The organism is Olleya sp. KJ81-1 (assembly GCF_055808135.1).
The window spans coordinates 355,001-412,671 of the sequence record NZ_CM147854.1 but is presented as its reverse complement, the minus strand read 5'-3'; the positions used below and the strand labels follow the sequence as shown (position 1 = coordinate 412,671).

49 protein-coding genes, 1 tRNA gene, 2 rRNA genes and 3 pseudogenes (2 of these 55 running past the window's edge) are annotated in these 57,671 nt (G+C 32.3%); 33 read left to right on the top strand and 22 right to left on the bottom strand.

Going from position 1 to position 57,671, the window contains the following annotated elements:
- Together AC0L3M_RS01975 and AC0L3M_RS01970 are read right to left on the bottom strand one after the other, a co-directional pair.
- Positions 1-645, bottom strand: the 5' portion of a protein-coding gene (locus tag AC0L3M_RS01975; RefSeq protein WP_473431639.1) for a M1 family aminopeptidase. It extends 801 nt beyond the left edge of the window; the window shows 645 of its 1,446 coding nt (coding positions 1-645); the start codon lies at positions 643-645; its stop codon lies off the left edge, out of view.
- Positions 627-1,199: a gluzincin family metallopeptidase gene (locus tag AC0L3M_RS01970; protein WP_473431638.1), complete on the bottom strand. Its 573-nt coding sequence runs from the start codon at positions 1,197-1,199 to the stop codon at positions 627-629. The genes AC0L3M_RS01975 and AC0L3M_RS01970 overlap by 19 nt, the downstream gene beginning before the upstream one ends.
- 1,339 nt (positions 1,200-2,538) lie before the next feature.
- On the opposite strand from AC0L3M_RS01970, the pseudogene recG reads away from it, so the two are divergent.
- The 5 genes and pseudogenes from recG to AC0L3M_RS01945 all read left to right on the top strand — a co-directional run bounded on the left by recG (position 2,539) and on the right by AC0L3M_RS01945 (position 8,913).
- Positions 2,539-4,640 (top strand): annotated as a pseudogene (gene recG, locus AC0L3M_RS01965) (ATP-dependent DNA helicase RecG).
- Positions 4,641-4,643: 3 nt separating this feature from the next.
- Entirely contained in the window at positions 4,644-5,720 is a 1,077-nt protein-coding gene (locus AC0L3M_RS01960) for a flavin monoamine oxidase family protein (RefSeq protein WP_473431637.1), read from the top strand.
- A gap of 644 nt (positions 5,721-6,364) precedes the next feature.
- Positions 6,365-6,946, top strand: a complete 582-nt coding sequence (locus tag AC0L3M_RS01955) for a MiaE family protein (protein WP_145001215.1) — start codon at positions 6,365-6,367, stop codon at positions 6,944-6,946.
- An 85-nt stretch (positions 6,947-7,031) separates the two neighbouring features.
- Positions 7,032-7,916, top strand: a complete 885-nt coding sequence (locus AC0L3M_RS01950) for a LysR family transcriptional regulator (RefSeq protein ID WP_473431636.1) — start codon at positions 7,032-7,034, stop codon at positions 7,914-7,916.
- A 76-nt stretch (positions 7,917-7,992) separates the two neighbouring features.
- Positions 7,993-8,913, top strand: a complete 921-nt coding sequence (locus AC0L3M_RS01945; RefSeq protein ID WP_473431635.1) for a YeiH family protein — start codon at positions 7,993-7,995, stop codon at positions 8,911-8,913.
- Positions 8,914-8,932: 19 nt separating this feature from the next.
- Here AC0L3M_RS01945 and AC0L3M_RS01940 read toward each other — a convergent pair whose 3' ends face one another.
- The 3 genes from AC0L3M_RS01940 to AC0L3M_RS01930 form a co-directional block, all read right to left on the bottom strand.
- Positions 8,933-10,141, bottom strand: a complete 1,209-nt coding sequence (locus tag AC0L3M_RS01940) for a TlpA disulfide reductase family protein (RefSeq protein WP_473431634.1) — start codon at positions 10,139-10,141, stop codon at positions 8,933-8,935.
- Positions 10,142-10,247: 106 nt separating this feature from the next.
- Positions 10,248-10,982, bottom strand: a complete 735-nt coding sequence (locus AC0L3M_RS01935) for a hypothetical protein (RefSeq protein ID WP_473431633.1) — start codon at positions 10,980-10,982, stop codon at positions 10,248-10,250.
- 4 nt (positions 10,983-10,986) lie between these two features.
- The gene (locus tag AC0L3M_RS01930; protein WP_145001205.1) at positions 10,987-11,187 is read right to left on the bottom strand and encodes a hypothetical protein; all 201 of its coding nucleotides are present in this window, start codon (positions 11,185-11,187) and stop codon (positions 10,987-10,989) included.
- 247 nt (positions 11,188-11,434) lie between these two features.
- On the opposite strand from AC0L3M_RS01930, the gene pheT reads away from it, so the two are divergent.
- The 4 genes from pheT (at position 11,435) to AC0L3M_RS01910 (ending at position 14,798) form a co-directional block, all read left to right on the top strand.
- Complete coding sequence (gene pheT, locus AC0L3M_RS01925) at positions 11,435-13,864, top strand: phenylalanine--tRNA ligase subunit beta (RefSeq protein ID WP_473431632.1); 2,430 nt, start codon at positions 11,435-11,437, stop codon at positions 13,862-13,864.
- Positions 13,865-14,079: 215 nt separating this feature from the next.
- On the top strand, positions 14,080-14,277 hold the full coding sequence (locus AC0L3M_RS01920) for a hypothetical protein (RefSeq protein ID WP_145001199.1): 198 nt from the start codon (positions 14,080-14,082) through the stop codon (positions 14,275-14,277).
- A gap of 10 nt (positions 14,278-14,287) precedes the next feature.
- Positions 14,288-14,485 carry a hypothetical protein gene (locus tag AC0L3M_RS01915; protein WP_473431631.1) on the top strand — a complete coding sequence of 66 codons (198 nt, stop codon included), beginning with the start codon at positions 14,288-14,290 and terminating at the stop codon, positions 14,483-14,485.
- A gap of 82 nt (positions 14,486-14,567) precedes the next feature.
- Positions 14,568-14,798, top strand: a complete 231-nt coding sequence (locus AC0L3M_RS01910; protein WP_261375284.1) for a putative signal transducing protein — start codon at positions 14,568-14,570, stop codon at positions 14,796-14,798.
- Positions 14,799-14,861: 63 nt separating this feature from the next.
- Here AC0L3M_RS01910 and AC0L3M_RS01905 read toward each other — a convergent pair whose 3' ends face one another.
- Positions 14,862-15,443, bottom strand: a complete 582-nt coding sequence (locus tag AC0L3M_RS01905; RefSeq protein WP_473431630.1) for a fasciclin domain-containing protein — start codon at positions 15,441-15,443, stop codon at positions 14,862-14,864.
- Positions 15,444-15,631: 188 nt separating this feature from the next.
- Positions 15,632-17,250, bottom strand: a pseudogene (locus AC0L3M_RS01900) (ABC-F family ATP-binding cassette domain-containing protein).
- A 154-nt stretch (positions 17,251-17,404) separates the two neighbouring features.
- Here AC0L3M_RS01900 and AC0L3M_RS01895 point away from each other — a divergent pair.
- Positions 17,405-18,832: a hypothetical protein gene (locus AC0L3M_RS01895; protein WP_339809010.1), complete on the top strand. Its 1,428-nt coding sequence runs from the start codon at positions 17,405-17,407 to the stop codon at positions 18,830-18,832.
- Between the two features lie 72 nt (positions 18,833-18,904).
- Here the strand turns inward: AC0L3M_RS01895 and AC0L3M_RS01890 are convergent, their stop codons facing one another.
- From AC0L3M_RS01890 to AC0L3M_RS01875, 4 genes are all read right to left on the bottom strand, one after another.
- On the bottom strand, positions 18,905-19,261 hold the full coding sequence (locus AC0L3M_RS01890; protein WP_473431629.1) for a heavy-metal-associated domain-containing protein: 357 nt from the start codon (positions 19,259-19,261) through the stop codon (positions 18,905-18,907).
- A 12-nt stretch (positions 19,262-19,273) separates the two neighbouring features.
- Positions 19,274-21,508 carry a TonB-dependent receptor gene (locus tag AC0L3M_RS01885; protein WP_473431628.1) on the bottom strand — a complete coding sequence of 745 codons (2,235 nt, stop codon included), beginning with the start codon at positions 21,506-21,508 and terminating at the stop codon, positions 19,274-19,276.
- A gap of 2 nt (positions 21,509-21,510) precedes the next feature.
- Positions 21,511-22,242, bottom strand: a complete 732-nt coding sequence (locus AC0L3M_RS01880; protein ID WP_473431627.1) for a heavy-metal-associated domain-containing protein — start codon at positions 22,240-22,242, stop codon at positions 21,511-21,513.
- Between the two features lie 68 nt (positions 22,243-22,310).
- Complete coding sequence (locus AC0L3M_RS01875; RefSeq protein WP_473432463.1) at positions 22,311-22,718, bottom strand: HYC_CC_PP family protein; 408 nt, start codon at positions 22,716-22,718, stop codon at positions 22,311-22,313.
- 134 nt (positions 22,719-22,852) lie between these two features.
- Here AC0L3M_RS01875 and AC0L3M_RS01870 point away from each other — a divergent pair, with 134 nt between their 5' ends.
- The 3 genes from AC0L3M_RS01870 (at position 22,853) to AC0L3M_RS01860 (ending at position 25,846) form a co-directional block, all read left to right on the top strand.
- Entirely contained in the window at positions 22,853-23,644 is a 792-nt protein-coding gene (locus tag AC0L3M_RS01870) for a DUF3108 domain-containing protein (protein ID WP_473431626.1), read from the top strand.
- A 4-nt stretch (positions 23,645-23,648) separates the two neighbouring features.
- Positions 23,649-23,978, top strand: coding sequence for an FUSC family protein (locus AC0L3M_RS01865; protein WP_099569002.1), 330 nt, complete (start codon positions 23,649-23,651; stop codon positions 23,976-23,978).
- A gap of 308 nt (positions 23,979-24,286) precedes the next feature.
- Complete coding sequence (locus tag AC0L3M_RS01860; RefSeq protein WP_473431625.1) at positions 24,287-25,846, top strand: M28 family peptidase; 1,560 nt, start codon at positions 24,287-24,289, stop codon at positions 25,844-25,846.
- Between the two features lie 150 nt (positions 25,847-25,996).
- Here AC0L3M_RS01860 and AC0L3M_RS01855 read toward each other — a convergent pair.
- From AC0L3M_RS01855 to AC0L3M_RS01840, 4 genes are all read right to left on the bottom strand, one after another.
- Positions 25,997-26,072, bottom strand: a tRNA-His gene (locus tag AC0L3M_RS01855).
- A gap of 76 nt (positions 26,073-26,148) precedes the next feature.
- Positions 26,149-26,865, bottom strand: coding sequence for a bacillithiol biosynthesis deacetylase BshB1 (gene bshB1 / locus AC0L3M_RS01850; RefSeq protein WP_473431624.1), 717 nt, complete (start codon positions 26,863-26,865; stop codon positions 26,149-26,151).
- A gap of 3 nt (positions 26,866-26,868) precedes the next feature.
- Entirely contained in the window at positions 26,869-27,762 is an 894-nt protein-coding gene (gene rlmF, locus AC0L3M_RS01845) for a 23S rRNA (adenine(1618)-N(6))-methyltransferase RlmF (protein WP_473431623.1), read from the bottom strand.
- 30 nt (positions 27,763-27,792) lie between these two features.
- Positions 27,793-28,947: a trans-sulfuration enzyme family protein gene (locus tag AC0L3M_RS01840; protein ID WP_473431622.1), complete on the bottom strand. Its 1,155-nt coding sequence runs from the start codon at positions 28,945-28,947 to the stop codon at positions 27,793-27,795.
- A 139-nt stretch (positions 28,948-29,086) separates the two neighbouring features.
- Between AC0L3M_RS01840 and AC0L3M_RS01835 the strand changes: the two genes are divergently transcribed.
- The gene (locus AC0L3M_RS01835; protein WP_473431621.1) at positions 29,087-29,458 is read left to right on the top strand and encodes a hypothetical protein; all 372 of its coding nucleotides are present in this window, start codon (positions 29,087-29,089) and stop codon (positions 29,456-29,458) included.
- A gap of 30 nt (positions 29,459-29,488) precedes the next feature.
- On the opposite strand, the gene AC0L3M_RS01830 is transcribed toward AC0L3M_RS01835, so the two are convergent.
- From AC0L3M_RS01830 to AC0L3M_RS01820, 3 genes are all read right to left on the bottom strand, one after another.
- Entirely contained in the window at positions 29,489-29,638 is a 150-nt protein-coding gene (locus tag AC0L3M_RS01830; protein ID WP_186439172.1) for a hypothetical protein, read from the bottom strand.
- 3 nt (positions 29,639-29,641) lie between these two features.
- Entirely contained in the window at positions 29,642-30,088 is a 447-nt protein-coding gene (gene mscL, locus AC0L3M_RS01825) for a large conductance mechanosensitive channel protein MscL (RefSeq protein ID WP_473431620.1), read from the bottom strand.
- A 107-nt stretch (positions 30,089-30,195) separates the two neighbouring features.
- Positions 30,196-30,384: a hypothetical protein gene (locus AC0L3M_RS01820; protein WP_292949452.1), complete on the bottom strand. Its 189-nt coding sequence runs from the start codon at positions 30,382-30,384 to the stop codon at positions 30,196-30,198.
- Between the two features lie 241 nt (positions 30,385-30,625).
- Between AC0L3M_RS01820 and AC0L3M_RS01815 the strand changes: the two genes are divergently transcribed.
- Positions 30,626-31,468: a hypothetical protein gene (locus tag AC0L3M_RS01815; protein ID WP_473431619.1), complete on the top strand. Its 843-nt coding sequence runs from the start codon at positions 30,626-30,628 to the stop codon at positions 31,466-31,468.
- Between the two features lie 78 nt (positions 31,469-31,546).
- Here the strand turns inward: AC0L3M_RS01815 and AC0L3M_RS01810 are convergent, their stop codons facing one another.
- Entirely contained in the window at positions 31,547-34,768 is a 3,222-nt protein-coding gene (locus AC0L3M_RS01810; protein ID WP_473431618.1) for a cytochrome c biogenesis protein, read from the bottom strand.
- Positions 34,769-34,853: 85 nt separating this feature from the next.
- Positions 34,854-35,264, bottom strand: a complete 411-nt coding sequence (locus AC0L3M_RS01805; RefSeq protein ID WP_473431617.1) for a group III truncated hemoglobin — start codon at positions 35,262-35,264, stop codon at positions 34,854-34,856.
- Between the two features lie 59 nt (positions 35,265-35,323).
- On the opposite strand from AC0L3M_RS01805, the pseudogene AC0L3M_RS01800 reads away from it, so the two are divergent.
- From AC0L3M_RS01800 to AC0L3M_RS01715, 18 genes and pseudogenes are all read left to right on the top strand, one after another.
- Positions 35,324-36,001, top strand: a pseudogene (locus AC0L3M_RS01800) (Rossmann-like and DUF2520 domain-containing protein); the annotation flags it as partial.
- Positions 36,002-36,070: 69 nt separating this feature from the next.
- The gene (locus AC0L3M_RS01795) at positions 36,071-36,601 is read left to right on the top strand and encodes a KdsC family phosphatase (protein ID WP_473432462.1); all 531 of its coding nucleotides are present in this window, start codon (positions 36,071-36,073) and stop codon (positions 36,599-36,601) included.
- A gap of 6 nt (positions 36,602-36,607) precedes the next feature.
- Positions 36,608-36,919: a hypothetical protein gene (locus AC0L3M_RS01790; RefSeq protein WP_473431616.1), complete on the top strand. Its 312-nt coding sequence runs from the start codon at positions 36,608-36,610 to the stop codon at positions 36,917-36,919.
- Between the two features lie 20 nt (positions 36,920-36,939).
- A complete protein-coding gene (locus tag AC0L3M_RS01785) occupies positions 36,940-37,851 on the top strand; it encodes a geranylgeranylglycerol-phosphate geranylgeranyltransferase (protein ID WP_145001156.1) in 912 nt (303 codons plus the stop codon).
- Between the two features lie 3 nt (positions 37,852-37,854).
- Positions 37,855-38,448 carry a Maf family protein gene (locus AC0L3M_RS01780; protein WP_339809032.1) on the top strand — a complete coding sequence of 198 codons (594 nt, stop codon included), beginning with the start codon at positions 37,855-37,857 and terminating at the stop codon, positions 38,446-38,448.
- Positions 38,449-38,478: 30 nt separating this feature from the next.
- Entirely contained in the window at positions 38,479-39,387 is a 909-nt protein-coding gene (locus tag AC0L3M_RS01775; protein WP_473431615.1) for a septum formation inhibitor Maf, read from the top strand.
- Positions 39,388-39,419: 32 nt separating this feature from the next.
- On the top strand, positions 39,420-39,950 hold the full coding sequence (locus tag AC0L3M_RS01770; RefSeq protein ID WP_145001150.1) for a mechanosensitive ion channel domain-containing protein: 531 nt from the start codon (positions 39,420-39,422) through the stop codon (positions 39,948-39,950).
- 9 nt (positions 39,951-39,959) lie between these two features.
- Positions 39,960-41,039, top strand: a complete 1,080-nt coding sequence (corA, locus tag AC0L3M_RS01765) for a magnesium/cobalt transporter CorA (protein ID WP_473431614.1) — start codon at positions 39,960-39,962, stop codon at positions 41,037-41,039.
- A gap of 98 nt (positions 41,040-41,137) precedes the next feature.
- The gene (locus tag AC0L3M_RS01760; RefSeq protein WP_473431613.1) at positions 41,138-43,666 is read left to right on the top strand and encodes a PIG-L family deacetylase; all 2,529 of its coding nucleotides are present in this window, start codon (positions 41,138-41,140) and stop codon (positions 43,664-43,666) included.
- Positions 43,667-43,777: 111 nt separating this feature from the next.
- Entirely contained in the window at positions 43,778-45,481 is a 1,704-nt protein-coding gene (locus tag AC0L3M_RS01755; protein WP_473431612.1) for a sodium:solute symporter family protein, read from the top strand.
- 143 nt (positions 45,482-45,624) lie between these two features.
- A complete protein-coding gene (trmD, locus tag AC0L3M_RS01750) occupies positions 45,625-46,302 on the top strand; it encodes a tRNA (guanosine(37)-N1)-methyltransferase TrmD (protein ID WP_473431611.1) in 678 nt (225 codons plus the stop codon).
- A 157-nt stretch (positions 46,303-46,459) separates the two neighbouring features.
- Positions 46,460-46,813 carry a 50S ribosomal protein L19 gene (rplS, locus tag AC0L3M_RS01745; protein ID WP_145001139.1) on the top strand — a complete coding sequence of 118 codons (354 nt, stop codon included), beginning with the start codon at positions 46,460-46,462 and terminating at the stop codon, positions 46,811-46,813.
- A 669-nt stretch (positions 46,814-47,482) separates the two neighbouring features.
- The gene (locus tag AC0L3M_RS01740; RefSeq protein ID WP_473431610.1) at positions 47,483-48,055 is read left to right on the top strand and encodes a pentapeptide repeat-containing protein; all 573 of its coding nucleotides are present in this window, start codon (positions 47,483-47,485) and stop codon (positions 48,053-48,055) included.
- Positions 48,056-48,209: 154 nt separating this feature from the next.
- Positions 48,210-50,435, top strand: a complete 2,226-nt coding sequence (locus AC0L3M_RS01735) for an NADP-dependent isocitrate dehydrogenase (RefSeq protein WP_473431609.1) — start codon at positions 48,210-48,212, stop codon at positions 50,433-50,435.
- A 193-nt stretch (positions 50,436-50,628) separates the two neighbouring features.
- The gene (locus AC0L3M_RS01730) at positions 50,629-53,004 is read left to right on the top strand and encodes a TonB-dependent receptor (protein ID WP_473431608.1); all 2,376 of its coding nucleotides are present in this window, start codon (positions 50,629-50,631) and stop codon (positions 53,002-53,004) included.
- A gap of 6 nt (positions 53,005-53,010) precedes the next feature.
- On the top strand, positions 53,011-53,823 hold the full coding sequence (locus AC0L3M_RS01725) for a DUF4249 family protein (RefSeq protein ID WP_473431607.1): 813 nt from the start codon (positions 53,011-53,013) through the stop codon (positions 53,821-53,823).
- Positions 53,824-53,928: 105 nt separating this feature from the next.
- Complete coding sequence (murQ, locus tag AC0L3M_RS01720; RefSeq protein ID WP_473431606.1) at positions 53,929-54,747, top strand: N-acetylmuramic acid 6-phosphate etherase; 819 nt, start codon at positions 53,929-53,931, stop codon at positions 54,745-54,747.
- Positions 54,737-54,985 (top strand): DUF6095 family protein, encoded by a 249-nt coding sequence (locus tag AC0L3M_RS01715; protein WP_473431605.1) that lies wholly within the window; start codon positions 54,737-54,739, stop codon positions 54,983-54,985. The genes murQ and AC0L3M_RS01715 overlap by 11 nt, the downstream gene beginning before the upstream one ends.
- A 183-nt stretch (positions 54,986-55,168) precedes the next feature.
- Here the strand turns inward: AC0L3M_RS01715 and rrf are convergent.
- Positions 55,169-55,275, bottom strand: a 5S ribosomal RNA gene (rrf, locus tag AC0L3M_RS01710).
- 103 nt (positions 55,276-55,378) lie between these two features.
- Positions 55,379-57,671 (bottom strand): 23S ribosomal RNA (locus tag AC0L3M_RS01705); it runs 525 nt beyond the window's last position.

The following is a 57,671-nucleotide window of genomic DNA, read 5'->3' as shown; positions in this document are numbered from 1 at the left end:
ATACGTATTCAAATAACTTTTAACAGCTTTTTTAAATGCCTTATCACCTACTTGCTCACGTAACATATGTAAAACCCAAGCACCTTTTTTATAAAACGTCGTGCTACTAGATTTTGGATCCAATAACATCGTGCCTTCTCCTGCTTTTTGCTGCTCCATTAGCTCCTCTGCGTACTCATAAAGTCGCCAATAGTAATAATCATCTCCAAACACATCACGCTCTGCTAATAACGCGTAATACGTCGCAAATCCCTCTTGTAACCAATGGTGCGTTCCAGAGGTTTCAGTTACTAAATCTCCAAACCATTGATGTGCTAGCTCATGTGCATTAACATTAACGTAATTTTTATCCACAAAACTAATGTCATCAATCATAAAGTCATCACTAAAAATGGTACAACTAGTATTTTCCATACCAGAATACAAAAAGTCTTTAACTGGTACTTGTTTATAATTTTGCCAAGGATAAGACACACCAATTTCGTCTTCTAAAAAATCAAACATTTGTTTGGTGTAACGGTAGGTAGGTTCCACTTTTAGCGAATCTTCAGGATAGTAATATAGTTCGATTGGTATTCCGCTTTTAGATGTGATAACGCGTTTATCATATTTTCCAATTGCTAATGCTACAAGATAACTTGACATAGGTTTTTGCATGTCATAATGCCAAGTAATAGTTGAATCGTTGACTTTTTTTCAACCAACAAACCGTTAGCAATAACCTGATAATCCTTATGATATGTGATTGATAAATCAAATTCAATTTTATCATTCATATCATCAATACTTGGTAGCCAATGACTGGTATATTTACCTTGACCTTGCGTCCAGATTTGATTTGAATCTTCTTTTTCTGTAAAGTAGAGTGCTTTTTTAGGCTTTACTGTGTACTCGATATTTAACTCGTGATACGTATTAGCTTTAAAAGCTGGTTTATATACAATTTGTTTTCCTATATACTCAAAATCAAGATCATAATGATCATCATAAAAATTAATGATTTCCATATTTACAGCATCAATAAATAAAGAATCAAAAGGCTTCAAGACTTTATAAATATACTTAGCTTTCCCTTTAACCGTATTGTCTTTTTCAAAACCGACCTCAGCTTTTATAGATATAAAATCGATAAATTCAGTTTGTTGCGCTTTCGCGGAAAGACATAAAAACGTAATAAATAGCACTAAAAGATATCTCATAAATAGATTTAAACAAGGATTAGACCAAAATACAATTTTTTGTGATGTGTTAACTCCTCTTTCTTTTGATTTACTTAAAGGGAAAACAAAATTCATTCTCCTTTTTATAACTCGATACATAATAAAATTGACATAAAACTAAGCATAACACGTCAGTTCGAGTGCTTCGACCTTAGGAGAAGTGTATCGAGAACCAAACCCTAGTTTTAACCCTTCTCGATACAATTTGCTCGTGCCTTACAAATCACTCGAAGTGACGAAACGTAGTAAAATACACACAACATTAAGCACAACTCGTCAATTCGAGTGTCTTGACACAGGAAAGGTGTATCGAGAACCACAATCTACTCTTAAAGCTTCTCGATACAATTTGATCGTGCCTCACAAATCACTCGAAGTGACGATACGTGATAATAATAGCATAATACTAAGCACAACTCGTCAGTTCGAGTGCTTCGACCTTAGGAGAAGTGTATCGAGAACCAAACCTTACTCTTAAAGCTTCTCGATACAATTTGCTCGTGCCTCACAAATCACTCGAAGTGACGATACGCAATAAAACTCGCAAACCAATTAACACTACGTCAGTTCGAGTGCTTCGACCTTAGGAGAAGTGTATCGAGAACCAAACCTTACTCTTGAAGCTTCTCGATACAATTTGCTCGTGCCTCACAAATCACTCGAAGTGACGATACGCAATAAAACTCGCAAACCAATTAACACCACGTCAGTTCGAGTGCTTCGACCTTAGGAGAAGTGTATCGAGAACCACATGCTAATATTAGTGCTTCTCGATACAATTTGCTCGTGCCTTACAAATCACTTGAAGTGACGATACGCAATAAAACTCGCAAACCAATTAACACCACGTCAGTTCGAGTGCTTCGACCTTAGGAGAAGCGTATCGAGAACCAAACCTTACTCTTTATGCTTCTCGATACAATTTGCTCGTGCCTCACAAATCACTCGAAGTGACGATGCGCAATAAAACTCGCAAACCAATTAACAACTCGTCAGTTCGAGTGCTTCGACCTTAGGAGAAGCGTATCGAGAACCACATGCTAATATTAGTGCTTCTCGATACAATTTGCTCGTGCCTCACAAATCACTCGAAGTGACGATACGCAATAAAACTCGCAAACCAATTAACACCACGTCAGTTCGAGTGCCTTGACGCAGGAAAGGTGTATCGAGAACCAAGCACTACTCTTAACGCTTCTCGATACAATTTGCTCGTGCCTCACAAATCACTCGAAGCGACGATACGCAATAACTGTAACACACAAAGCAAATCAATTTAACTTTCACTTTAAATCAAAATAGATTAATTTCGTTGTCTATGAGTACTAACTTACAAACTCCAATAGATTACCTAAAAGGCGTAGGACCAAATCGTGCAGATTTGTTGCGCAAGGAGTTGGGTATTTATACCTATCAAGATTTAATAAATCTATTTCCAAACAGATATTTAGATCGTACAAAATATTACAAAATCAACCAATTATTACCAAATGCAGCAGAGGTGCAAATTGTTGGAAAAATTGTAAAATTTGAAGAGATTGCCCAGAAAAGAGGCAAGCGATTAGTAGCCACTTTTAAGGACGAAACTGGCACTATGGAATTGGTTTGGTTTAGAGGTCAAAAATGGATTAAAGAAGGTTTAAAATTAAATGCAACTTACGTCATTTTTGGAAAAACAAACCTGTTTGCAAACAAGTATAATATGCCTCATCCTGACATAGAATTATTGTCGGAACACGAAGCCAATTTACGAAGTGCAATGCAAGCTATTTATCCTTCAACTGAGAAGTTAGCAAACCGAGGAATTAGCAATCGAGTGATGACAAAAATCATGCAAAATTTGTTCCTTGAAACCAAGGGTAGATTTATTGAAACTTTGTCCGAAAAACTGCTCTCAGAAAACAAATTAATTTCTAAATCTGAAGCCCTTTTAAATGTTCATTTTCCGAAGGATCAAAACGCACTTTCTAAAGCCGAATTTAGACTAAAATTTGAAGAGTTATTTTACATACAATTACAATTAATTCTCAAAAATTTAATTCATAAAACTAAAATAAAAGGGTTTCCATTTACAACCGTCGGAACACACTTTAATACGTTTTTCAAAAACCATTTACCGTTTGAATTAACCAATGCACAAAAACGAGTACTTAAAGAAATTAGGTCCGATTTAGGTAGCAATGCCCAAATGAATCGTCTTTTACAAGGCGATGTTGGCTCTGGAAAGACTATTGTCGCCTTAATGTCAATGTTAATGGCACTTGACAACGGTTTTCAAGCTTGCTTAATGGCACCTACTGAAATTTTGTCAGTACAGCACTATAATGGATTAATTGAACTATGTAATGATTTAGAAATCAGTATTAAACTACTTACAGGTTCAAGTAAAACTTCAGAACGAAGAGAAATACATAAGATGTTAGAAAATGGCGAATTAGACATACTAATTGGCACACATGCAGTTTTGGAAGACAAGGTTAAATTTAAAAATTTAGGACTAGCAATTATTGACGAGCAACATCGTTTTGGAGTTAAGCAACGTGCTAAGCTTTGGAAAAAAACACCCTTCCTCCTCACGTTTTGGTCATGACCGCAACTCCTATTCCGAGGACTTTAGCGATGTCAGTTTATGGTGATTTAGACATCTCTATAATTGACGAATTACCTCCTGGAAGACAACCCATAAAAACAGTCCATAGATACGACTCAAATCGCCTAAAAGTTTTCCGTTTTATTCGTGACGAAATTGCAAAAAAAAGACAGGTCTATATCGTCTATCCTTTGATCCAAGAAAACGCCCAAATGGACTACAAAGATTTGATGGATGGATACGAAAGTTTGACGCGAGATTTCCCGATGCCAGAGTATCAAATTTCCATCGTTCATGGCAAAATGAAACCTGCAGATAAGGAGTTTGAAATGCAACGTTTTGTTAAAGGAGAAACACAAATTATGGTCGCAACTACAGTTATAGAAGTTGGGGTAAATGTACCCAATGCTTCGGTCATGATAATTGAAAGTGCAGAGCGTTTTGGACTGTCACAATTACACCAATTAAGAGGTCGTGTTGGACGTGGTGCAGAGCAAAGTTATTGCATATTAATGACCAGTCATAAATTGTCCGAAAATAGTAAAACTCGCATCCAAACCATGACTAGTACAAATGATGGTTTTGAGATTGCAGAAGTGGATTTAAGACTTCGTGGACCAGGAGATATTATGGGTACACAACAAAGCGGAATTTTAAATTTACGCATCGCTGATATTGTAAAAGATAACGACATTTTACAACACGCGCGTTATTGGGCAAAAGACCTTTTAACAAAAGACCCAAGTTTAAGTAGTCCAGAAAATGCAATTATTTTAGAAACTTACCGACAAATGAGTAAGTATAAAAACATTTGGAATTACATTAGCTAAAACATGACTAAACAAGACACTGACGTACTTATTATTGGAGCAGGATTAACTGGCTTGACGCTAGCCTTTTTACTTAAGGACCTTAAAATTAAAACAACTATTTTAGAAGCTAATACGCGTATTGGTGGACGTATTATTACAAAACGCAATATCAATCAGGCACCAATAGATTTAGGCGCAACATGGCTTGTCCCACAACAAACCAATGTCTTACAATTACTTAAATCACTTAATATTGACGTCTTTGAGCAATTTTACGGATCCACAGCTATTTACCAACCAGATCCAAACAAACAACCTCAACTGGTGCCTTTACCCAATAATGATTCGGTGAGTTATCGCATCAAAAACGGAACACAAACCTTAATTCAAACGCTTGCAAATCAATTAAAAAACACAAGTGTTATTACTGAGACAAGCGTTCTTTCAATTCAGCTTAAAGCTAATTTACTAGAAGTACAAACCAACAATCAAACCTATGTATCTAAGTTTGTAATATCCACTTTACCTCCTGCTCTGTTTAATCAAAACATTAGCGTAACTCCTAAATTACCTGACGTTTTTACAAACGTTTTAGCCAACACGCATACTTGGATGCATAACTCAATCAGAGCTGGTTTTACTTATAAAACCCCTTTTTGGAAACATCTACAAAGCAGCGGAACTATTTATGCCAATTCAGGACCTTTGCAAGAGTTTTACGACCATTCTAATGCTGAGCAATCAGTTTATGCTTTAAGCGGTTTTATAAGCTCTAATTTAAGCGATTTAAGCAAAGAGGAACGTAAACAACTTGCTTTAGAGCAATTACAAAGTTATTATGGCGATCAAGCAGTAGATTATCTAAGTTACGAAGAGTGTGTATGGAAAGACGAAAAACATACAACGACTACTGACAACAACTTTTTAATGCCACAACAAAATAATGGACATCCAGTGTTTAAAAATAGGCTATTAGATAACAAACTTTTTATTGCTGGAGCAGAAACCAGCCCTGTGTTTTCTGGTAAAATGGAAGCTGCTGTTAGTAGTGCTATACATGTTTTTAATTCGCTTAAAGCGGAAATTAATAGCTATTGAATTACTTCTCGATACAATTTGCTCGTGCTTCACAAATCATTCGAAGTGACGTAATGCAACAGAATCTACTTAACATAAATTATACAAACCTAAAAACCTCTAATCAGTTCGAGTACAACGACCATTGGAGACGTGTATCGAGAACCCATTTTGAAACAAACTTCTCGATACAATTTGCTCATGCTTCACAAATCACTCGAAGTGACGTAATGTAACAGAATCTACCTAACATAAATTATACAAATCTAAACACGTCTCGTCAGTTCGAGTACGACGACCTAAGGAGACGTGTATCTAAAACCCATTTTGAAACAAACTTCTCGATATTATTTGCTCATGCTTCACAAATCACTCGAAGTGACGTAATGCAACAGAATCTACTTAACATAAATTATACAAATCTAAACACGTCTCGTCAGTTCGAGTACGACGACCTAAGGAGACGTGTATCTAAAACCCATTTTGAAATAAACTTCTCGATATTATTTGCTCATGCTTCACAAATCACTCGAAGTGACGTAATGCAACAGAATCTAATTTGGTATTAACCAAATGAAAAGACATTACTTTAATAGTATAAAATATAATTATCTTTGCACAACGTTTATAAGCACAAAGCCAAAACCTAAAAGCGCACTACAATTATGCTACACCTAAAACTAGAAACCGATCCACGTTGGGTTACCATTGCAGAATCTAATTTAGAAGAAATACTTACAGACCACGCTTGGTGTGAGCAAAAAGCAGCCACTAATGCGATTACTATTATTACCCATAACTCAGAAAAAGTAGACTTAGTAACAGAACTTTTAGAGTTAGCCAAAGAAGAATTGGAACATTTCCAGATGGTACATGAAATTATAAAAAAACGAGGTTATACTTTAGGTCGTGAGCGCAAAGACCATTATGTAAATGAGCTTTATAAATTTATGAATAAAGGCGGAAGCAGACTACAGTCTATGGTTGATCGCTTACTGTTTTCTGCTATGATTGAAGCGCGTAGTTGCGAGCGTTTTAAACTATTATCAGAACGCATAAACGACGAAGAACTATCTAAGTTTTACTATGACTTGATGGTCAGCGAAGCAGGACATTACACGACATTTATCACTTTTGCAAGAAAATATGGTCAAGACATTGATGTTGACAAACGCTGGAAAGAATTGGTTGAGTTTGAAGGCGAACTAATTAAAAGCTACGGGAAAAGCGAAAGCATACATGGCTAATTAAAACTGATCAGCATTATTGTAAAATCTTCTGAAAGCATAAAAATAAACAGCAATAGCAATTTTAAATATACGTGAAAAATTAATGAAAACTAAACTACATATATTTAAAATCGTTGCTAAACACTTAAGTTTTACTAAGGTTGCAGAGCAACTCTATTTATCCCAACCTGCAATTTCAAAAGCCATAAAAAACTTAGAGCAAGACTACAAAACTACTCTATTTATTAGAAAAAGAAATTCGATTGAACTTACTACTGAAGGTAAATCCTTTTTAATTTACGCTAATAAAATATTGACTATTTATTCCGAAATGGATGAACGATTTCTTCTTAAAAAAGAAAACATTCCCGACTTTATCCAGTTTGGAGTTAGCACCACAATTTCTAATTACATCATACCCAAAACGATAGCTAAATTTAGGGCACAATACCCAAAAACTAAATTTAATATCATCAGCAATAATTCTGAAACCATAGAAAATTTAATTCTAAATGAAGATATCGACTTTGGAATCACCGAAGGAAGTAGCGCTAATCCCAAATTACATTTTGAAAAGTTTATAAAAGATGAAATTGTACTAGTTACAAATGCTAAAAACTACAGTTTCCCGAAAGGTAGTATTGATATAAACACGTTACAAGACTTACCTATGATTGAGCGTGAAACTGGATCAGGAACAAAAGAAATTATCGATGCTTTTTTATTAAAAAATAATATTGGTAAGCTAAATAGCGTCGTATCCTTTAATAGTACTGAAGCTATTAAAAGTTATTTATTAAACTCTGATCATTACGCCTTGTTATCGATACACTCCATTACAGAGGATTTAAAAAATAATAAACTTAAAATTATAGATATTAAAGATTTGGATATTCAACGCTGGTTTTACTTTGTAAAAAGGACAGGATACCTATCTCATACTTTTGATTACTTTAAAAAAATAATACGTTTTAATTATAACTTTTAGTTATAGCTGATAACTATTTACATTGCTATAAAGTTATTATCTACACCTATTTTTGTATCAAACAAATCTGTTTGATATGAAAAATGTATTATCCAAAATAGTTTACTTTACATTAATAACTTTATGTCTATTGGGATTTATAAACAGTCCATTAGCGTTGATATTAGGTTTTTTATTTGCTATTATATTTAAGAATCCTTTTAAGCAACATAGCCATAAATTTATACACTATCTTTTAAAACTATCTGTTATAGGATTAGGTTTTGGCATGTATCTATTTGAAACGTTAGAGACTAGTAAAACCAGCTTTAACTTGACACTTTACACCATTACACTAACCTTAGTTTTAGGTATAATATTGACAAAAGTTTTAAAAATAGATTTAAAACTTGGTCACCTTATTACTTCCGGAACAGCCATTTGTGGAGGTAGTGCTATTGCTGCAATTGCGCCAATTATAAAAGCAAAAAGCAATACGATTAGTCTTGCTTTAGGCATTGTGTTTTTACTAAACGCTTTGGCTTTGTTTGTGTTTCCAACGATAGGACATTTTTTAAACTTGACACAAGAACAATTTGGGTTATGGTGTGCTGTTGCTATACACGATACAAGCTCTGTAGTTGGAGCTGCTTTAAATTATGGAGAGGAAGCTTTAAGAATCGCTACTACAGTAAAACTATCTAGAACGCTTTGGATTATTCCGTTGTCCTTTTTTTCGATGTTATTTTTTAAAACCAATCAAGGAAAACTAAAAATCCCTTACTTTATTATTTTATTTATACTTGCAATAATTATAAATAGCTATCAAATACTACCTCCTTACATTACTACCTTTATTGTGTCACTATCAAAACGTCTTTTACTTGTAACATTATTTATAGTAGGCTCATCAATTTCTATTAAAGAGCTTAAAACTACTGGTTTAAAACCTATCACACTAGCAGTTGTTTTATGGGTGTTTATTTCGCTGTTTTCTTTATGGTACATTTTAAAATAGACCTATTAAACCAAAAGTTTTATTCGGCTAACAACATATCCATAAAGGCGTTAAACTCAGTTTTAAACTCTGTGTATTTGTCTCCTGTTGCTGGACCATTAAAACCTGTATGTATTTTACGCACTTTACCAGTTTTATCTATAAATATTGACGTTGGATAACTTAATACGTGGTTTAACATAGGGAGTTTGTCGTTAGCAGCAGTTTTACTAGTTGATCCGGTTTGCGCTAATAATATTGGGTAGTTAATATCTAGCCTATCCTTTAATCGGTTTATAAAACTATAGGCTTTAGCTTCGGTTTTAGCATATTCAAACGCTAATGCGACAAACTGAATGTCTTTATCTTTATTTGCATTATAATATTGTGTATAAAATTTACTTTCGTCTAAACAATTTGGACACCATGTACCCATAATCTGTACAACCACAACTTTGTTTTTAAAGCGATCATCTTTTAAAGATACTTGTTTACCGTCTGTATCTGGAAAGCTAAATGCTAAGGTGTCATACCCTTCTTTTAAATAAGTTAAATTATTAGCGCTAGCTAATTGGTAGTTATCATTACGTTTAGCTGTAAATGGCTCTTTCCAGTGATTACCAGAGTAAAACTGTCCATTAATTGTACTATCTGTAACGGTTCCGGTAAACAAAAAGGCATGTGCACCATCAAACGTTGATAATTGTAATTGATTACCATCAACAATCCCTTCTAGATAACGATAATCTCCAGTTTCGGTCAAAAAAGTACCTGTTACAATATTATCTTTTTGTTTAAAAACCCCTTTAGCGACATACTTATCAGCTTCGGTATTTGGACTAAAAACAGTTTCCCATTCTCCTGTAATATTAGTTTCCGCTTTAGCGTTATTATCAAATCTACTTTCATTTTTTGATGCTGTAAAAGCTTGTTGACGTCCTTTTTCTTCAACAACAAAACGACCATTTAAGGTTTGGTCTTTAATTTTTGCAATTAATAATCCTTCAAACACTGGCAATTTAATGTAAACCGAGTCATTTTTATATTCAATCTCATCCACTGTAATAACCTCTTCTGCGTTGTAAATCTCTAATGTATTAGCATCTTTTACGTTAAAGATAAACGGAAGTTTTTTAGTGTCATTTACTTTTAATTCGCCTCGATATGTACCAAAAGTTAAAAACTCGGTATCATTATTTTGACAAGATAACACACTAAAAAGTACTAGGATAACTAAAAGTTGACGCATGATTTAAATGTTTTTTACAATATTATTCGAAATAACAACAAAATACTTACAAATAAAAAGACATTGCCTTAACAATGTCTTTTTAAAATATAAAATATTATAACTATTACTCTTCAGCAGTTTCCACTTTTTCAAGTTCTACTAACTTTTCTTTATTATTTTGAATTCTAGTTTTAGTTCTTTCAATTGCATTTTCATGCTTTTTTAGCTTTTCCTCTATTCTTTTAAAAGTAGCTTCACGTTTGCTAACTTCTTCATCAGTAATAGTTCCTTCTGCTTTTTGCTGCTCTAATTGCGCTTTAGCAGCAGCTAATCTGTCTTGACCTTTAGTTACTAATTGGTCGCTAGCATCTATTTTATTATCATATGACGTCATTCTAGATCTAACAGCTTCAATACGCTCTGCTTTATAGGCTTCTTTATCACCTTTAAACGCTTCACGTTTTGCTTTTAATTCTTCTCTTTTTTGTGCCATATCCATACGCTTAGCACTCATTTTTTCTTTCATTTCAGCTTTTAAAGCTTCTTTCTCCTCACCAGTAGCATTTTCCATTTTAGCCTTCATCTCGGATTTTTCTTCTAGCATTTCAGCCTTCATTTCGTCCTTTTTGGCATGCATTTCTTTTAACTCGCCTTGCTTCTCCTTCAAATTGTCTTTATGCGCTTCTTTTTTGTCATTAATCTGCGCTTTCATTTGCTCCTTTTGGGCTTTCATTTCAGCTTTTTTCTGCTCTGTTTTTTTAACTAATTCAGATTCAGTAGCTATTTGCGCAGTAAGTGTTTGTTGACTACCTACTAAAAATAGTCCTGTACATACTAGTATTATTTTTAAATGCTTCATGTTATTATAGGTTTTCAAGTTCTTTCAATTCTTTTTCTAGTTCATCAGCCTCAAGCTCTAAATCGTTTACTAGACTATCTGTTTCAACTTCAATAGTTTCGATTTGCTCTGTTGCTTTTACTGCTGCATCGTCCTTTTTAGAATCTCTGCAAGAAGCAACTGAAAATAACACAACAAGTAATGCTATTTTAAAAATAGTTTTCATCTTTTAATGGTTTTAATGATTAATATCTATCTAATATACGGTAATAAAAGCCCAATTAGATTTTTAAGTATATGTCTTTTATTTAAATTACGGATAAAACGCCATGTTTTTTCGACATAAAACCATAACAATTTTCTGTATCTGCAATTTGTCCTAAAAAAATGCTTTAAAAATGAAATAAAAGCTGTTTTTTAAATCCTTAAAACTACTAAGTATTGTTATATTTGTGCACTTAATTAGTATACAAATGAAGATTTCTTACAACTGGATTAAACAATTTATAAAAATTGATTGGACTCCAGAACAAACTAGCGAATTACTTACAGATTTAGGTTTAGAAGTTGAAGGCTTAGACCTATACCAAAGCGTTAAAGGAGGTTTAGAAGGTGTTGTTGTTGGTGAGGTTTTAACTTGCGTACAACATAGCAATGCAGACAAACTAAAAGTAACTACTGTTAATATAGGGCAAGATCAACCTGTGCAAATTGTATGTGGTGCTCCTAACGTAGCTGCTGGACAAAAAGTACCTGTTGCAACTATAGGAACTACTTTATATACTGAAGAAGGTGAAGCTTGGACTATCAAAAAAGGTAAAATTAGAGGTGAGGAAAGTCAAGGAATGATTTGTGCAGAAGACGAGTTAGGCTTAGGAAAATCTCATGACGGAATTTTAGTTTTACCAGAAGACACTATCGTTGGCACACCTTGTGCTGATTTGTTTGAAGTAGAAAATGATCAAGTTTTTGAAATTGGATTAACACCTAATCGTGCAGATGCAATGAGCCACTTTGGGACTGCTCGCGATTTAAAAGCTGGATTACAACAAAAAGGAATAAATGTCGAATTAATTACACCTAGCGTTAGTGCATATCATGTAGATAGCAGAACACTTAAAATTGATGTTGACGTATTAAACAAAGAATTAGCACCAAGATATTGTGGTGTTACCATATCTGGTCTTAAGGTAGAAACCTCTCCAGAGTGGTTACAAAACAGATTAAAAGCTATTGGTTTGTCACCTATTAATAACGTGGTAGATATTACAAACTACGTATTGCACGATTTAGGTCAACCATTACACGCTTTTGATGCTAGTAAAATTACCGGAAATAAAGTTGAAGTTAAAACATTACCAACAGGCACCAAATTTACCACTTTAGATGGTGTAGAGCGTGAATTACATGAAGATGATTTAATGATTTGTAATGCCGAAAAACCTATGTGTATCGCAGGAGTTTTTGGAGGTATAGATAGTGGAGTTACAGAGCATACAACAAACATCTTTTTAGAAAGTGCTTACTTTAACCCTGTAAGTGTGCGTAAAACTGCAAAACGTCATGGATTAAACACAGATGCATCCTTTAGGTTTGAACGTGGTATTGATCCAAAAATAACAGAATATGCTTTAAAACGTGCTGCATTACTAATCCAAGAGATTGCTGGAGGAGAAATTACTAGTGATATTGCAGATATTTATCCTAATAAAATTGAAGACTTTCAGGTTAGATTAAGTTTTGATAAAGTAACCAAACTTATTGGTCAAGAAATACCTACCGAAACTATAAAATCAATCCTAACCTCTTTAGATATTAAAATTAATAGCGTAACAGAAACTGGATTAGGTCTAACTATACCTGCTTTTAGAAACGATGTTACACGTGAAGCTGACGTTATAGAAGAGATTTTAAGAGTCTATGGTTATAATAATATTGAGACTAGCTCTAAACTAAATGCCTCAATATCTAATGCTTCAAGGTTTGAAGATTATAAACTACAAAACCTTGTTGGTAATCAATTAGCAGCTCAAGGCTGGTTTGAGATTATGGCAAACTCTTTAACAAGTGCAAACTATTTAAAACTAACAGAACAGTTAAAAGCAGAGCATAATGTAGAGATGCTAAACCCTTTAAGTCAAGATTTAGGAGTTATGCGTCAAACCTTACTTTTTTCTGGATTAGAAGCTTTAAATCACAACATTAATAGACGTCAAACTAATTTAAAGTTTTTTGAATTTGGTAAAACCTATCACGACTATAATGGCACACGCGAAGAATATAAACACTTATCATTACTAGTTACTGGATTTAAAACCGAAGAAAACTGGTCAAATGCGCCACAAGTAAAAACCAATTTCTTTTACCTTAAAGGAATTATTGCCAGTGTTTTAGAGCGTCTAGGAATTACACGCTACCAAGAAAGCGCTACGACAAATGATGTGTTTTCCGAAGGTTTGCAGCTTAGCATAGGACGTGATACCTTAGTAAACTTTGGTGTATTAAAATCTAAAATAGCTAAGCATTTTGATATAACTCAAGATGTATTTTATGCCGATTTTAATTGGGATACTATTATAGAGGTTGCTAAACGTAACAAAATTAAGTTTACAGCAATACCTAAATACCCAGAAGTAAGACGTGATTTTGCATTACTGTTAGATCAAAACGTAACCTTTGATAGCCTACAAGCAATCGCTAAAAAAACAGAAAAACAATTACTTAAAAAAGTAAATTTATTTGATGTTTACCAAGGTAAAAACTTACCAGAAGGTAAAAAAAGTTATGCTGTTAGCTTTACATTTATGGACGAGAGACAAACGCTTACGGATAAAGTAGTTGATAAAATAATGAACAAGCTACAAAACAATTTTGAAAAACAACTTGGTGCAGAGTTAAGATAATTATGGCTTCTATTTTTAAAAAGAATATATTTTATCTAATATCAGGACTAGTTTTTTAAGCTCATGCATTTTATAGACTGTATCATTTTTTTAATGAAGCTGCTTTTAATCTAGTAAAATTAATTATTGCATTGGTGTTTTTTGGTTATGGTGGATATGCAATATACACTTACATAAAAAACACAAAAGACTAACAAGCGTAAACAGATTTAAATATGGAATCGTTAAAAAATAATAAACTTTATAATTTATTTACAGGACTATTATTAATAGGTTTTGGATGCTTTAGACTATACCAACATTTTAATGCTAATCCAACATTAAGCTCGTTTAGACTAGCCATTGCTGTTGCTGCTATAGGTTATGGTATTTATGCACTATATAATTATACGCAATTAAAAAAACAAGACTAATAAGCTACCCATGAAACCTCAACCAAAAAATAATATTTTGAATTTAATTTTAGGCATAGCGTTTATTGCCTATGGTCTATTTAGAATTTACCAACACTTAAATGGAAATCTAACATCTAACACTATTAGATTAATAATAGCTATAGCCTTTATAGGATCAGGTGGTTACAGTTTATACAAGTATTTTACAATTAAAAATATAGAATAATTTAACAAAACTATAATTTTTAAAGACCTATAGACTTCCTTTATTTTTTTGTATATTTAAGTAACAACATAAATTCAAAATTATGACAGACTATATAAAAATTTTTGAAGGTAACTTTATAATCGTACAATTAATAAAAACCAGATTAGAAGATATTGGAATAAATCCCATTATTAAAGACGAAAATGAATCTGGTCGACTAGGTGGTTTTGTACACGATATACCACGAGTACCTGAAGTATTTGTTCACGAATCTGAACTTAGTAAAGCACTATCCATTGTTGAAGCTGTAAAAGCAGAAACTAAAGCATAAAAAAACCTCTTCTATTCTGTAAAGAATGAAGAGGTTTTTTTAGACTATTCAAATACGTTTGTATTATGCTTTTGGTAATAAAACCGAATCAACAACGTGTATTACTCCATTTGATTGATTTACATCTGCAATAGTAACTTTAGCAGAGTTTCCGTTTTCATCTGTGACATAAACATCTTTTCCTTTTTTCCATGCAGTTAAAGTGCCACCAGATACAGTGTTAATAACCGCTTTACCATCTCCTTTTTCAATTAAGTTTAAAATTTCTTTAGCATTCCACTTTCCAGCAACAACGTGATATTTTAATACTGTTTGTAATTGCTCTTTATTTTCTGGTTTTAATAAGGTATCAACTGTTCCCATTGGTAACTTGTCAAAAGCTGCGTTTGTTGGTGCAAAAACCGTAAAAGGTCCTTCACTTTGTAAAACATCAACTAATTCTGCTGCCTTAACCGCTGCAACTAACGTTGTGTGATCTTTTGAGTTTACTGCATTCTCTACAATATTTTTTGATGGATACATCTCTGCTCCTCCAACCATTTTAGTGTCTTCTTTCATCATTTTTTTGTCTTGAGCTAAACCTAAATTTGCTACAAGCATTACACTAAGTCCTAATACGATTTTTGATAATTTTACTGTTTTCATAATTTTATTGTTTTGGTTTTTAAGTTCGGTCTATTTACGAGAGAACTTAAATGTCGGTTTTTAAATTTTTCTATTTAACACATGATTAACTAAAACTATTGATTCATAAATATGAAAAAAGACCAATAAAAAAAGCCTTCAGAGAGACCTGAAGGCTTTTTAAAGATGTAAATAAAATTTTAAAATTACTAAGCGTACATTTGGTCTCTTAGTTCTTTTATTTTTTTGTCTTGCATATAATCATCAAACGTAGAATATCTATCAATTACTCCGTTTGGTGTTAACTCTACTACTCTATTAGCTACTGTTTGTGCAAACTCGTGGTCATGAGTTGTAAATAAAACAGTCCCTTTAAAGTTTTTAAGCGAATTATTAAACGCTGTAATACTCTCTAAATCCAAGTGGTTTGTTGGTTCGTCTAATTGTAATACGTTAGCTCTAGTCATCATCATTCTAGATAACATACAACGTACTTTTTCTCCTCCAGATAGTACATTACATTTTTTTAAGGCTTCTTCTCCACTAAAAATCATTTTCCCTAAAAACCCTCTAATATGTACCTCTTCACGTTCTTCTTCTGTTTGAGCCCATTGTCTTAGCCAATCGACTAAAGTCATGTCTGTACTTTCAAAAAACTTACTATTATCCAATGGAAGGTATGATTGTGTCGTTGTAACTCCCCAATCAAATTTACCTGCATCTGCTTTTAGATTGTTATTTAAAATTTCGTAAAACGCAGTAGTTGCTCTAGAATCTCTGGAAAACACGACTACTTTATCTCCTTTTTGTAGATTTAAATCTACATTTTTAAATAACACTTCATCATCAATTGATGCTGCTAAACCTTCGACATTTAAAATTTGATCACCAGCTTCTCTATCTCTGTCAAAAATTATGGCAGGATAACGACGACTGGTTCTTCTAATTTCATCTATATTAAGTTTATCAATCATTTTTTTCTACTTGTAGCTTGCTTACTTTTTGCTACGTTAGCAGAAAAACGACGGATAAAATCTTCTAATTCTTTTTTCTTCTCTTCAGCTTTTTTGTTTTGCTGTGCATGTTGTCTTGCTGCTAATTGAGAGGATTCATACCAGAAGGTATAATTACCAGAAAAATGATTAATTTTTCCAAAGTCAATATCACTAATATGTGTACAAACCGCATCTAAAAAGTGTCTATCGTGAGAGACCACAATAACACAGTTATCATAATTAGCTAAAAAGTTTTCTAGCCAAGCAATGGTTTCGTAATCCAAATCATTGGTAGGCTCATCCATAATAAGGACATCAGGATTTCCAAAAAGTGCTTGCGCTAATAACACACGTACTTTTTGTTTTCCGTCCAAATCACCCATTAATGTGTAATGAAACTCTTCTTTTATACCTAGATTAGATAGCATTGCTGCAGCATCACTATCTGCATTCCAACCATTCATTTCTTCAAATTGCACTTGCAGCTCTCCTATTCTCTCAGCGTTTTCATCTGTATAGTCTGCATACAATGCGTCAATTTCTGTCTTAATTTTATAAAGGGCTTTATTACCTTTTAATATTGTTTCTAAAACAGTGTCTTCGTCATGTTTATTGTGGTCTTGTGTTAAAACCGACATACGTTTTCCTGCTTCTAAATGTACCTGACCCGAAGTCGGCTCCATCTGTCCAGAAATAATTTTTAAAAATGTAGATTTTCCAGCTCCATTGGCTCCTATAATACCATAACAATTTCCATTATTAAAAGTGGTACTAACTTCATCAAAAAGCACACGCTTACCGAATTGAACTGATAAATTTGATACTGATAACATATCTTGAATTTTAATTTTGTGCAAAAGTAGAAAATTAACATCAAATAGCCATATACATTCAGTCTTTAATAAGTTTTAACAACGCCTTAACACGAGAACTCTTTCGCAAAACATATTTTTGTTTGTAAAATTTTTTGCCCTTATTAATTACCATATGTATACAAGACTATTTATTTATCTTTTACTTTGCTCTAGCGTCATGTTTTCTTGTAAAAAAGATAAGAAGACATTAAAGGACAATACTGCATTTTTTGGAGGCGAAATTATTAACCCAAGCACCAATTATATTATCATTTTTAAATCTTCTGAGATTATTGATACGGTGTTTTTAGATAGTAATAATCGTTTTAAATATGTTTTTAATGACTTTGAGCCTGGACTATTTAGTTTTTACGATGGTAAAGAGTCTCAGTCCTTTTTAATACAGCCTCTAGATAGTATTATGGTAAGAGTTAATACTAAGGAATTTGATGAGTCTTTAGTTTTTAATGGTATTGGAGAAAAGGAAAACAATTACCTGATGGATTTGTTTTTAGAAACAGAACAACAAGAACAAGAAATTTTAAAAATAAGTCAATTAGAACCTAAAGCATTTGAAGCTAAGCTTTCTCAAATTAGACAAAATAAATTAGATAAGCTTTCCAAATTTAATGACAAGCATAAAACTACTGAGCTTTTTGATGCTTATGCTAGAGCCAATATAGATTACAATTATTATTATAGTAAAGAAGCCTATCCGTTTATTAATTATAGCCAAAATGAAGAAGCTATTTTTAATAATCTACCAAGTGACTTTTTTGACTTTAGATCTGATATTGATTATAACAACAAGCTATTAAAAGATTACAGACCTTATGTATCCTTTTTAAGGTTTCATTTTAACAACATAGCCTTACAAGAGCACTTTAAACACTCTCAAGACGATACTTACAACAACCAATCTTTAGATTATAATTTAGATAAGCTATCATTAATAGAGCAAAAGGTATCTGATACCTTTATTAAAAACAGATTGTTATATTACAACATGATTAAGTTTATTAATGCTTCAAAAAGCGTAGATGATTATGATACGTTATTAAAATCGTTTCAAGCAAAAAGCACTAATAATGAACAAAAATTTAAAGCGACTAAGCTAGTCAACTCTTATAAACTTTTAAAACCAGGTCAAGTAATCCCTGATTTAATGGTGATTAATAAAAATGAAGAAACTAAACACTTAAAGGATATTATTACTAAACCATCCATCATTTACTTTTGGGATGCTAAAGATAGATATCACTTAAAAGTTTCTCATGAGCGTGCAAACGATCTTCAAAAAAAATACCCTGAGTTTGATATTATTGCTATTTCTATTAATAAAATAAGTAGCAGAGAGCAAGCAGAAATTTTACGACGTAATAACTTTAGCTTGACCAATGAGTATCATTTTGAAAATGTTGAGGATGCAATTGAACTTTTGTCACTTAAACCCGTTAACAAAATATTTATAGTAGACAAAAATGCTATAATTGTTAACCCTAAAGCTAATATGTTTGATGTTATGATGGAAACTGAGTTACTAGGTTTAATTAATAAGTAATATTATACAATACTATATATTTAAAAAACGCCTGCAATTTGCAGGCGTTTTTTTTATTTCAATTACTTATGATTAATCATTTTTGTGATCATCCTTAACCTCTTCATCCCTGTATTTACAACAATCATGCACAGAGCCATAAGCTTCGTCTGTTGCTTTAAAGTCTTTTGTATCATGACCTACAGCTAATACATTTTGCTCGATGGTTTTTAAACTTGTTTTATTTTCGTCAAAAATTAATTTTAACTCATGCGTATCTACATTCCAAATAGCACTTTTAACACCTTTGGTTTTAAAACATGCTTTTTCGATTCTTGATTTGCACATCATGCAAACACCATCAACTTCTAAACTTTCTCTTTTGTTTTTGTCTTGTGCAAAACTTACTGTTGATGCAATCATTATTAATACTAATACTAGTTTTTTCATTTTATATTGGTTTTATTTTAATTTATATCTTAATCCTGCATAATACATACTACCAAATATTGGTCCATATACAAAGTTGGTATCAAAACTTGTTCCAAATGGATTGTCTGCACTAACTATAGGATTATCCTGTCTTAAATTTGTAATGTTTTCTCCTCCTAGATATACTTCGAATTTTGGCGAAAACACTCTAGTTATTTGTGCGTTTAAAGTTCCGATTGACTTAGAATAATCGTCTATTTTATATTGAATAGGATTATTTAATGTTGAAGGAAACCTTTGCTCGCTTAACCAGTTATAGGTTAAATCAAACTTCCAGTTACTATTATTTTTAATTATGGTTTCATACGAAGCGTTAGCAAACAACCTATGTTTAGGTGTAAGTGGCTTAATTAACTTTCCTGATTTATACTGTGTTTTTACATCGTAATATTTATAAGCAGTCCTTAAATTAAAATGTTCAAATACGTTATAGTTAAATTCGGCCTGAAAACTATTAGCATAGCTATCTCCTTCTAAATTATAAAAATTTACTTCTTGACTATTCTCTAAATCAACAACAACTTGATTTTGAAAATCTGTACGGTAAAAATCTAAAGTCACATCGGCTTGTCTTCCAAAAAGGTTAAACCCTTGTAAATAAGATACACCATAGTTCCACGCTATTTCTGGGTCTAAACCATAAATGGTTCCGTTGGTATTTAAAATTGAAAATTCACGTGAAGAGGCAAATAAATTTTGATTTTCAGTAAATATATTAGCACTACGCTTACCTCTACCTATAGAGGTTCTGATTGCAGACTTACTCCAAGGTGAATATCGCATGTGTAATCTTGGTGTAATAAACTCGCCTAACAAATTATGAGTATCCACACGCAGACCTGCTGTCATGGTAAAGTATTCTAAATCGTCAAACGAATATTCAAAAAACCCACCAAAAGAACGTTCAGTTCTTTCAAAATCTTGCTGAATAGCAAACTCATTGTAATCATCATAAGTGTAATTTATCCCAGTTTTAATCTTGTGCCTAGAGTCGTCTATAATTGAGTTATAAATAATGTTAGAATATATGCTGGTATGCTCAATATTATATTCATTTAAACCAAAATAAGATTCTTGTTTATGATTACTAAAAGCAAATTGTACACCTAAACTTTGCCAAGGTATTTCTGGGTTTACATATCCTAACTTAGTAGAAATCTCATAGCGTTTTGTATCTATCTCGCTTCCCCAAGCATTAGTGGTTAGTTTATCTGTATCAGGGTTAAAGTCAAGTTGACCTGACTGTTTACTATCATCCAAATACCTTAAATTAACAAATGTTACTAACCCTTTTTCTGGATTAGTATATTGCCAGCGATTCATAACATTTACCTGATTATATAAAGGCATGTCTAAAAATCCGTCGTTATTAACATCATGTTTTTCTTGATGTGTATTACCATGCAAATACAAACCAGTACTAACTTTATCACTAATTTTAGTATTAAGATGCGTGTTTAATTCTAATCGTGTGCTACTTGCACCATATAAATTAACAAAAAACTTATTGTCTGTTGAAGGCTTCACTAACTCGGCATTAATCTGACCAGCAATACTTTCAAATCCATTAACCACACTTCCTGCGCCTTTAGTAATTTGAATACTTTCTACCCAAGTACCAGGAATAAAACTAAGACCAAAAGCTTGAGAAGCACCTCTAATTGCAGGAATATTTTCTGTAGCAATTAATATGTATGGACTAGAAAGACCTAGCATTTTTATTTGTTTGGTACCTGTAACAGCATCACTAAAATTGACATCAATGGATGGATTAGTTTCAAAGCTTTCCGACAGGTTACAACAAGCAGCTTTTAAAAGCTCGTCGCTACTTACCAATAGTGTGTTTTGAGCTTTTAAATAAGATCTTGAAGTCGCTACCTTTCTGGATTGCACAAAAACTTCATCAAGGTTGTTGGTAGGTTCTAACACATGTTTAATTGAATTTGAAGACGTTATAGTTAGTGTGTCAGATTTAAACCCAACATAACTTATTATCAAATCATTAGTACTCTCTACAAATGGCAAACTAAAATTACCATCAATATCTGTAGCTGTACCAACACTAGTTCCAGACCAAATTAGATTAGCACCAAATAAAGGTTGTTTTGCATCTCCTTGACTAGCGTCATAAATGGTGCCTGTTAAGTTGTCTTGCGCGATTAGCAGTATTGGAAAAAAGCTAAATAATATCAATAATTTTTTCATAACTAATTATAGATTTTAATTAACATCCAAACTGCCATTAGTATCATAATGGTGTTTTCTATAAAGGTCGCTTTAGTCATTGGTAGTTTAAGCGTTGTCCCTAAGCAAGCACATTGAATAGTTTTTTTATCTAGCAAAGTTTTAATTACACCAAACGTTGTGATACCTAAAATAACTATTGTGATAATTAAGGCTAACGGAATCTGAATTCTAGCAATAAATAACAAACCTAAAATCAGCTCGATAAATGGATAAACTAAACCATACTTAGGAATAGCCTTAGCTAATGGGTCGTACATTTTAAAACTTTCAGGAAACCCTTTTAAGTCTAAGAATTTAAAAAAACTAAATACAAAATAAAATAAGCCCATAAAATCTAACATAAAGTTAGACAGTTCCCAAGCTTTAAGATTTAGTAAAATAGCAACAGTTGTTATATAACCAAAGATTAAAAACAAGGGAAACAGTTGTCTTAGTTGGCTTTGATCATGTTGATCACTAGTAACAGAATCAAATAGGTTTTTAGAAGTATTTACTTCGCTTATTTGAAACTTATCTGATAATACGTCTTGTAATTGTTTAATTGAAATATGTTCAGTCATGTCTATTTCAGCCTTAGATTGCTCTAAATTAACTGAAACATCTACAACTGCTTTTAGAGATTGTAAAGACTTCTCTACCGAAGCTTTACAACCATTACAGGTCATACCTGTAACTGTATAAATATGTGTCATTATAAATATGATTTAATAAAATTAACTTTAAATAATTTCCGCGTAAGCGAAATAATTAAAGCCTTTTATCAAATAACAAATACGTCATGAAGCACCTGGTAATCTATAACCAAGTTGGGTGGAGAATAATTTTTATGCGGAATGATTTGTTTTGGAAGACTTTCAAACAGATGAAAGTAAGTAAAAACAAAAGAGGTTATAAAGAATTGATTAGCAACATCTAAATCGTTAAAACTATTTAACTTTAGTTTGTCTTGACCTTTAATAATTTTAACCACATCCTTACAACATGATTTTTTTAAAACCACGTTTTTATCAGTATCCACAGGAGTACCGCATTTTTTTGCTTTGGTAAAAACAGCAACATCTACTAAATGATCTCCGCAATAATGACTTTCAACAGTAAAAGACAGTGTTGACAACAACACCACTAATGCCATTAATGCAGATCCTATTTTATGTAACGCTTTTTTAATCACGATACAAAAGTACAAAATTGAATAATACAGTAGCATGGTTTTCAAAAGGTTTAACAACTATATTAAATTAGGACAATAATTTCGGCACAATTAATGTTAAGTTATATCTTTGACAAATAAATAACCTTTTTATGAAATTTAAATTAACAGTATTACTAGCACTTGTAACCTTAAGTTTTTTGCAAGCTCAAGATAATAAAGCTTTTAAAGCTGGAGAAAAATTAACTTTTGCTGCCTCTTACAATATGTCTGGAATATTAACAGATATAGCAGAAGTTAAGATGGAAACTAGCGAAATGAAGACTAGTAGCGCAACTTTATTACATTTAAAATGTACTGCCACTACCTATAGTGATTTTGATAGTTATTTTAAAATTAGAGATTTATATGAAAGCTATGTAAACCCTAGAACAGTTACTCCGTATTTATATAACAGAGAGATTAATGAAGGTGGTTATTACAAATTTGTGAAGTATAAGTACAACCATAAAGCTAATCTTGTAGAAAGCTTAATTAGAAAAAAGACTAAAAAAACTAAAACAGGTTTTTGGGATCAAAATAATAATGTAAAAATAAATGGAAATACTAGAGATATTGTCTCTACGATTTATAAAATTAGAACATTAGATATTAATAAAGCTCCAATAGGTGCTTCAGACTCTTTTACAGTCTTATTTGATAATAAAATGACCAAACTTAGCTTTACTTTGCTAGCTAAAGAAACTATTAATACTGCTATTGGTAAAAAAGAATGTTATAAACTAGCCATTAGCGTTGCAGGTAACAACTTTTTAAAAGGAAACAATGCCAATTTACTTTGGTTAACTGCTGACGACAACAAAATACCTGTGTATGCTAAATTTAAAATAGCAGTTGGAAGTGGTGAGTTAAAAATAAAATCTGCGACTGGATTAAAAAACTAATAACATGAGAAAAATAAGTATAATATTAGGATTAATTTTTGCTGTATTGGCTGTAATTCTTTCAGTTTTACCACTATATAAATTATCGTTTATTCCAGCTATCCTTGCACTTGCATTTGGACTATTAGCATTTTTTAAATCCAAGAAAAATCAAGAACCGACACATGTCATACAAGTTGTTTTTTTAATAACTATAATTGCTCTAGCACTTGCAACCTATAAATCTATTTTTAGTGTTAAAGAAGTCGGAGATACTAAAGAGTTGAAAGAACTTGAACAACAAAGACAAGAAGAAGCTAAAGAAGAATTAGAAGATTTAATCATTATTGATTAAGTAAAAATATTAGATTAATTCTATTTGATTTAAAATGTTAAATGAATATAAATCCAGCTAATAAAAACACTAATAATTAAATATTATCCACTTACATATTAAGTGTAAAATATACCGCTAGCCTTTAATCAAAAAAGCCTATTCCATTAATTTTAGAAAAATTGACATTTGCAAAATAAGCAAGTCAACTTTGTAAAACCTGACGATTTATAGTTTCCTAATTATATCTTAAAATCAAGGTAAACTTAATATTAAGTTAATTTTTCTTGTATTTTTGAAGGTATAACTACTTAAATCATTTATTATTAATGAAATCAACATTCTCAATCGCCACATTAAGTTTATTATTTGTGGCCTGTGGAAGCTCTCAAAAAGGCAGCGAAACAAGCATTAAAATTGTAGATCCTGTTGTTTACGGACAAACAATCACACAAGAAGACCTAAAAACATCATTGTACACTTTTGCATCTGATGAATTTGAAGGTAGAGAAACTGGTGCTGAAGGACAGAAAAAAGCAATCAACTTTTTAAAAGAACATTACATTAAATATGGTGTTCCGGCTGCAAAAAGCGATGGAAACTATTTTCAAGATGTACCGTTAAAGGTGCAATCTAAGCCAGATGTTGCATTAACTATTAATGAAAAGTCATTAAAAAATTTAGAAGATTTTGTTTCTATCAACCCAATGGAAACAAGTAAATTAAAAGCTACTGAAATTGTAAATTTAGGTTACGGTATAGAAGATGATAAATTTTCTAACTACGACAACATAGACATAAAAGGTAAAGTTGTCTTTTTTGTAAGCGGAGAACCTAAAAACAGTGATGGTACATATGTAATATCAGGAACTAAAGAGTCTTCAAATTGGTCTAATTTTAGACAAGAATTTGCATTAAAACGTGATTTAGCTGAAAAAAAAGGAGCAAAAGCTGTTTTATATTATAATCCAGAAGTATTTGCTATGGCTGCACTACGTTTTGGAGCTTCTAGTGGTAGAATGACTTTAGCTGGCAATGATAAAGACATGTTTTACTTTTTAGTCAATACCGAAACGACTAAAGCTATTTTTAATGAAGATGTAAGAACATTTGATGCTTCATTTAAAAATAAGATAGTTAAAGCTAACTTAGATTTAGACTTTACTAATAACTCTAAAGATTTATCTTCTGAGAATGTTGCTGCTATAATTAGAGGTACGGAAAAACCAGATGAGTATATTGTGGTTTCTGCTCACTTAGACCACGAAGGTGTAAAAGATGGAGAAGTTTATAATGGTGCAGATGATGATGGTTCTGGTACTGTAGCTATCTTAGAAATTGCAGAAGCTTTTGCTAAAGCTAAAAAAGATGGACATGGTCCAAAACGATCTATAGTATTTTTAAATGTAACTGGTGAAGAAAAAGGCTTATTAGGAAGTCAGCATTATACAGATAATGATCCAATTTTTCCATTAGCTAACACTGTTGCTAATTTAAATATAGATATGATTGGTCGTGTTGACCCTAAACGTAAAACAGGAGACCGTAATTACATCTACTTAATTGGTAGTGATAAATTAAGCACAGAGCTTCATGAGATCTCTGAAGAGATGAATACAAAGTATGCTAAGGTAGAATTAGATTATACTTATAATGATGATAATGATCCTAACAGATTTTACTACAGATCTGATCATTATAATTTTGCTAAAAATAATATTCCAGTTATATTTTACTTTAACGGAACGCACGATGACTACCACAGACCAAGTGATACGCCAGATAAGATAGAATACGATCTATTAGAAAACAGAACCCGATTAGTATTTTATACTGCTTGGGAACTAGCCAATAGATCATCAAGAATTACAGTTGATAAAGCTGAATAACAACATAAAAAAGTCCTGTAATTTTACAGGACTTTTTTTATCTATTAACTTTTGAAGTTATTAATTATAAAAGTTTAAACACATTTACTTTTATTTAAAATAAAAAGCACAAAAAAAGCTTCTCTAAATTTAGAGAAGCTTTTTGCTTTTGGGTGGAAGACCGGGTTCGAACCGGCGACTTTCGGTACCACAAACCGACGCTCTAACCAGCTGAGCTACAACCACCATTTGTGCACATTTAATAATGCGTGTGCAAAGGTAATTTATTTAGTAGTTATTCCAAACCTTTTTTTAAAATTTTTTCACTTTAAATCAAATAAACTTTCCACAGCGACGTAACGCTCTACATTATAGCCTTCTGCGTAATCAACATTTATTAGTCTTCCTAAATCATTTGCTCTATATTTTACGCTATCTGTAAAGTTTTTGCTAGAAATAGGTGTTTCTGGTTCTTTACTATTAGGATCAAAAAACTGAGTTTTATAGGCTAATACACTTTTCATCTTAACATCCATGTAATCTGAGACGTCTACAACAAAATCTGGTTCTATATTTTTCCATTGTATGTAATGGTAAACTTGCTTTGGTCTCCATTGTTTTTGAGGCATACCATCAACTATAGTTTCAATTTTAATTAAACCACTTAAAAAACAAGCGTCACTAACTAACTTACTCCCTTTTCCATGATCAATGTGTCTATCATCAATTGCATTGCATAATATAATCTCTGGTTGATACTTTCGTATCATTTTTATAATTTCTAGTTGGTGCTGTTTGTCGTTAACAAAAAAACCATCTGCAAAACCTAGATTTTCTCGGTAAGCTACTCCTAATATATTTTTAGCCTCTTCTGCTTCTGCCTTTCTGGTCAACTCTGTACCACGTGTTCCTAATTCTCCTTTAGTTAAGTCAATGATAGCTACAGTTTTACCGTTAGCGACCTCTTTTGCTATTGTAGCTCCTGCGCCTAACTCTACATCGTCTGGATGTGCACCAAATGCTAGTATATCTACTTTCATAACTTAATTTTTATTCCAATCTTCTTTTTGTTGTTCATCTAAAAATGTCCAAGCAACAATTCTACTTTTTTTGTTTCCAATATTCATTCCTATTGTTAAAACAGCTGTAGCACCTAACTTTTTAAGTGATTGGTTTATTGTTTTTACATTATCCTTGTTAGACACTAAACTTGTGTACCAAAAACTTGCAGTTTTTAATAAAGAGCTTTCGTATAAATAATTATGCAAAAAAGCTTTTTCTCCACCTTTGTACCATAATTCATGTGCTTGTCCAGCAAAGTTTCTGACCATTTGGTCTGTGGGCTTTCCAAGTCCTTTTAGTTTACTTGTTGTAGCCTTTAATGCATCAGCTTCATTTTTAAAAAATGGAGGATTACACATGGTTACTGTTACCTTATCTGTTTCACTTAAAACACCTGTCAACACACGTGCATCGTCATTTTGTTTTTTAAGTTTAATTTGGTCTTGTAAGTTATTTTTATCAATGATATTTTGAGCAGCTTTTAAGGCGTCATCATTACTATCCACACCTATATAACTCCAATCATACGCTGCATTACCTAATAAAGGATAAATACAATTTGCACCTGTACCAATGTCCATAACAGTTATATTTTCTGTTAATTTAGAACGCTCTAATAAATCTGAAATGTGATGTATATAATCTACACGTCCAGGAATTGGAGGACACAAAAAGTGATCAGGAAAATCCCAAAATGCTACAGCATAATGAGATTTTAATAATGCTGCATTTAAAGCCTTTACTGCTTTAGGGTTAGCAAAATCAATAGTTTTTTTGTTATTGGCATTTGTAAAAATGAAAGGCTCTAAGTCCGTGTAAACTAATGATAGCTGATCAAAATCGTAATCGTCGGTATGTTTGTTTTTTTTATGCAAAATATTTTTATTGAAAATGTTATGAGTTGATTATTTTATGGTTGCTTCCACTGCTTGTTTTATATCTGCTTTTAAATCTTTAGCCTCTTCTATTCCTAAAGAAAAACGAATAAGTCCGTCAGATATACCAATTTCTAAACGTTGTTCTGGTGTTAATAACGAGTGTGATGTTTGTGTTGGAGATAACATTGTGCTTTCTATACCTGCTAAACTCATAGAAGCTTTAATTAACTGTAATTGCTTCATGAATTGATCAGAATTTATACTATCTATAAGTTCAAAAGACAACATAGCTCCAAAACCCTTCATTTGAGATTTTGCTAACTTATGTTCTGGGTGACTTTTTAAGCCTGGATAATACACTTGTTTAACAAATGTTTGTTTATCTAACCATTTTGCTAATTTGTTAGCATTTTTAGTTTGTGCTTTTACACGTAAACCCATAGTTTTCATGCTACGCTCCAACATCCAAACCGTAAAATCGCTTAAACTACCTCCATAATTTTTAGATACATTCCAGATTTTATCTAAATGATCTTTACTTCCTGCTACTGCTCCTGCACAAATATCACTATGACCTCCAAAATATTTAGTTGCCGAGTGCATTACTAAATCAATACCAAAATCTATTGGGTTTTGATTTACTGGACTTGCAAACGTATTATCTATACTTGTTACAATGCTTTTTTGTTTACCTAAATTGGCAATTGCTTTAATGTCTGTTATGGTAAGTAAGGGATTTGAAGGTGTTTCGATATGAATCAACTTGGTATTTGGTTGTATTGCTGCTTCAAAGTCTTCAACTTTATAACCATTTGTAAAAGTGAACTCTATATTTAATTTAGGAAATTCTTCTCTAATAAAATTAGATGTTCCTCCATATAAGGTATTTTGAACCACAATATGATCTCCTGATTTTAAAAACGCTAAAAACATATGGCTGATAGCTGCCATACCAGAACCAAATATCATAGCTGTTTCTGTATGTTCTAAAGCTGCAATTTTTTTGGCCAAATATTCTTGATTGGGAGTATTAAAATACCTTGGGTAGCGTTTAACATCTACATCCATAAATTGATAAGAAGATGATAAATAAATTGGAGATATTGCGCCTTTAAATTGCTCATCTGGCACTTCACCAACATGTGTACAAATGGTATTTAAACCTTGATTTTCTAATTTCATTTTGTTAACACTTTAAGACTACTAAATTACTGATTTTAAAATTGACTATATAATACTAGGCTTACTAATATTAAAACTTAATAAGTAGCTTTAACTAGTCTTTAACTAAAACCTACCCTTTTTTTGTATCTTATTGATTATGATAGCACAAGACAAAGAAGCACACGAAGACATTTTAAAACAATCTATTAATCATTTAAAGTTTTTAGGGTATGAAAATATTAAAGCGGATTTAGATGGATATGAATCGCCTAAATCTTTTATTAAAAAGAAAAACAGCTTAGTTATCACACCTGACATTACAGCTTATAAGCGTACCAAAAAATATTTTTTTGAATTAGGCTTAAAAAGCGAAAAACCAAAACTTTTAAAAACAAAATGGCGACTATTAGACGTAGTTACCAGAATGAAAGACCATCGTTTTAAAATTATTACAACTAAAGGACATTATAGTTTTACGAATAAAATATTAAGTGATTTAAATATTGAAAAATCTTTAATCAAATTATAATAAAAAGAGCCAATTAATATTGGCTCTTTTTTATTTATTATTTATTTGACTATTTACAATAGCTTTAAGTTTTTCCTTTCTTGTGGCTTCTTCCTTTTTCTTTTTATTAATTTTTTTAGCCATTAACTTAGAGTGTTTGGCTTTGTTTTTTGTGTTTTTTTGACCTTTAGGCTTAGGCATATCTTATTTTTTTGAAGCTTTTAAAAGCGCATTTTGCTCTTCCATTAAATCGGATAATCTTGATAACAACTCGATATCCTTAGGTGTTTTAACTGTTTTATTTTTGGTGTCGTGTGATTTATCCTTTAACCTATTCATAGCTTTAACAACAATAAATACCGTTAAACCAACAATTAAAAAGTCTAATACAACCTCAAACAATTCGCCATAATATACAGCTACTTCTTGACTAGTAACCACACCATCGTTGCTTACAATCTCATTTCTTAAAATATAGCGCTTATTCTGAAAATTTATACCATCAGTTAATAATGATAATGGTGGTAAAAAAACTTTTTTAACTAAAACATCAATTACTTTATTGAAGGATGCACCTATAATTATACCTATAGCCATATCCATCATGTTGCCTTTTACAGCAAATTCTTTAAACTCTCTTAAAAATTTCATCTATAAACTTTATTTAATCCTTAGTTGTTTTATTGTATGCTCTAATCATAACTAAAGCCCATGCAAAGACACAAAAAAATACGATAATAGAAAACCAAAATACAATACTATTTCCTTCCATTGTTTACAAGTTTTACATATATCATTACACCTAAAAGAGTTGGTGCCCATAAACCAATAAAAATACCATGTAGTTGCTCTCCTTTTAAAAATAAATACTCGGCAATCAATATAATTGCTAAACATAAAATAAGTAGTAAAATGTTACTTAAGCCAAAGTTTTTAATGTAGTTCATTAATGTGATTTATAATTTGTAACAAGTTAATAAAATATTAAAATGAAAACAAAAAGAATAACTCATAACTAAAAATCAAACACTTTAAACGATATAAAAGTGTATTTTGTCGATAAAATAATCAAATTTACAGCTTTAAAATGCATTTAAACGAATAAATACGCATTTAATAGTTGTTTTTTAACAGTCTAACTATATTGGTCTAAGAATTTAACCTATTAACTGATTAATATCCCTTATTATGAAAAAAATCGCCCTACTAACCCTACTTTTAATTACAAGTTTCACTTTTGCTAACACCAGCAATACAATTACAAACGTAAACTCAATACAAATCATTAGATTAGACTACAATGCGCCAAATGGAGCCTCAAGAGAACTTGTATTAGCCTTTACATCAGACAATGCTGCTACAGATGGTGTTGATTATGGTTACGATGCTGCTGTATATTCACCTTTTACTAATGATTTAAATTGGTTAATAGACTCCAATAGATATGTAATCCAAGGTGTAGGGCAATTTCAAAATACTAGTCAATATCTTTTTGGATTATACAATGAAGTATCTGGAGAAGCAAGTATTACCTTATCTAGCTTAGAAAACTTTGATTCAGATATTAATGTATACATATATGACGCTTTGCTTGATACTTATACTAATATTAACGACACTCCTTTTACTGGTATTATTGACGCTGGAGATTACACAGACCGTTTTTACATTGCATTTGAAGAACCTCAAATATTAGATATTGACACCAATAATGAGAATATTATCATCGATAGTTTTAATGCTTTAGGAAATAATGAAAACCCTCCAAAACCTAACAACAACGCAACTACAAAAAGCATAAATCTTAGCTACGATGCAAATACTAACCAATTAAATTTGAAATTTGAAAATAACGCGATAGTCAAAAATATTACTGTTTATAATTATAAGGGAATAGCTTTAAAAACCATAAAAAAGGCAAACAACAACAAAATAAATATTCCGCTTAACACAAATGACAAAAACTTAATACTACACATTACAACAGATAATGATGTTATAGTTAAGCAAATAGCATTAAATTCTAATTAAGTCTGATACTTAATTTAATATACAAAAAAAGACTCACTATAATTAGTGAGTCTTTTTTTATGTAATAATATATACTGTTTATTTTTTATAATACTTAGCATACTTCCTGTATGAAAACACTCCTAAAATAGCGACACCTACTAGCGCTATTCCAATAAATTTAAAGCTTACTATTTGATCTCCACTTGCATAACTATGTAAGCCTGACAAGTAAAAATTAACTCCAAAATAGGTCATTAAAATGCTTCCAAAAGTTATAATGGACATTAAGTTGAAAAACCATCTACCACGTAATCCTGGTACTAATCGCATATGGATTACAAATGCATAAAGCATAATACTAATAAGTGCCCAAGTTTCTTTAGGGTCCCAACCCCAATATCTTCCCCAACTTTCATTAGCCCATTGTCCACCAAGAAAATTACCTATAGTTAGCATGACCAAACCAACGGTTAAAGCCATTTCATTAATAATAGTTAGTTCTTTTATGTTTAAATCCATCTTAGATTTATTGTCCTTATTAGTTAACAACATTAAAACTAATGACACAATACCTAAAATCATACCTAATGTAAATGGACCATAACTAGCAACAATAACAGCTACATGTATCATTAACCAATAACTATTTAATACAGGCTGTAGGTTAGCAATTGCTGGATCCATCCAATTCCAGTGTGCAATCATTAAAATCATTGCTGTTACAAATGCTGTAGATGCCAAGGTTAAATCACTTTTTCTTCCAAAAGCCAGTCCAAAAAACATAGTTGCCCAAGCAACATATATCATAGACTCATAAGCATCACTCCAAGGTGCATGACCAGAGATGTACCATCTAGCAATTAAGCCTAAAGTATGGATAACAAATAGTCCTAATATGATAAATTTAAATATGGTAACACTTTTAGCTAACCACTTATTGCTACTTTTAAAGATTTGCCAAATAAGTAAGATAAATAGCAACGTTCCTGCATACATATACCAACTAAATAGTTTTTTAAACACATCGTATTGGTTATATAAAATCTCTGCATTAATCTTATCCTCACTTAACATTACGCTTGTTCCAACTTTTCGTTGAGAGGTTTTAAATGCTTCTAATAATTTTTCAGATTTAGTAAAGTCTCCTGTTTTTTTAGCTTCATTTAAAGTATATAAATACCAATCAAAACCAGAACCTATAAAACTACCATAGGTACTATCTTTAATTTTTTGATTGTAGCCATCATTTTTATATTCAAAAGGAGAAATCCAGGTATTGTTTTCATCGTCTGGTACTGGAAATATCTTAAGAGAACGTCCTTCAATAGCATTACTTAATAAATTAATACGCTGATTGGTTTCAATAAACTCTTTTTGTACACCTGTTTGAGATTTTACTGCAGACGCTTCTTCTAAATACGAATCTAATTTATACTGAAAATTATCGTCAAAAAAGTCTAATAATGCAGCATATTTTTGGTCTTTATCTAATCCAATAATTCCTCTAATAGAATCCGCTTTTTTAGGTGCTAAGTATATAATTGGGACATTATACCACAACATTGGACTTTCTAGGATGCTTAAAAAGACTTGATCTGATGATAAACCCTCATAACCTTCATGCTTAGTTAATTTTCTAACTAACTCTGACGCATACGTATCAATAGGCATCATACGACCATCAAGATCCTGAATAACTAATCTTCCAAATTTTTTAGCATGTGCTTCTGGAGCTACATTTACTTTTAAAATAGAATCTATTTGAGCTTTACTAGGTCTTTGCTTTTCTGTAACTGTATTGGATTGGTGACCATGTCCATCGTTTTCAGTATGCTCTTGATCTTGTGCAAATCCAAATAAGCTTAAACTTAAAAATGCAATGGTTAGCATTTTTGTTTTTTTCTCCTTAATTTTTTCTAAGCCATTTTGCAAATCTCTAAATCTAGTGTGATTAGCAAATAAGATAGCCATCATACCAAAGTATAGTAAAAAGTATCCTGCATAAGTAACCCAAGTACCCCAATAATCATGATTTACAGATAAAATGGTTCCTTTTAAATCTTTATCAAAATCGGCTTGAAAAAAACGATATCCTCTGTGGTCTAAAATATTATTCATGTAAATATGAAAATCAAAATCACCTTGCTCCTTATCAATTACAGTCACTTTACTCTCGTAAGAAGAATAATTATTTTCTGTACCAGGATATTTTTCTGCAATAAAATCATTTAGTTTAACTTCAAAAGGTAATTCTAAAACTTTAGAACCATATTTTAAAGCAATATCCAAACCTCCTACTTTTACTTGTTTAAAACGGTTGTTGGACCATTGACTACCTAGTAATTTAACCTCTTTAGTTTCGCCATTAGCAGACACATTTAATACTACTGCATTTTCATCTTGCTTTAAAAAACTAGCTTTTTTTACAATATCAAAAGTTCCTTTTACAACTGGCTTAGGAAACACCAATTGCATATCTCCAATAACATATCTAGAACGTAAAACTAAGGGTTGTATACTGTCCTTAACTAATTGACCTTGTTGCATGGTTGCCATAGTTAAATATTCTCCTTCAAATGGAGATTGTATCATTAAACCATTTTCTGTAGTGGTAATATTAACTGCTCCATCTGTAGGTTTGTCTAAAGCGACTAATAAATTATGGATATTTTCTACCGTTCCTTGTTTTAAAAAATGATTATGTGGTCCACTACCTCTAGCTTCTACTATTTTTAGATAACTTTCACCAGCGTCATCAGGTACCACATCTTCTTCAGCACCTAAAAAATATTCAGTTAATTCAAATTCAACAGGTGTATTATTGTATTGTGCAGTATAATTAAAGCTATTTTCCATTCTTCCAGAAAAATCTACCTCAGCTTCAACTGGTAAACGCTGTGGTACACCATCAATCATATAATCACCATCAATGTATGCTGTAATGTATGTTTTTTGAGATAAAAAACCACTTTCGGTCTCTCCTTCTCTAATCGCAATCATACCTTCAAATCCAAAATATCTTGTAATACCTGCTCCTAGTATAATTAAAATAAAAGCTAAGTGTAATATTAAGGTTGCCCATTTTTCTTTACGCAACAATCTAAATCTAAAAATATTACCAACAAAATTGATAATAAAAAACACCATAATAGCTTCAAACCACCAAGCGTTATAGATTAAATTTCGTGTGTAAGGAGTTGGAGAAGTGTCCATGTTTCTGTCTAAAATTGTACCAACTGCCATAGCGACAGCAAATACGATAAATAATACAGAAGTTAATCGTGTTGAAAACAAGATTTTGGCGATTCTATTTTGCATAATAATAGGCCTTTTTTAGCTCGTGCAAAGATAATCGTTTTTATTGGTTTTAAATCCTCTAAAAAATCTAAATCTTGTGTTAAAATTACTGTTTTAGGTTTTGTCTTGCCTCAAAAATTTTTAAATACATAAATGTACCCATCTTTCTAGCGCGACGTTTTACATTATCCGCAATTTCACCTTCAAAAAATTGATCAATCGTCGCGTACCATAAATTTAACCACAATCCAAAATGTAGTTCGGTAATAGTATGGTTTACTGCCTTATCTACTTTTTCATGAGCTTCTAATGGGTTGCCTACATATTTATGCTCTAATTTTTTACCTATAAATAAACTAGTCTCCCAAAAGGTAGTCAAGTGGTCTAAATGGGAGTCCCAATCCGTAATAAGCGCATTAAAAATAGGACCTAAAGTAGTATCTGCTCTAACTTTTATATAAAATTGATCTACTAAAAGTTTAACATCGTCTCTGTTAGTAATTTCTTTTTGTTTCATGATAAACAAAGATACCTTTTTGTCCTTTCATATCTTTATTTTCTTAGTATTTTAGCACCATGATTAAAATAGTTTTGCTTGGCGCAGGAAATGTAGCCACACACCTATATAAAGGGTTTAAAAACGCTTCAAATATTGAGGTTGTACAATGGTACAATAGAAGTAAAAAAGCTATTGACGCTTATAAAAACGAAGTAAATATTACAGATAACATCGCTAATTTAGTAGATGCAGACGTCTATTTAATTGCTGTTAGCGATGATGCTATTGAAGCCTTAAGTACATCCTTACCTTTTGATAAAAGATTAGTGGTACATACTTCTGGAAGCGCTAGCTTGTATGATATTGACATGAAACATTACAGAGGTGTTTTTTATCCTTTGCAAACATTTAGCAAAGGTGTTGATTTGGATTTTGCTACAGTACCAATCTGCATTGAAACACTTCGAAAAAAAGATTTTAAAATATTAGAAACCCTAGGTCAAAGCTTAGGTTGTATTACCTACAAAGTTAACCCTAAACAAAGACCTGCTTTACATTTGGCTGCTGTATTTGTTAATAATTTTACTAATCAAATTTACAGAATTGCACATGAAATTACCGAAAAACATGGTGCCGAATTTGACATTTTAAAACCATTAATCACAGAGACTGCCAGAAAAGTACAAGAAGTGTCACCTTACATGGCACAAACAGGACCTGCAAAACGTAATGATAAAAAAACAATAAAAAGACATTTAAAATTATTAGATAATCCACATCAAGAGGACATCTATAAATTAATGACAGAATCGATAAAAAAACCCATGGACGATAAAAGTTACAAAGAATACCTACACCAAATCACTACCTTTATTTTTGACGTAGATGGTGTTTTAACTAACGGAATGATTACTATCACGACATCAGGCGAAATGATAAGACATATGAATGTTAAGGATGGTTATGCCATGAAGCAAGCGTTAAATCATGGCTATAATGTTTGTATTATTTCTGGTGGTACTAACGAAGGTGTACGTACACGATTAAATCATTTAGGTATAAAAGATGTCTATTTAGGTGCACATCAAAAAATAGTGCAATTTCAAGCCTATTTAAACGACAACCAGATAAAAGCAGAAAACGTGCTATATATGGGAGACGACATTCCGGACGTACCTGTTTTAAAATTAGTAGGTATGCCTAGTTGCCCACAAGATGCTGTCCCAGAAGTTAAACGCGTATCAAAATATATCTCTCATAAATTAGGAGGTGAAGGTTGTGTACGTGACGTGATTGAGCAAGTTATGAAAGTACAAAACAAATGGGATAGTGATTTTGACGCACAAACCTTTTAACACCTATTGAAACGTAATAAAAGGAGACATAATACAGGTTTTGGATATATTGGTTCTGGTAACCAAGCATCCGTATTTAATCAACATCCAAAAGCTTTGTTTTCCAACATAAAAAAACAATTAAACACAGCAAGTCATAAACAATTTAAAACGGACTTTACTGCAACATTACTTTCTGAAGCAGAGAAACAACAGATTAAAAATAAAATTAGAAAACAGGCCAAACAAAAAAATATAATTGTTGTTTTTTTGACCACTTTCTTCTTAATTTTGATTGTTGTTTTAGCATTCGCAATGCTAAAAGGACTATTATCTTAAACAACCTGAAAATTAACACATTGAAACTACTTCAACTTATTCGATTTAAAAATTTACTACTAATTGCTTTAGTACAAATATTAATTAAATACGCTATGTTTCCGGCTTTTGGCGTCAATACCACATTAACTGCTTTTGAGTTTGCTTTATTAGTAATATCTACCTTAACTATAGCTGCTGGTGGCTACATTATAAATGATATTTATGATGTCGAAGCAGACAGCATTAACAAACCAAACAAATTAATTATTGGCAAGCACATACCAGAAGACAAAGCCTACATGTATTATATGGGCTTTACCGTTATAGGTGTTATTTTAGGCTTTTACCTATCTAATGTTATTAACCATAGTACGTTTTTTGCAATCTTTGTTATTATTGCAGCACTACTTTACATCTACGCTACTTTTTTACAACAAATTGTATTAGTAGGTAACATTATTATTAGCGTTTTGGTAGGATTAAGCTTGGTCATTGTTGGTATATTCGAGTTACTTCCAGCCATAAACACTCAAAATCAATTTATACAATCCTCAATGTTTGAGGTGTTATTTGATTATGCAGTTTTTGCTTTTATAATCTCGTTAGCCAGAGAAATAGTTAAAGATATTCAAGATGTAGATGGTGATTATAAAATGCAATTTAAAACCCTACCTATTGTATTAGGCAAAAATCGTGCACGTTACATAGCATTTGGATTAACTGTATTTTTAATCTTATTACTTATTTACTATTTAGCTAATTACCTTTACATGAGGCAAGTTGCGGTTGCCTATTTTATTATCGCTGTAATTGGTCCTTTGGTTTATATAAGTATCAAGTTATTTTCGGCAGAAACTAAAGCACAATTCAAAACAATAAGCAATCTACTTAAATTAGTTATGCTTAGCGGAATGCTATCCATGATTGTTTACTTATTTATATTAAAATAAATTATGCTAAAGGAAAAACTTAAAGACAGACACATCATACTAGCTTCAGGATCTCCAAGAAGACAACAGTTTTTTAGGGATTTAGGTTTAGACTTTGAAGTCCGTTTAAAAAAAACTAAAGAAGTCTATCCGCATCATTTATTGCATTATCAAATAAGCGATTATCTAGCCGAATTAAAATCGCTTCCTTTTATGGAAGAACTAAAAGATCATGAAATACTAGTAACCAGTGACACTATTGTTTGGCACAAAAGTAAAGCGTTAGGCAAACCAAAATCTAGCGACGAAGCTTTTGAAATGCTTAGCTCACTAAGTGATGAGACGCATGAGGTTATTACTTCGGTTTGTATACGCACAAAAAAATTCCAAAAAACAGTTAACGCTACAACTAAAGTTACTTTTAAAGCCTTTACAGAAGAAGAGCTTTGGCATTACATTAAAACCTATGCACCATTAGACAAAGCTGGTGCCTATGGTATCCAAGAATGGATTGGACAAATAGGTGTAACAAGCATACAAGGCTCGTTTTTTAATGTGGTTGGTATGCCAACACATCTTGTTTACGAAACGTTAAATACTATTGCAGAGGAGTTTTAGAGTTGTATTTTTATAGCTAAATAATTAGCTATGCAATTTTTAAAATCATCCTTATTTATATTTAGTGCTTTCTTAATTTTAGGCTGTAAAAAGCAACCTAAAACAGATACAAAAACAACTTATAATCAAGTTGAATCCGTTGCAAAAAAAGCAAAATTACCAGCCTTTAAAACTAACAAACAGTTTAATGACTATTGGTATTCTGGACAAGCCGAAATTACATCTTACCAACTAGAGCAATCTAGATATGGCGAAATTAGAAAAGGAACAGCTGTTCTTGTTTTTGTAACCGAACCTTTTTTGGAAAACGACCAAGTAAAAGCAGACCAAAGCAATCCATCAAACATAAATGTGTTAAAGCTAAATGCTACTAAAAAATTTAATACAGGGATTTATCCGTACAGCATTATGCAAAGCACGTTTTACCCTGTTTCAAATAACCAACACGCTTTAAAAGTTAATGCTTCAGTACAAGAATGGTGTGGACACGTCTACACACAACTTAATAATCGCGAGCAATTTCAAGTTACCTCTCACTCCTATTTTCAGGGAGAAGCAGATCAAAACTTCAACTTAGAAAAAAACAGTTTAGAAAATCAACTTTGGACGCAACTACGCATTGATCCAACTAGTTTACCTACCGGAAACATCAATATTATACCAAGTTTGGAATATACAAGACTTAATCACACACCTTTAAAAGCCTATAACGCTTTCGCGGAAAACAAGCCAGGACAATACACGCTTACCATTAAAGATTTAGACCGTAAGCTAACAATAAATTACAATCCAAATTTTCCATTCGATATACAAAGTTGGGAAGAAGTGCAAAATGGAAATCTAACTAAAGCAACTAAAATAAAAACACTACAATCGGACTATTGGAACAAAAAAAGTAACACCGATTTAGAGTTAAGAAAAACACTAGGGTTAGAATAAAACCTATCTTTACCAATTAATAAAATTTGCATATGTTTTTAGACAATATTCTATCCGAGTTAATCACCTCGTCAGTAGTATTAGTCATCTTTCTTATTATCAGATATGTCCTTAAAATTTTTATAAAAAAAATAGGTCAACAAAGTGGTATTAATGATGCTAGAATCGGACTAATTTCTCGATATACAACAGTCACTCTATTTTTAATATTCATCTTATTTATAGCTTATATTTTTGGAGCTGAATTTAAAGACCTTGCTGTTATTTTTTCATCTGTATTTGCAGTTATAGGTATTGCACTATTTGCTATTTGGTCTATTTTAAGTAATATAACTTCAGGAATAATCATGTTTTTTTCATTTCCATATAAAGTTGGAGACAAAATTAAAATACATGATAAAGACGCTCCTATTGAAGCTATTATAGAAGATATTAGAGCCTTTCAGTTACATTTAAGACAGGATAATGGAGATTTAGTTACCTATCCAAACAACTTAATTCTACAAAAAGCAGTAACTTTAGTACAAAAGGATGCAATCGAAGATTTTGGAGATATGCATTAATCGTAACTTATGGCTAAAAAAAGACAAAAAAAACGCACTCAAAACTACAAAAAGCACTTAGGACAAGTTCCTGGAGCTTTAGTTTATACTGGAAATAAAGAAGACAAAGTATTACATTTAAATGCTTTTGATTATAGCGAAGACAGTTATAAAGAGGCGGATTTAAATACCGTCGAGGAAGCCTTTAATTTTAAAGATTCTGAAACCGTTACATGGTTTAATCTTAATGGTCTTAATTTTACTGATCAAATTGAAAAAATCGGACAACATTACAAGCTTCACCCTTTAATTTTAGAAGACATTGTTAACACCTCACAACGTCCTAAAATTGACGAGTATAAAGATTACTTTTTTATAGTCTTAAAAATGATGTATTACGATGCAGACGAGAAACTTGTCTCTGAACAAGTCAGTATTGTCATGGGTAAAAATTATGTATTGACTTTTCAAGAAGCAGAAGGCGATGTATTTGATAGTCTTAGAGATCGAATTAGACATAAAAAAGGACGTGTACGCGAAGAAGGTTCAGACTATTTAATGTATGCCTTAATGGATGCAATTGTTGACCATTACTATGCTATTATAGAGATTATGGGTAACAAGATTGAAGACCTTGAGGACGACCTTTTTACTGGTTTGACGCAAGAGCAAATTTCGCAACAAATACAAAATCTTAAGCGTGAAATTTTAAAACTACGACGTGCTATTTTTCCGCTTCGCGAAATAATAAATCGAATAGAAAAAAGTGACAACCCTTTAATTGAAGAAAAAACTACCCATTACTTTAGGGATGTTTACGACCATATTATTCAAGTAACAGAAAATATAGACATTTACCGAGAAATGATTTGGAGTTTAATGGACATGTACATGACAACCATTAGTAATAAAATGAATGAGGTCATGAAAGTACTAACCATTATTGCAACCATTTTTATTCCGTTAACCTTTATTGCTGGAATCTATGGGATGAATTTTACTAACATGCCAGAACTACAGTATAAATATGGATATTACATTGTTTGGATAGTCATGCTTGTTGTTTTAATAGGGATGCTTGTTTATTTTAAACGTAAAAAATGGCTGTAATTGGTAACTGTTAATTAAAGTTAAAGAAATCTAAAAATACTGCATTCCCTTAATGACTTGTTTATATTTGAAACAGTTTCAAATTTGAAAAAACAATCATGCAAAAATTATTGGCTTCGGTCCTATTTTTACTGTGCTTTTCCTTTTCTACACAGGCTCAACAACCAGAAAAATTAAACGCTTCAGAAATTCATCAAGCAGTCAAAAAGCTTAACTTTTTAGGTTCAGTTTTATATCTAGCTGCACATCCAGATGACGAGAACACACGATTAATATCTTACATGTCTAACCATGTAAAAGCACGTACAGCCTACCTATCGCTAACTAGAGGTGATGGTGGACAAAATTTAATTGGACCAGAACTTAGAGAACTTTTAGGTGTTATCCGTACGCAAGAGTTACTTGCTGCTAGACGCACTGATGGTGGCGAGCAACGTTTTACAAGAGCTAATGACTTTGGATACTCTAAACATCCAGACGAAACATTAGCTATTTGGAACAAAAACGAAGTCCTAAGTGATGTTGTTTTAGCTATCAGACAATTTAAACCAGATATTATAATTAACCGTTTTGACCACAGAAGTCCAGGTACAACTCATGGTCATCACACAAGTTCTGCTATGTTAAGCGTAGAAGCTTTTGATCTGGCTAACGATAAAAATGCATATCCTGATCAAGTTAAAAAATACGGAACATGGCAACCAAAACGTGAGTTTTTTAATACCTCTTGGTGGTTTTATGGTAGCGAAGAAAAATTTGATGAAGCAGACAAAACCAATCTATTAAACTTTGATATTGGTGTTTATTATCCTGCTTTAGGTGTATCTAACAACGAAATTGCTGCACTTGCTAGTAGCCAACATTTATGTCAAGGTTTTGGTCGTTTATCCCAAAGAGGTAGTCAAACGGAATATATCGAATTAATAAAAGGCGATTTACCTAAAGACAAATCCAATATTTTTGATGGTATTAATACGACTTGGACAAGAGTAAAAGGTGGAGAAAAAATTGAAACTATTTTAAAAAATGTAGAATCTAATTTTAATTTTGAAAATCCTGCAGCACATTTAGATCAATTATTACAAGCTAGACAATTAATTTTAGCGATTGATAGTCCACAATGGAAAGATCAAAAAATTAAAGAAATTAATAAAATTATAGAAGCTTGTGCTGGTTTATATTTAGAAGCTTCAGCCAACACACCAACAGCGTCAACAGGTCAAATTATTGATATAGATATTGAAGCTTTAAACCGAAGCAATGCCACTATTAAATTAGATAGTTATACTATTTCAAACAATAATACTAATAGCTTTTACGGAAAATTATTAAAAGCAAACGATAAACAAGAACTAAAAGAAAAAATAACAATTGCTAATACATTACAACCTACAGGACCATATTGGTTAAATCAAAAAGGGAGTTTAGGAATGTATAAAGTTGAAGACAAAAATCTAATTGGTAAACCGGAAACACCACGTGCTATTACCATAGATTTTAATCTAAACATCAATGGATTTCCGTTTACGGTTACTAAAGATTTAGTGTATCGTTACTCAAAACCTGATAAAGGTGAATTGTATAGACCATTTGAAATTATTCCTGAAGCTTCGGCTAAAATCAATCAAAAGGTTATTATTTTTGAAAACGACCAACAAAAAGAAATCCCTGTAACCGTTAAAGCTGGAAAAGATAATTTAGAAGGTTACATTACCATTGCGCATCCTAATGGTTGGTCTGTATTTCCAGAAAAGCAAAAAATAACTATAGCTAATAAAGGACAAGAACAAACTTTTATATTTACTATCATTCCGCCTAAAAACCAAAGCGAAGGTTTAATTAGTCCAATAGTTACCATTGGTGACAAGACTTACACCAAGGAATTAGTAGAAATTAACTACGAGCATATTCCGTTTCAAACGGTATTACTTCCTAGCGAAAGCAAAATAGTGCGATTAGATATTAAAAAACGTGGCGAAAACATAGCCTATATTGAAGGTGCAGGAGACGTAGTACCAGAAAGTTTAAAACAAATTGGCTACAACGTTATGATTTTGCAACCAGAAGAAATTACTCCAGAACGACTTAGTGCTTTTGATGCAGTCGTGGTTGGTATTAGAGCGTATAACATTGTCGAATCCCTAAAATTTAAACAAGATATTTTATTTGATTTTGTTGAAAAAGGAGGAAACATGATTGTCCAATACAATACCAATCGTGGTATTAAAGTAGATAATATTGCACCTTTTAATTTACAATTATCACGAGATAGAGTTACAGATGAAAATGCAGAAGTAACCTTATTAGCTCCAAACCACGAGTTACTTAATTTTCCTAACAAGATAACCACTAAAGATTTTAAAGGTTGGACGCAAGAACGTGGATTGTATTTTCCTGACCAATGGTCATCAGACTTCACTCCTATCCTATCCATGCACGATAAAGACGAAACTGCTAAAACAGGAAGTCTTTTAGTTGCCAAACATGGTAAAGGACACTATATATACACTGGATTAAGCTTTTTTAGAGAATTCCCTGTTGGTGTATCTGGTGCTTACAGATTATTTGCCAATATGCTAAGTATAGGAAAACAAGATATTACTAATGATAACGGATTAAAAAACTAAATCATGCAAGACCAACCTAAGTACCAATGGAAACCGTTATATACAATTCTTTTAGTTGCAAATGCGCTATATATTATTGCATTTTACTTAATAACTAAACTGTTTTAAATTATGCAAAGTTTAGATTGGATTGTCTTAATTGGAACATTGTTAACCATTGTTATTTACGGAACGTATCAAACCAGAGGTAGTAAAAACGTACAAGATTTTTTAAAAGGTGGAAGTACCAGCAAATGGTGGACCATAGGATTATCTGTAATGGCTACTCAAGCTAGTGCTATAACCTTTTTAAGTACGCCTGGACAAGCATTTCATTCCGGAATGGGTTTTGTGCAGTTTTATTTTGGATTACCAATAGCCATGATTGTAATCTGCATGGTTTTTATACCATTATATCACAGACTTAAAGTATATACAGCATACGAGTTTTTAGAAAACCGATTTGACCGTAAAACACGTACGCTAACAGCAGTACTATTTTTAATCCAACGTGGTCTAGCTGCAGGAATAACCATTTTTGCTCCTGCAATTATACTCTCTGCAGTTTTAGGATGGAACCTTCTTTTACTAAATATTATTATAGGTGTATTAGTTATAATCTACACGGTTTCGGGAGGTACAAAAGCAGTTAATGTGACTCAAAAACATCAAATGGTGGTCATTTTTACAGGAATGGTCATTGCTTTCATTTTAATATTAAACCAATTACCTGATGATATTACTTTTAAAAAAGCACTAGATATTGCTGGAGCAAGCGGTAAAATGGAGGTGTTAGATTTTTCTTTCGATTTAAATAATAGATATACAGTTTGGAGTGGATTAATTGGTGGTACGTTTTTAATGCTATCGTATTTTGGTACTGACCAAAGTCAAGTGCAACGTTATTTGTCTGGTAAATCTGTAAAAGAAATGCGTTTAGGATTAATTTTTAACGGATTACTAAAAGTACCAATGCAGTTTTTTATTCTGTTAGTAGGTGTAATGGTATTTGTATTTTACCAATTTAACGATGCTCCTATAAATTTTAATCCCACTGCAACAGAAGTTGTTTTAAATTCAAAATATGCAAATGAGTATGCTGCGTTGCAATTAGAGCAGAAAGAAATTTTTGATTTAAAAAAAGCAACCATTACTGAGTTTGCAAACGCTGATGGAAAAGTTAATCAAGACCTTATAGCTAGCTATAATGCAAAAAGCGACACAATAAGAGCGCATGCTCGAGATTTAATTAAAAAAGCTGGAGAAGCCGAAGGTTTAAAAGTTGAAAGTAATGACAAGGATTATGTCTTTATACACTTTATACTTAATAATTTACCTAAAGGATTAATTGGTTTATTATTAGCTGTTATTTTAAGTGCAGCCATGTCTAGTACAGCATCAGAGCTTAACGCTTTAGCTAGTACAACTACAATCGATTTGTATAAACATAGAGTTGGTCCAAAAACTGACCAAGAAATGGTTAAGGCATCAAGAGGTTTTACATTACTTTGGGGAATCATGGCAATTGGTGTCGCATGCGTCGCCAATCTAGCAGAAAACCTAATACAATTAGTAAATATTATAGGATCAATATTTTATGGTAACGTCCTTGGTATATTTTTATTAGCGTTTTTCTTTAAGCAAATTAAAGCTAATGCTGTTTTTGTAGCTGCTTTAATTACACAAGTTTTAGTTATTGGTTTATTCTTTTTAAATGAATATGAAATAATTAATCTACCTTTTTTGTGGTTAAACTTTGTAGGATGTGCAATAGTTATGGTCATTGCCTTTATTATTCAATCTTTATTTAAAACGCCTGATATAAAAAGGACTTAGTCTGTAATTAATAATCATAGTTTTTTGTTTGGAATTGTTTAATTACTAAAACTACAACCATAACAAAACAGCTTAATCATGTTATTCAAGCAAGATTTAAGTTAAAGAATTTCATCTATCTTTGCATTCAATAAAGCAAAACCATGAGAATTGATATTATAACTGTCCTACCAGAATTACTTAAAAGTCCATTTGAAGCTTCTATTTTAAAGCGTGCAATTGAGGCTAATTTGGTTGAAGTACATTTTCATAATTTAAGAGACTACACCACAGATAATTACAAGTCCATTGATGACACCCAATTTGGTGGAGGAGCTGGTATGGTCATGATGGTTGAACCTATAGACAAATGCATTTCTAAATTAAAAGAAGCGCGTAATTATGACGAGGTTATATACATGACGCCTGATGGCGAAACCTTAAACCAAAGCATAGCTAACCAAATCTCTTTAAAAGAAAACATTATCATACTTTGTGGACATTATAAAGGCGTAGACCAACGCGTAAGAGATTTATTTATCACCAAAGAAATATCTATAGGAGACTATGTGCTATCTGGAGGAGAATTAGGTGCAGCAGTATTATGTGACGCAGTAATTAGATTAATTCCTGGTGTTTTAGGTAATGAAACCTCTGCATTAACAGACAGTTTTCAGGATAATTTATTGGCTCCTCCAATATATACTAAACCTCGTAATTACAAAGGTCTTGAAGTCCCTGAGGTATTATTAAGTGGTCATGCAGCTAATATAGAAAGATGGAGAGAAGAACAAGCCTACCAACGTACTAAAGACAGACGACCAGATTTATTAGACAAATAGACAACATATTTTATTTATATCTAAAAAAACAGACAAACTTTTTACATTTTTACTTTCTGTTTTTTACTTTTTAACTATATTTGCACCCAATTTCGGATTAACCTCTGGCGAGATACGTGAATGTTACTCTGAATCAATCATTTAAAATTAAATAAAGATGGAATCTTTAATAAAATTTGTTCAAGACGAGTTTGTAACAACAAAGGACTTTCCTGAATTTTCAGCTGGAGACACAATTACTGTGTACTATGAAATTAGAGAAGGAGAAAAAGTACGTACTCAGTTTTTTAGAGGAGTAGTAATTCAAAAAAGAGGTAGCGGATCTTCTGAAACGTTTACAATTAGAAAAATGTCAGGAACTATTGGTGTAGAGCGTATCTTTCCAATTAACTTACCTGCATTACAAAAAGTTGAAATCAACAAAAAAGGTAAAGTACGTCGTGCTAGAATCTTTTACTTTAGAGGTCTTACTGGTAAGAAAGCTAGAATTAAAGAAGCAAGAAGAAAATAATTTCTTCAACCTTAGTTATATTAAAAAGCCTAACTTATTTAAGTTAGGCTTTTGTTGTTATTAACTTTTGTTAATAAGTACGGTTCATAACTAGTTGATATCTAAAGCCTTATTTTATTTAAAATCTAATAGATATTTTTTAATTTAGTAAAACAATTAATAACAATAGCAATATTGGTTTCAATTAAATGTTGAATTTGATTTAGTTTTATTTGTTTTTTGAGGTATTGAAAATTGCAGGTGTAGTCGTGTAATTAAAAAACCATGATACTTTATAATTTAAGTTATGTTTATCAGAATTTAAAAAGTAAAGTTGAAAGTTTTAAGTAAAGTAACCTAGTGAAAGTAAAATTACTTGAACAAAACAATGTTTATTATATCTGATTGATATTAAATTATTAATTAAAAGGTAAACATCAAGAAAAACAATTTCTATGTGCATTAAGTAACAGGTCAATACATTTTGAAAGTTACAATTTAATGTACTATTGATTTAATATTAGCTTGAACTGAAAAAATGTAAAACGAAAGTTTTGGATTGATGTAATGAAAATTAGATAAGTCAGCAAAATATTATCTCAAAAAAGCCATAACAACAATAGTTTAGTCTATTATGTTATGGCTTTTGTTTTTTAATGATTTAAACTATATTTACTGTAAATAGTAAAAATGAATAGACCCTTTATAGCAGATAAAACTTATAAAAATAAAGACTTCACTTTAACAGAATTACCAAAAGCAGAATATGATAATTGCACGTTTATAAACTGTAATTTTAATGCTTGCTACTTATCCTCTATTACATTTTTGGAATGTCAATTTATAGATTGTGACCTAAGTAATAGCAAAACATCAGACACAACCTTTAAAGATGTAGCATTTAAAAACTGTAAGCTTTTAGGCGTCTTGTTTAATGACTGTAACCAATTATTAATGTCTATAACTTTTAATAATTGTCAACTTAATTTTGCATCATTTTATAAGGTTAAATTAATTAATACAAAATTTACTAATTGTCAATTTGAAAAAACAGAATTCACAGAAGCTAATCTCTCAAAATCTGTTTTTGACAATTGTAACTTTAAATACGCTATCTTTTTTAATACTAACATAGAGCAAGCTAACTTTTTAACCTCTTACAACTACTCTATTCATCCTGAAAAAAATAAAATTAAAGGTGCAAAATTTTCGAAAGACCAAATTCAGGGGTTATTAGATCACTATAAAATTCAGATTTCTTAAAATTTTATCTATATTTTATTAAATCCGCAATAAACTCACTCTCAATTTACTTTCCAACTAAATGGGTTGTTAAGTAAACGTTTTCGTTTTAAAAAACCTCCTATTTTTTGTATCTTCGTGAAGCTTAAAATTAAACTAATACACATTTACATTTATGTCAAATTCACCAAAAATTATATATACCATTACAGATGAAGCACCAGCTTTAGCAACGCGTTCATTTTTACCAATCGTTAAAGCATTTACAGCCTCTTCTGGAATTGGATTAGAAACTAAAGACATATCATTAGCAGCACGTATTTTAGCAGTTTTTCCTGATTTTTTAACGGAAGATCAACGTGTATCTGATGATTTAGCCTACTTAGGAGAATTAGCTAAAACTCCAGAAGCTAATATTATTAAATTACCAAACATTAGTGCTTCTGTACCACAACTTAAGGCTGCAATTAAAGAGCTGCAAGCTAAAGGTTTTGCTATACCTAATTACCCAGAAGAAGTAACTAATGATAAAGAAAAAGATGCTAAATCACGTTACGATAAAATTAAAGGTAGTGCTGTAAATCCAGTATTACGTGAAGGTAACTCTGATAGACGTGCACCAAAAGCTGTAAAAAATTACGCTAAGAAAAACCCACACTCAATGGGAGCTTGGTCAAAAGATTCAAAATCACATGTCGCAACTATGACTGAAGGTGATTTTGCACATAACGAAAAATCTGTAACATTAGATAATGCTACAACTATCAAAATTGTACACACAGATTCATCTGGAAATGAAACCATTTTAAAAGATAATTTAGGATTATTAAAAGGAGAAATTATTGATGGAACTGTATTAAGTAAAAAAGCACTACTTACATTTTTAGAAGCACAAATTAAAGATGCTAAAGATAAAGGTGTATTGTTTTCTTTACACATGAAAGCAACAATGATGAAGGTCTCTGACCCAATTATTTTTGGTCATGCTGTTCGTGTATTTTTTAAAGACGTATTTGCTAAACACAGTGCTACTTTTGAAAAAATTGGTGTAGATGTTAATAATGGATTTGGAAACTTATTAAGTAACCTAAACGAATTACCAGAGTCAGAACGCAATGCTATATTAGCAGATATTGATGCTGCCTATAAAGCAAATCCTGCTTTAGCTATGGTAGATAGTGATAAAGGCATTACAAACTTACATGTACCAAGTGATGTTATTATAGACGCATCAATGCCAGCAATGATTAGAAATTCTGGTCAAATGTGGAATGCAGATGGTAAATCTCAAGACACTAAAGCAGTAATTCCTGATAGTAGTTATGCTGGAATTTACACAGCAACTATTGACTTTTGTAGAGAAAACGGAGCATTTGACCCAACAACAATGGGAACAGTACCAAACGTTGGATTAATGGCTCAAAAAGCTGAAGAATACGGATCACATGACAAAACTTTTGAAATTGATGCAGATGGTAAAGTAGAGGTTATTGATACTGACGGAAATGTATTGATTTCTCACAACGTGGAAGCTGGAGACATTTGGAGAATGTGTCAAGTTAAAGATGCACCAATCCAAGACTGGGTTAAATTAGCGGTAACTCGTGCTAGAGCATCACAAACTCCTGCTGTTTTCTGGTTAGACGAAAATAGAGCACACGATGCAGAATTAATCAAAAAAGTAAATACTTATTTAAAAGATCACGATACAGAAGGTTTAGAACTTCATATTTTATCTCCAATTAAAGCAACACAGTTTACTTTAAAACGCGTAAAAGCTGGAGAAGATACAATCTCTGTTTCAGGAAATGTATTACGTGATTACTTAACAGATTTATTTCCTATTTTAGAATTGGGTACATCTGCAAAAATGTTGTCTATCGTACCATTAATGAATGGTGGAGGTTTATTTGAAACTGGTGCTGGAGGATCTGCTCCAAAACACGTACAACAATTTATTGAAGAAAATCACTTACGTTGGGATAGTTTAGGAGAATTTTTAGCTCTTGCAGTCTCTTTAGAGCATTTTAGCCAAGTTAATAATAATCCAAAAGCTAAAGTTTTAGGTGATGCACTAGATGATGCGACCGAGAAATTATTAGAAAACAAAAAAGGGCCTTCTAGAAAATCTGGAGAGATTGATAACAGAGGAAGCCACTTTTACTTAGCAATGTATTGGGCAGAAGCACTAGCAAACCAAGATAAGGATGCAGCATTAAAAGCACAATTTGCTCCAGTATCTTTAGCCTTTAAGGCAGAAGAAAAAGTAATAGTATCAGCATTAAGCGATATTCAAGGTGTTGCTGTAGATATTGAAGGTTACTATTCGCCAAACGAAGAATTAACAGCTAAAGCAATGCGACCAATTCAATTATTTAATGACTTGCTTAAAAGCATCTAAATAATAACTTTAATTATAAAAAAAGCTTCCAAATGGAAGCTTTTTTTATTTTAACTAAAATTCACATTCAAAATGTTACCTATCTAGCTATCATACTTTAAAATATTACAAACTATATTTAAATAAAGTTTAACACCTTAAAACAGAATATGTAAAGTTGCTTTTAGTTATTTTTACTAATCAAAATCAACCAATGAATTATATAAAAAATAGTATATTATTCTTACTTTTAATTAGTAGTACACTAATTTTTGCTCAAGAAAAATTTACGCTAAGTGGTAAAATTATAGAAAGTGCCAGTAACGAAACATTAATAAGTGTTAATGTGATAGTACCTGAATTAAATACTGGAGTAGTCACAAATGAATATGGCTTCTACTCCATCACACTCCCAAAAGGCACATACAAAGTTGTTGTATCCTATTTAGGTTTTTCTGATATATCAGAAACGATAATATTAGATAAAAATATTACCAAAAATTTTAGCTTAGAAGAGTCTTTTGAAAACTTAGACGAAGTAATAATTACTGAAAACATAGAAAAGCTTAATATTAAAAAACCTCAAATGAGTGTTAACGCACTTAGTTCTGCTACCATTAAAGACATTCCGGTTGTTTTTGGAGAAGCAGACGTAATTAAAGCAATAACACTTCTACCAGGCGTTACTAATGCAGGAGAAGGATCTTCTGGTTTTAATGTACGTGGTGGAGCAGCAGATCAAAATCTTATTTTATTGGACGAGGCTACAGTATTTAACTCATCGCACTTATTTGGCTTCTTTTCTGTTTTTAATCCGGATGCCATTAAAGATATAAAATTATATAAAGGAGGAATTCCTGCACGTTATGGAGGACGCGTATCTTCAGTGTTAGATATTTATCAAAAAGAAGGAAACAGTAAAACGTTTAAAATGAATGGAGGAATAGGAATTGTATCAAGCAGAATACTTGCAGAAGGCCCTATAAAAAAAGACAAAGGTTCCTTTCTATTTGGTGGTCGTAGTAGTTATGCGCATTTATTTTTACCACTGTTTGATATAGATAACAAAGCCTATTTTTACGATTTAAACACAAAATTAAGTTACGATTTAAATGACAATAACAGTATTTACCTTTCTGGTTATTTTGGACGAGATGTCTTTAGTATTACAGATAGTTTTGAAAACATTTATGGTAATACAGTAGTAAATTTTAGATGGAATCATTTATTCTCGGACAAATTATTCTCAAACATGTCTGTAATATATTCCGATTACTACTATGGTTTAAAACTAAATTTTGTCGAGTTTGATTGGAATTCAGGTATTCAAAACTTCAATTTTAAATACGATTTTAAACATTACGTTACTGATGGCTTTAAACTTCAATATGGTTTAAATAGTATCTACTATAAATTTAATCCAGGAGATATAAAACCATCTACACCAACTTCTGGAATAAATCCATTTAAATTAACAGATAAATATGCTTTTGAAAATGCAGTTTATGTTGATGCCGAACATAAACTATCAGATAAGTTAAACTTAAGCTATGGTTTACGTTTAAGCTCATTTTTACGATTAGGCCAAAATCAGTTAAATAGGTACCAAAATGATCAAGCAGTAGTATTTAATAATGATTTTCAAATCTATCAAAAAGCAACTCCTACAGGATCAGAAAGTTTTAGTAAAAGTGACGTTATAAAAAGTTTTGCAAACCTAGAGCCTAGAGCATCATTGGCTTACCAACTAAACAAAAATTCTTCTGTAAAAGCAAGCTATAATCGTATGTCACAATATCTACATTTATTATCTAATACATCCTCACCAACACCGTTAGATATTTGGACACCCAGTGGTAAGTATGTAAAACCACAATTATTAGATCAAGTCGCTGTAGGATATTTTAGAAGCTTTAATGACGATAATTATAGTTTAGAAGTAGAAACATATTATAAAAAAATTAAAAACCGAATTGACTATATAGATGGTGCAGATTTAATTGCAAACGATGCTATAGAACAAATTATATTAAATGGAGAAGCCAGAGCTTATGGACTAGAGGTGCTTTTAAGAAAAAATGAAGGACGTTTTAAAGGTTGGTTAGCTTATACATTATCAAAATCAGAGCAAAAAACACCAGGTCGCACACCAACCGAAACAGGAATAAACAATGGTAATTGGTATAGTACAGCTTATGACAAAACACATGATATATCTCTAACAATTAGCTATGACTGGAATAAAAAATGGAAATTAAATGCTAATTTTCTATTTCAAACAGGACAACCTACAACATATCCAAATGGTCAATATTCCTATAACGGTATAAATATACCAAGCTATAGCAGTCGTAATTCAGACAGATTGCCAGCATACCATCGTTTAGATTTATCAGCAAATTACACACCAAAACCAGATAAGACATCAGGATGGCAAAGCTATTGGGTCTTTGGACTTTACAATGTATATAATCGTCGTAATGCAGCATCAATAACATTTGGAGAAAACAGAATGACAGGTACCAATGAAGCAACCAGATTATCAATATTTGGACTAATACCTTCTATATCCTACAATTTTAAATTTTAATAAAAAATGAAAAACGCATTATATATATTAATTGTATCACTATTCTTTAGTTGTGAAGATGTAATAGATTTAAAAGTACCTACATCAGACCCTAAATTAGTAATCGAGGCATCGTTAAATTGGTTTGAAGATTCAGATGGCTCAGAACAGCAGATAAAATTGACATTAACAGCTCCTTTTTTCGATAATCAAGTTCCTCCAGCTAATAACGCAACCGTATTTGTTGAAGACAGCAATAGTAATATTTTTACATTCTTGGAACAAGAAAATACAGGAATATACAAAACCAATTCATTCATTCCTGAACTAAACCAAGAATATACCCTAACAATTATATATGACGATCAAACATACATAGGTACAGAAGTATTGACAAGCGTAACTCCAATAGAATATATAGAACAAAATAACGAAGGTGGTTTTTCTGGCGAAGATATAGAGCTTAAAGCCTTTTATACAGATCCTGCAAATATAGATAACTACTATTTTTTCGAATTCATCTCAGACATTCCTCAAATTCCAGTGCTAGAAGTATATGACGATCAATTTACTGATGGTAATCAAATTTTCGCATTCTATTCCGAAGAAGATTTAGAACCAACAGACATAGTTACCATAAATAATTATGGAGTATCCCAACAATTTTATCAATTTATGGATCTATTACTTCAACAAACTTCTGATAATGGTGGCGGACCATTTCAAGCACAACCAGCAACCGTTAGAGGAAACTGTATAAACATGACAAATCCAGATAATTTTCCTTTAGGCTATTTCAGAGTTTCGCAAGCGTATCAATTTACTTATATTGTACAATAATTTTTTGGCGTTACCACAAGGGTCGCGCTTTCGGCAGTCGCTCTCTGCGAGGAGCTCCAACAAATGCCTCAATCCCTAACGCAAACCAGTAGTACCATTTAAACTATGCAATTTACAAAAACAACAGAACAAGATTCCAATTACAATAATTTAGACAAAATGTCTATAAACGACCTATTAACAAACATAAATATAGAAGATCAAACTGTACCAACAGCAGTCAAAAAAGCGATTCCTCAAATTCAAGCATTAGTAGAACAAATCGTAATAAAAATGGAAAAAGGTGGCAGACTATTTTATATTGGAGCAGGAACAAGTGGACGCCTAGGAGTTGTAGATGCATCAGAATGTCCTCCAACCTTTGGAGTATCATATGACGTAGTAATAGGTCTTATAGCTGGTGGAGATAAAGCAATAAGAGAAGCAGTTGAGTTTGCAGAGGACTCAACAACCCAAGGATGGAAAGACCTAACAAAAAACAATGTAACAGATAAAGATGTCGTAATTGGTATTGCAGCATCAGGTACAACTCCCTATGTAATATCAGCACTTAATAAATGTAATTTAGAAGGTATTACAACTGGATGTATAACATCAAATAAGCAAAGTCCTTTAAGCTTAGCATCACAATTTCCAATTGAAGTAGTCGTAGGACCAGAATTTGTAACGGGTAGTTCACGCATGAAAGCAGGTACAGCACAAAAACTAGTACTCAACATGATATCCACAACTACTATGATAAAACTTGGTAAGATAAAAGGAAACAAAATGGTAGACATGCAACTTAGTAATGACAAATTAGTGGATAGAGGTACAAAAATGATAATGTCAGAATTAAACATAACCTATCCTGAAGCTGAAAGTTTATTACAAAAATATAAAAGTGTTAGAAACGCAATAAATAAGTATAACAATGGCAACTAAATCAACAGACAAAGATGTACTTGTAAAAGGAGTAAAACAAATGGCTATTGCAATGTTATTAATGTTTATTGGTCCAACCTTACTATATCTAGTATTAAGTAATAAGGATAAAGACTTCTATATTCCATTATTAATAATAGCTATATCAATATGTGCATTAGCTGTATTTATAGCATTTAAAGGACTAAATACAATCCTAGATAGTATTTTCAAGAGCAATAAAACTAAAAAATATTAAAATTAAATCATATAGAAAAACTCCAATAAACAGAAAGTATAATTTACAAAAGTAAAGTTAAGCGATATTCATAAATTTAATTTTCCTATATATCTTTTTGCTTTTACCTTTTCTCTTAAACCTGTTTAGTATAATTTTTAAGCACAAAAAAACCCTTCATAAATAAATATGAAGGGTTCTCTAAAAAGGCGACGACCTACTCTCCCACAATGCAGTACCATCGGCGCAAATGGGCTTAACTTCTCTGTTCGGAATGGTAAGAGGTGAGCCCCATCGCTATAATCACCTTAAATCTTTCGGTGTATGTAGTATTAACTACTTAACCGTATATAATAACATATTGAAAAAATGATTCATGAAAATTTTTGTATTGAACTTTATAAAAAACAGGCGTACAATAAGCCTATGGGTTATTAGTATCACTCGGCTATGACATTACTGCCTTTACACCTATGACCTATCAACGTAGTCATCTCCTACGACCCTTTAAAGAAATCTCATCTTGTGGTGGGTTTCGCGCTTATATGCTTTCAGCGCTTATCCCTTCCCAACGTAGCTACTCTGCAATGCTCCTGGCGGAACAACAGATACACCAGAGGTTAGTCCAACTCGGTCCTCTCGTACTAGAGTCAGATCCACTCAAATTTCTAACGCCCACTGTAGATAGAGACCGAACTGTCTCACGACGTTCTGAACCCAGCTCGCGTGCCACTTTAATGGGCGAACAGCCCAACCCTTGGGACCTTCTCCAGCCCCAGGATGTGACGAGCCGACATCGAGGTGCCAAACCCCCCGTCGATATGAGCTCTTGGGGGAGATCAGCCTGTTATCCCCGGCGTACCTTTTATCCTTTGAGCGATGGCCCTTCCATACGGAACCACCGGATCACTATGCTCTACTTTCGTACCTGATCGACTTGTAGGTCTCTCAGTCAAGCTCCCTTATGCCATTGCACTCTACGCACGGTTACCAAGCGTGCTGAGGGAACCTTTAGAAGCCTCCGTTACTCTTTTGGAGGCGACCACCCCAGTCAAACTACCCACCAAGCACTGTCCCTTCATTGAAGGTTAGACTCTAGACAAGCAAAGGGTGGTATTTCAACAATGACTCCACAACGCCTAGCGACGCCGCTTCAAAGTCTCCCACCTATCCTACACATTACTTATCCAAAACCAATACTAAGCTATAGTAAAGGTGCACGGGGTCTTTTCGTCCCACAGCGGGTAATCGGCATCTTCACCGATACTACAATTTCACCGAGCTCATGGCTGAGACAGTGTCCAGATCGTTGCACCATTCGTGCAGGTCGGAACTTACCCGACAAGGAATTTCGCTACCTTAGGACCGTTATAGTTACGGCCGCCGTTTACTGGGGCTTCATTTTAGATCTTCGCCGAAGCTAAACCCTCCACTTAACCTTCCAGCACCGGGCAGGTGTCAGGCCATATACGTCATCTTTCAATTTAGCATAGCCCTGTGTTTTTGATAAACAGTCGCCTGGACCTTTTCACTGCGGCCACCCCGAAGGGTGGCGACCTTTCTCCCGAAGTTACAGGTCTATTTTGCCTAGTTCCTTAGCCATGAATCTCTCGAGCTCCTTAGAATTCTCATCCCAACTACCTGTGTCGGTTTAGGGTACGGGCTGCTTCTCTTGCTTTTCTTGGAAGTCGATTCGCTAGATTATCACCGCGACCGTAGTCTTAGTGTACTATCGAGGTGTTACCACTCTCTTCAACGCACAATTCCGTCTGTGCGCACTAACTTTTCGCCTCCGTCACTTTTAATGAGAGCAGGTACAGGAATATTAACCTGTTGTCCATCCACTACCCCTTTCGGGTTCGCGTTAGGTCCCGACTAACCCTCAGCTGATTAGCATAGCTGAGGAAACCTTAGTCTTTCGGAGTGCGGGTTTCTCGCCCGCATTATCGTTACTTATGCCTACATTTTCTTTTGTAGTTACTCCAGCATGCCTCACAGCACACCTTCAACGCCACTACAATGCTCCCCTACCACTTTTACAAGTCCATAGCTTCGGTAATATGTTTATGCCCGATTATTATCCATGCCGAACCGCTCGACTAGTGAGCTGTTACGCACTCTTTAAATGAATGGCTGCTTCCAAGCCAACATCCTAGCTGTCAAAGCAGTTCAACCTCGTTTTTTCAACTTAACATATATTTTGGGACCTTAGCTGATGGTCTGGGTTCTTTCCCTTTCGGACATGGACCTTAGCACCCATGCCCTCACTGCTGATTAACATTTTATAGCATTCGGAGTTTGTCAGGAATTGGTAGGCGGTGAAGCCCCCGCATCCAATCAGTAGCTCTACCTCTATAAAACTATAAATCAACGCTGCACCTAAATGCATTTCGGGGAGTACGAGCTATTTCCGAGTTTGATTGGCCTTTCACCCCTACCCACAGGTCATCCGAAGACTTTTCAACGTCAACCGGTTCGGTCCTCCACTGTATGTTACTACAGCTTCAACCTGCCCATGGGTAGATCACACGGTTTCGCGTCTACCACTACTAACTAAAGCGCCCTATTCAGACTCGCTTTCGCTACGGATCCGTGACTTAATCACTTAACCTTGCTAGCAACGGTAACTCGTAGGCTCATTATGCAAAAGGCACGCCGTCACCCCAAAGGGCTCCGACCGCTTGTAAGCGTATGGTTTCAGGATCTA

Excerpts from the sequence above, each read along its gene's own strand:
- AC0L3M_RS01970 (WP_473431638.1), bottom strand. The coding sequence starts at position 1,199 with ATGAGATATCTTTTAGTGCTATTTATTACGTTTTTATGTCTTTCCGCG.
- AC0L3M_RS01960 (WP_473431637.1), top strand. The coding sequence starts at position 4,644 with ATGACTAAACAAGACACTGACGTACTTATTATTGGAGCAGGATTAACT.
- AC0L3M_RS01955 (WP_145001215.1), top strand. The coding sequence starts at position 6,365 with ATGCTACACCTAAAACTAGAAACCGATCCACGTTGGGTTACCATTGCA.
- AC0L3M_RS01950 (WP_473431636.1), top strand. The coding sequence starts at position 7,032 with ATGAAAACTAAACTACATATATTTAAAATCGTTGCTAAACACTTAAGT.
- AC0L3M_RS01945 (WP_473431635.1), top strand. The coding sequence starts at position 7,993 with ATGAAAAATGTATTATCCAAAATAGTTTACTTTACATTAATAACTTTA.
- AC0L3M_RS01940 (WP_473431634.1), bottom strand. The coding sequence starts at position 10,141 with ATGCGTCAACTTTTAGTTATCCTAGTACTTTTTAGTGTGTTATCTTGT.
- AC0L3M_RS01935 (WP_473431633.1), bottom strand. The coding sequence starts at position 10,982 with ATGAAGCATTTAAAAATAATACTAGTATGTACAGGACTATTTTTAGTA.
- AC0L3M_RS01930 (WP_145001205.1), bottom strand. The coding sequence starts at position 11,187 with ATGAAAACTATTTTTAAAATAGCATTACTTGTTGTGTTATTTTCAGTT.
- pheT (WP_473431632.1), top strand. The coding sequence starts at position 11,435 with ATGAAGATTTCTTACAACTGGATTAAACAATTTATAAAAATTGATTGG.
- AC0L3M_RS01920 (WP_145001199.1), top strand. The coding sequence starts at position 14,080 with ATGGAATCGTTAAAAAATAATAAACTTTATAATTTATTTACAGGACTA.
- AC0L3M_RS01915 (WP_473431631.1), top strand. The coding sequence starts at position 14,288 with ATGAAACCTCAACCAAAAAATAATATTTTGAATTTAATTTTAGGCATA.
- AC0L3M_RS01910 (WP_261375284.1), top strand. The coding sequence starts at position 14,568 with ATGACAGACTATATAAAAATTTTTGAAGGTAACTTTATAATCGTACAA.
- AC0L3M_RS01905 (WP_473431630.1), bottom strand. The coding sequence starts at position 15,443 with ATGAAAACAGTAAAATTATCAAAAATCGTATTAGGACTTAGTGTAATG.
- AC0L3M_RS01895 (WP_339809010.1), top strand. The coding sequence starts at position 17,405 with ATGTATACAAGACTATTTATTTATCTTTTACTTTGCTCTAGCGTCATG.
- AC0L3M_RS01890 (WP_473431629.1), bottom strand. The coding sequence starts at position 19,261 with ATGAAAAAACTAGTATTAGTATTAATAATGATTGCATCAACAGTAAGT.
- AC0L3M_RS01885 (WP_473431628.1), bottom strand. The coding sequence starts at position 21,508 with ATGAAAAAATTATTGATATTATTTAGCTTTTTTCCAATACTGCTAATC.
- AC0L3M_RS01880 (WP_473431627.1), bottom strand. The coding sequence starts at position 22,242 with ATGACACATATTTATACAGTTACAGGTATGACCTGTAATGGTTGTAAA.
- AC0L3M_RS01870 (WP_473431626.1), top strand. The coding sequence starts at position 22,853 with ATGAAATTTAAATTAACAGTATTACTAGCACTTGTAACCTTAAGTTTT.
- AC0L3M_RS01865 (WP_099569002.1), top strand. The coding sequence starts at position 23,649 with ATGAGAAAAATAAGTATAATATTAGGATTAATTTTTGCTGTATTGGCT.
- AC0L3M_RS01860 (WP_473431625.1), top strand. The coding sequence starts at position 24,287 with ATGAAATCAACATTCTCAATCGCCACATTAAGTTTATTATTTGTGGCC.
- bshB1 (WP_473431624.1), bottom strand. The coding sequence starts at position 26,865 with ATGAAAGTAGATATACTAGCATTTGGTGCACATCCAGACGATGTAGAG.
- AC0L3M_RS01840 (WP_473431622.1), bottom strand. The coding sequence starts at position 28,947 with ATGAAATTAGAAAATCAAGGTTTAAATACCATTTGTACACATGTTGGT.
- AC0L3M_RS01835 (WP_473431621.1), top strand. The coding sequence starts at position 29,087 with ATGATAGCACAAGACAAAGAAGCACACGAAGACATTTTAAAACAATCT.
- AC0L3M_RS01830 (WP_186439172.1), bottom strand. The coding sequence starts at position 29,638 with ATGCCTAAGCCTAAAGGTCAAAAAAACACAAAAAACAAAGCCAAACAC.
- mscL (WP_473431620.1), bottom strand. The coding sequence starts at position 30,088 with ATGAAATTTTTAAGAGAGTTTAAAGAATTTGCTGTAAAAGGCAACATG.
- AC0L3M_RS01820 (WP_292949452.1), bottom strand. The coding sequence starts at position 30,384 with ATGAACTACATTAAAAACTTTGGCTTAAGTAACATTTTACTACTTATT.
- AC0L3M_RS01815 (WP_473431619.1), top strand. The coding sequence starts at position 30,626 with ATGAAAAAAATCGCCCTACTAACCCTACTTTTAATTACAAGTTTCACT.
- AC0L3M_RS01810 (WP_473431618.1), bottom strand. The coding sequence starts at position 34,768 with ATGCAAAATAGAATCGCCAAAATCTTGTTTTCAACACGATTAACTTCT.
- AC0L3M_RS01805 (WP_473431617.1), bottom strand. The coding sequence starts at position 35,264 with ATGAAACAAAAAGAAATTACTAACAGAGACGATGTTAAACTTTTAGTA.
- AC0L3M_RS01795 (WP_473432462.1), top strand. The coding sequence starts at position 36,071 with ATGGACGATAAAAGTTACAAAGAATACCTACACCAAATCACTACCTTT.
- AC0L3M_RS01780 (WP_339809032.1), top strand. The coding sequence starts at position 37,855 with ATGCTAAAGGAAAAACTTAAAGACAGACACATCATACTAGCTTCAGGA.
- AC0L3M_RS01775 (WP_473431615.1), top strand. The coding sequence starts at position 38,479 with ATGCAATTTTTAAAATCATCCTTATTTATATTTAGTGCTTTCTTAATT.
- AC0L3M_RS01770 (WP_145001150.1), top strand. The coding sequence starts at position 39,420 with ATGTTTTTAGACAATATTCTATCCGAGTTAATCACCTCGTCAGTAGTA.
- corA (WP_473431614.1), top strand. The coding sequence starts at position 39,960 with ATGGCTAAAAAAAGACAAAAAAAACGCACTCAAAACTACAAAAAGCAC.
- AC0L3M_RS01760 (WP_473431613.1), top strand. The coding sequence starts at position 41,138 with ATGCAAAAATTATTGGCTTCGGTCCTATTTTTACTGTGCTTTTCCTTT.
- AC0L3M_RS01755 (WP_473431612.1), top strand. The coding sequence starts at position 43,778 with ATGCAAAGTTTAGATTGGATTGTCTTAATTGGAACATTGTTAACCATT.
- trmD (WP_473431611.1), top strand. The coding sequence starts at position 45,625 with ATGAGAATTGATATTATAACTGTCCTACCAGAATTACTTAAAAGTCCA.
- rplS (WP_145001139.1), top strand. The coding sequence starts at position 46,460 with ATGGAATCTTTAATAAAATTTGTTCAAGACGAGTTTGTAACAACAAAG.
- AC0L3M_RS01740 (WP_473431610.1), top strand. The coding sequence starts at position 47,483 with ATGAATAGACCCTTTATAGCAGATAAAACTTATAAAAATAAAGACTTC.
- AC0L3M_RS01735 (WP_473431609.1), top strand. The coding sequence starts at position 48,210 with ATGTCAAATTCACCAAAAATTATATATACCATTACAGATGAAGCACCA.
- AC0L3M_RS01730 (WP_473431608.1), top strand. The coding sequence starts at position 50,629 with ATGAATTATATAAAAAATAGTATATTATTCTTACTTTTAATTAGTAGT.
- AC0L3M_RS01725 (WP_473431607.1), top strand. The coding sequence starts at position 53,011 with ATGAAAAACGCATTATATATATTAATTGTATCACTATTCTTTAGTTGT.
- murQ (WP_473431606.1), top strand. The coding sequence starts at position 53,929 with ATGCAATTTACAAAAACAACAGAACAAGATTCCAATTACAATAATTTA.
- AC0L3M_RS01715 (WP_473431605.1), top strand. The coding sequence starts at position 54,737 with ATGGCAACTAAATCAACAGACAAAGATGTACTTGTAAAAGGAGTAAAA.